General features: G+C 74.5%; 46 protein-coding genes, 1 pseudogene and 1 riboswitch (1 of these 48 only partly in view). Of the genes and pseudogenes, 30 read left to right on the top strand and 17 right to left on the bottom strand.

Annotated elements, in window-relative coordinates; all coding sequences use genetic code 11:
* Positions 1 to 125: 125 nt before the first annotated feature.
* From ABTY59_RS33180 to ABTY59_RS33160, 5 genes are all read right to left on the bottom strand, one after another.
* Complete coding sequence (locus tag ABTY59_RS33180) at positions 126 to 797, bottom strand: nucleotidyltransferase family protein (RefSeq protein WP_352022816.1); 672 nt, start codon at positions 795 to 797, stop codon at positions 126 to 128.
* Positions 798 to 819: 22 nt separating this feature from the next.
* Entirely contained in the window at positions 820 to 1,851 is a 1,032-nt protein-coding gene (locus ABTY59_RS33175) for an iron-containing redox enzyme family protein (RefSeq protein WP_352022815.1), read from the bottom strand.
* Positions 1,848 to 2,120 carry a CDGSH iron-sulfur domain-containing protein gene (locus ABTY59_RS33170; protein WP_352022814.1) on the bottom strand — a complete coding sequence of 91 codons (273 nt, stop codon included), beginning with the start codon at positions 2,118 to 2,120 and terminating at the stop codon, positions 1,848 to 1,850. Before ABTY59_RS33170 ends, ABTY59_RS33175 begins: the two co-directional genes overlap by 4 nt.
* Before the next feature lie 67 nt (positions 2,121 to 2,187).
* Positions 2,188 to 2,874: a HemK2/MTQ2 family protein methyltransferase gene (locus ABTY59_RS33165; RefSeq protein WP_352022813.1), complete on the bottom strand. Its 687-nt coding sequence runs from the start codon at positions 2,872 to 2,874 to the stop codon at positions 2,188 to 2,190.
* 4 nt (positions 2,875 to 2,878) lie between these two features.
* Positions 2,879 to 3,997: a carboxylate-amine ligase gene (locus ABTY59_RS33160; protein ID WP_352022812.1), complete on the bottom strand. Its 1,119-nt coding sequence runs from the start codon at positions 3,995 to 3,997 to the stop codon at positions 2,879 to 2,881.
* 255 nt (positions 3,998 to 4,252) lie between these two features.
* On the opposite strand from ABTY59_RS33160, the gene ABTY59_RS33155 reads away from it, so the two are divergent.
* The 17 genes from ABTY59_RS33155 to ABTY59_RS33075 all read left to right on the top strand — a co-directional run bounded on the left by ABTY59_RS33155 (position 4,253) and on the right by ABTY59_RS33075 (position 19,293).
* Entirely contained in the window at positions 4,253 to 4,930 is a 678-nt protein-coding gene (locus tag ABTY59_RS33155) for an HAD family hydrolase (RefSeq protein WP_352022811.1), read from the top strand.
* Between the two features lie 115 nt (positions 4,931 to 5,045).
* Complete coding sequence (locus tag ABTY59_RS33150) at positions 5,046 to 5,297, top strand: hypothetical protein (protein WP_352022810.1); 252 nt, start codon at positions 5,046 to 5,048, stop codon at positions 5,295 to 5,297.
* On the top strand, positions 5,294 to 6,094 hold the full coding sequence (locus ABTY59_RS33145; RefSeq protein ID WP_352022809.1) for a metallophosphoesterase family protein: 801 nt from the start codon (positions 5,294 to 5,296) through the stop codon (positions 6,092 to 6,094). The genes ABTY59_RS33150 and ABTY59_RS33145 overlap by 4 nt, the downstream gene beginning before the upstream one ends.
* Before the next feature lie 66 nt (positions 6,095 to 6,160).
* Positions 6,161 to 7,117: a TIGR03557 family F420-dependent LLM class oxidoreductase gene (locus tag ABTY59_RS33140; RefSeq protein WP_352022808.1), complete on the top strand. Its 957-nt coding sequence runs from the start codon at positions 6,161 to 6,163 to the stop codon at positions 7,115 to 7,117.
* A gap of 193 nt (positions 7,118 to 7,310) precedes the next feature.
* Entirely contained in the window at positions 7,311 to 7,967 is a 657-nt protein-coding gene (locus tag ABTY59_RS33135) for a deoxynucleoside kinase (protein ID WP_352022807.1), read from the top strand.
* Positions 7,968 to 8,050: 83 nt separating this feature from the next.
* On the top strand, positions 8,051 to 9,280 hold the full coding sequence (locus ABTY59_RS33130) for a hypothetical protein (RefSeq protein WP_352022806.1): 1,230 nt from the start codon (positions 8,051 to 8,053) through the stop codon (positions 9,278 to 9,280).
* Entirely contained in the window at positions 9,264 to 10,034 is a 771-nt protein-coding gene (locus tag ABTY59_RS33125; protein WP_352022805.1) for an alpha-ketoglutarate-dependent dioxygenase AlkB, read from the top strand. Before ABTY59_RS33130 ends, ABTY59_RS33125 begins: the two co-directional genes overlap by 17 nt.
* Positions 10,035 to 10,048: 14 nt before the next feature.
* Positions 10,049 to 11,041, top strand: coding sequence for a dihydroxyacetone kinase subunit DhaK (gene dhaK / locus ABTY59_RS33120; RefSeq protein WP_352022804.1), 993 nt, complete (start codon positions 10,049 to 10,051; stop codon positions 11,039 to 11,041).
* A 67-nt stretch (positions 11,042 to 11,108) separates the two neighbouring features.
* Positions 11,109 to 11,690, top strand: coding sequence for a dihydroxyacetone kinase subunit DhaL (gene dhaL, locus ABTY59_RS33115; RefSeq protein ID WP_352022820.1), 582 nt, complete (start codon positions 11,109 to 11,111; stop codon positions 11,688 to 11,690).
* Entirely contained in the window at positions 11,687 to 12,094 is a 408-nt protein-coding gene (locus tag ABTY59_RS33110; protein ID WP_352022803.1) for a PTS-dependent dihydroxyacetone kinase phosphotransferase subunit DhaM, read from the top strand. Before dhaL ends, ABTY59_RS33110 begins: the two co-directional genes overlap by 4 nt.
* Positions 12,095 to 12,172: 78 nt before the next feature.
* Positions 12,173 to 12,378, top strand: a riboswitch (cobalamin riboswitch).
* 29 nt (positions 12,379 to 12,407) lie between these two features.
* Positions 12,408 to 13,106 (top strand): energy-coupling factor ABC transporter permease, encoded by a 699-nt coding sequence (locus ABTY59_RS33105; RefSeq protein ID WP_352022802.1) that lies wholly within the window; start codon positions 12,408 to 12,410, stop codon positions 13,104 to 13,106.
* Positions 13,103 to 13,504 (top strand): energy-coupling factor ABC transporter substrate-binding protein, encoded by a 402-nt coding sequence (locus tag ABTY59_RS33100; protein ID WP_352022801.1) that lies wholly within the window; start codon positions 13,103 to 13,105, stop codon positions 13,502 to 13,504. The genes ABTY59_RS33105 and ABTY59_RS33100 overlap by 4 nt, the downstream gene beginning before the upstream one ends.
* Before the next feature lie 6 nt (positions 13,505 to 13,510).
* Positions 13,511 to 14,260, top strand: a complete 750-nt coding sequence (cbiQ, locus tag ABTY59_RS33095) for a cobalt ECF transporter T component CbiQ (protein WP_352022800.1) — start codon at positions 13,511 to 13,513, stop codon at positions 14,258 to 14,260.
* Positions 14,257 to 15,120: an ATP-binding cassette domain-containing protein gene (locus tag ABTY59_RS33090; RefSeq protein WP_352022799.1), complete on the top strand. Its 864-nt coding sequence runs from the start codon at positions 14,257 to 14,259 to the stop codon at positions 15,118 to 15,120. Before cbiQ ends, ABTY59_RS33090 begins: the two co-directional genes overlap by 4 nt.
* Positions 15,121 to 15,243: 123 nt before the next feature.
* On the top strand, positions 15,244 to 17,259 hold the full coding sequence (locus ABTY59_RS33085) for an FAD-dependent oxidoreductase (protein ID WP_352022798.1): 2,016 nt from the start codon (positions 15,244 to 15,246) through the stop codon (positions 17,257 to 17,259).
* Positions 17,260 to 17,305: 46 nt separating this feature from the next.
* Positions 17,306 to 17,878 (top strand): PadR family transcriptional regulator, encoded by a 573-nt coding sequence (locus ABTY59_RS33080; protein ID WP_352022797.1) that lies wholly within the window; start codon positions 17,306 to 17,308, stop codon positions 17,876 to 17,878.
* Between the two features lie 23 nt (positions 17,879 to 17,901).
* Positions 17,902 to 19,293, top strand: coding sequence for an NAD(P)/FAD-dependent oxidoreductase (locus ABTY59_RS33075; RefSeq protein ID WP_352022796.1), 1,392 nt, complete (start codon positions 17,902 to 17,904; stop codon positions 19,291 to 19,293).
* Between the two features lie 288 nt (positions 19,294 to 19,581).
* Here the strand turns inward: ABTY59_RS33075 and ABTY59_RS33070 are convergent, their stop codons facing one another.
* A complete protein-coding gene (locus ABTY59_RS33070) occupies positions 19,582 to 20,922 on the bottom strand; it encodes a DUF2252 domain-containing protein (protein WP_352022795.1) in 1,341 nt (446 codons plus the stop codon).
* 183 nt (positions 20,923 to 21,105) lie between these two features.
* Between ABTY59_RS33070 and ABTY59_RS33065 the strand changes: the two genes are divergently transcribed.
* Positions 21,106 to 21,858 carry a GntR family transcriptional regulator gene (locus ABTY59_RS33065; RefSeq protein ID WP_352022794.1) on the top strand — a complete coding sequence of 251 codons (753 nt, stop codon included), beginning with the start codon at positions 21,106 to 21,108 and terminating at the stop codon, positions 21,856 to 21,858.
* A gap of 115 nt (positions 21,859 to 21,973) precedes the next feature.
* Here ABTY59_RS33065 and ABTY59_RS33060 read toward each other — a convergent pair whose 3' ends face one another.
* Positions 21,974 to 23,506, bottom strand: a complete 1,533-nt coding sequence (locus ABTY59_RS33060; protein WP_352022793.1) for an amino acid permease — start codon at positions 23,504 to 23,506, stop codon at positions 21,974 to 21,976.
* Positions 23,507 to 23,616: 110 nt separating this feature from the next.
* Complete coding sequence (locus tag ABTY59_RS33055) at positions 23,617 to 24,591, bottom strand: hypothetical protein (RefSeq protein WP_352022792.1); 975 nt, start codon at positions 24,589 to 24,591, stop codon at positions 23,617 to 23,619.
* A gap of 303 nt (positions 24,592 to 24,894) precedes the next feature.
* Between ABTY59_RS33055 and ABTY59_RS33050 the strand changes: the two genes are divergently transcribed.
* From ABTY59_RS33050 to ABTY59_RS33030, 5 genes are all read left to right on the top strand, one after another.
* A complete protein-coding gene (locus ABTY59_RS33050) occupies positions 24,895 to 26,472 on the top strand; it encodes an FGGY family carbohydrate kinase (RefSeq protein ID WP_352022791.1) in 1,578 nt (525 codons plus the stop codon).
* Positions 26,469 to 27,893 carry an FAD-dependent oxidoreductase gene (locus ABTY59_RS33045; RefSeq protein WP_352022790.1) on the top strand — a complete coding sequence of 475 codons (1,425 nt, stop codon included), beginning with the start codon at positions 26,469 to 26,471 and terminating at the stop codon, positions 27,891 to 27,893. Before ABTY59_RS33050 ends, ABTY59_RS33045 begins: the two co-directional genes overlap by 4 nt.
* Positions 27,890 to 29,095: an NAD(P)/FAD-dependent oxidoreductase gene (locus ABTY59_RS33040; protein ID WP_352022789.1), complete on the top strand. Its 1,206-nt coding sequence runs from the start codon at positions 27,890 to 27,892 to the stop codon at positions 29,093 to 29,095. The genes ABTY59_RS33045 and ABTY59_RS33040 overlap by 4 nt, the downstream gene beginning before the upstream one ends.
* 115 nt (positions 29,096 to 29,210) lie before the next feature.
* Positions 29,211 to 29,687, top strand: a complete 477-nt coding sequence (locus tag ABTY59_RS33035) for an NUDIX hydrolase (RefSeq protein WP_352022788.1) — start codon at positions 29,211 to 29,213, stop codon at positions 29,685 to 29,687.
* 62 nt (positions 29,688 to 29,749) lie between these two features.
* Entirely contained in the window at positions 29,750 to 29,995 is a 246-nt protein-coding gene (locus ABTY59_RS33030; RefSeq protein WP_352022787.1) for a hypothetical protein, read from the top strand.
* Positions 29,996 to 30,051: 56 nt separating this feature from the next.
* Here the strand turns inward: ABTY59_RS33030 and ABTY59_RS33025 are convergent, their stop codons facing one another.
* Together ABTY59_RS33025 and ABTY59_RS33020 are read right to left on the bottom strand one after the other, a co-directional pair.
* A complete protein-coding gene (locus ABTY59_RS33025; protein WP_352022819.1) occupies positions 30,052 to 31,257 on the bottom strand; it encodes a cytochrome P450 family protein in 1,206 nt (401 codons plus the stop codon).
* A gap of 109 nt (positions 31,258 to 31,366) precedes the next feature.
* Entirely contained in the window at positions 31,367 to 33,391 is a 2,025-nt protein-coding gene (locus ABTY59_RS33020) for a potassium channel family protein (RefSeq protein ID WP_352022818.1), read from the bottom strand.
* 334 nt (positions 33,392 to 33,725) lie between these two features.
* Between ABTY59_RS33020 and ABTY59_RS33015 the strand changes: the two genes are divergently transcribed.
* Positions 33,726 to 34,976 carry a D-alanyl-D-alanine carboxypeptidase family protein gene (locus ABTY59_RS33015; protein WP_352022786.1) on the top strand — a complete coding sequence of 417 codons (1,251 nt, stop codon included), beginning with the start codon at positions 33,726 to 33,728 and terminating at the stop codon, positions 34,974 to 34,976.
* 176 nt (positions 34,977 to 35,152) lie between these two features.
* Positions 35,153 to 35,752: pseudogene (locus ABTY59_RS33010) on the top strand (DUF6058 family natural product biosynthesis protein); the annotation flags it as partial.
* Between the two features lie 75 nt (positions 35,753 to 35,827).
* Here ABTY59_RS33010 and ABTY59_RS33005 read toward each other — a convergent pair.
* Positions 35,828 to 38,215, bottom strand: coding sequence for an ATP-binding cassette domain-containing protein (locus tag ABTY59_RS33005; RefSeq protein WP_352022785.1), 2,388 nt, complete (start codon positions 38,213 to 38,215; stop codon positions 35,828 to 35,830).
* Positions 38,216 to 38,303: 88 nt separating this feature from the next.
* Positions 38,304 to 38,549 (bottom strand): DUF5133 domain-containing protein, encoded by a 246-nt coding sequence (locus ABTY59_RS33000; protein ID WP_352022784.1) that lies wholly within the window; start codon positions 38,547 to 38,549, stop codon positions 38,304 to 38,306.
* Between the two features lie 143 nt (positions 38,550 to 38,692).
* Here ABTY59_RS33000 and ABTY59_RS32995 point away from each other — a divergent pair, with 143 nt between their 5' ends.
* Positions 38,693 to 39,730 (top strand): NAD-dependent epimerase/dehydratase family protein, encoded by a 1,038-nt coding sequence (locus ABTY59_RS32995; protein ID WP_352022783.1) that lies wholly within the window; start codon positions 38,693 to 38,695, stop codon positions 39,728 to 39,730.
* Positions 39,731 to 39,778: 48 nt separating this feature from the next.
* Here the strand turns inward: ABTY59_RS32995 and ABTY59_RS32990 are convergent, their stop codons facing one another.
* The gene (locus ABTY59_RS32990) at positions 39,779 to 40,642 is read right to left on the bottom strand and encodes a glutathione S-transferase C-terminal domain-containing protein (protein WP_352022782.1); all 864 of its coding nucleotides are present in this window, start codon (positions 40,640 to 40,642) and stop codon (positions 39,779 to 39,781) included.
* A gap of 497 nt (positions 40,643 to 41,139) precedes the next feature.
* On the opposite strand from ABTY59_RS32990, the gene ABTY59_RS32985 reads away from it, so the two are divergent.
* The 4 genes from ABTY59_RS32985 (at position 41,140) to ABTY59_RS32970 (ending at position 44,925) form a co-directional block, all read left to right on the top strand.
* Complete coding sequence (locus ABTY59_RS32985) at positions 41,140 to 41,595, top strand: RrF2 family transcriptional regulator (RefSeq protein WP_352022781.1); 456 nt, start codon at positions 41,140 to 41,142, stop codon at positions 41,593 to 41,595.
* Between the two features lie 157 nt (positions 41,596 to 41,752).
* Entirely contained in the window at positions 41,753 to 43,102 is a 1,350-nt protein-coding gene (locus tag ABTY59_RS32980) for an acyl-CoA dehydrogenase family protein (RefSeq protein WP_352022780.1), read from the top strand.
* A 140-nt stretch (positions 43,103 to 43,242) separates the two neighbouring features.
* A complete protein-coding gene (locus ABTY59_RS32975; RefSeq protein WP_352022779.1) occupies positions 43,243 to 44,115 on the top strand; it encodes a universal stress protein in 873 nt (290 codons plus the stop codon).
* A 138-nt stretch (positions 44,116 to 44,253) separates the two neighbouring features.
* The gene (locus tag ABTY59_RS32970; RefSeq protein WP_352022778.1) at positions 44,254 to 44,925 is read left to right on the top strand and encodes a CAP domain-containing protein; all 672 of its coding nucleotides are present in this window, start codon (positions 44,254 to 44,256) and stop codon (positions 44,923 to 44,925) included.
* A 12-nt stretch (positions 44,926 to 44,937) separates the two neighbouring features.
* Here the strand turns inward: ABTY59_RS32970 and ABTY59_RS32965 are convergent, their stop codons facing one another.
* From ABTY59_RS32965 to ABTY59_RS32950, 4 genes are all read right to left on the bottom strand, one after another.
* Positions 44,938 to 46,449 carry a sigma-70 family RNA polymerase sigma factor gene (locus tag ABTY59_RS32965; protein WP_352022777.1) on the bottom strand — a complete coding sequence of 504 codons (1,512 nt, stop codon included), beginning with the start codon at positions 46,447 to 46,449 and terminating at the stop codon, positions 44,938 to 44,940.
* A 125-nt stretch (positions 46,450 to 46,574) separates the two neighbouring features.
* Positions 46,575 to 46,868: a hypothetical protein gene (locus tag ABTY59_RS32960; RefSeq protein WP_352022776.1), complete on the bottom strand. Its 294-nt coding sequence runs from the start codon at positions 46,866 to 46,868 to the stop codon at positions 46,575 to 46,577.
* Between the two features lie 118 nt (positions 46,869 to 46,986).
* A complete protein-coding gene (locus ABTY59_RS32955; protein WP_352022775.1) occupies positions 46,987 to 49,206 on the bottom strand; it encodes an NADP-dependent isocitrate dehydrogenase in 2,220 nt (739 codons plus the stop codon).
* Positions 49,207 to 49,249: 43 nt separating this feature from the next.
* Positions 49,250 to 50,207, bottom strand: partial view of a phosphatase PAP2 family protein gene (locus tag ABTY59_RS32950; RefSeq protein ID WP_352022774.1) — the 3' portion only. 116 nt of this gene lie beyond the right edge of the window; the window shows 958 of its 1,074 coding nt (coding positions 117-1,074); its start codon lies beyond the right edge, outside the window — the gene reads right to left on this strand; its stop codon occupies positions 49,250 to 49,252.

Here is a 50,207-nt window from a genome sequence, read left to right as displayed (position 1 = left end):
CACCGGCCTGAGCCTCACGCGCTCAGCGGTTTGAAGGTTTTTCCCCATGCCGTCCCGGGGACGGCCGCCGCCGGCGTGCGGGGGCGTTCACGAGGTCACGTTCCGCCGCGGACGGGCGCGGGCGTTCACGGGGCGTTCCGCCGGGGAAGGACGTCGAGCAGTTCCAGCAGGTACAGGAAGGCCTCGGCCATCGGGGCTCCGACGGTCTCCTCCCGCACCCGCTCCCAGGCGATCCGTTCGCGCAGGCCCCGTGCCATCGGCAGCAGGGGGCCGAAGTCGCAGTGGTGCTCGGACAGCGCGAGGAGACGGCAGGCCATGAGGTCGGTCGGGGCGAGCACCGGCATGTGGACGGAGTCCACCGGGAGCGTCTGGGCGCGGGCGAGGAGTTCGGGCGTGACCGGCCGCCCGGCGAGCGAGAAGATCAGGTCGATCTCCTCGCCGCCCGCACGGGCCTTCACGAGCCAGTCCTCGGGCGGGTCGACGATCCGTATCCCGCGCTCCCTCAGGGACGCCGTGACGGCGTCGGCGTCCTCGCGCAGGAGCGCGAAGTCCGTGTCGTGCTGGAGCCGGACGGGGATGCCGTGCGCGTACGCGGCGACGCTGCCCACCAGGGCGAACGGACATCCCGAGGCCTTCAGTACGGCCCCGACCTCCTTGGTCGTCTCCAGGATCGCCTGCGTGTGGTCGGGCGGCAGGTCGACGGTCGGTGAGTCGCCGTCCCCGGCCCGCGAGGCGTACGGGGAGGGTGCCGATCCGTTCACCGGCGGCCGCGCGGCCGGGTCTTCCGCGAGCTTCATCGTGCGCTCCTCTCCCGCGCGCTCACCGCTCGCCTCCCGGCGGCTGCGGCAGGGGCGCGCGCAGGGCGCTCTCGCCCCGGGACCAGGCCCGCAGCACGTGGTCGCCGAGCCGGTCCTCCACGAGGCACGTCGCGGCGATGCCGAAGGCGACCTCGGGCGCGAGGGCGGGCTCCTCCTCCAGGAGTCCGCCGACGACCTCACGGCGCACCAGCTGTTCGTGGACGGCGTCGGCCTCCACGTGCTCGTCGAAGTACCGCTGGGCGGCGGGTCCCGCCCCGGTGCGGCGCATCGCCGCGGCGATGCGGGAGGAGGCGGGCGGCGAGGTCGTCTCCAGGACGGCGAAGTGCCCCACGAGCGCCCCGCGCAGCCTCCGGTGCAGGCCGAACAGCGTCATCAGGTTGGAGACCGCGAGGAGTTCGGCGCCGGCGACGTCGGTGTGGCGGCCGTACGAGGGGTCGAGGCCCAGATCGGTCATGAGGTCCGCGTAGAGCCGGGAGTGCATCCGCTCCGCCCGCCCGCAGCCGTACTCGTCGTACTCGACGGCCACCATGGCCGCCTTGGCGCGCCCGCGCAGCCGGGGTACGACCCACAGGTGCGGATCGGCCTCGCGCAGCTGGTGCACCGAGCGCAGGGCCGCGTACTCGCGGAGGTGCCACGGCTCGCCCCGGGAGCTGAGGAAGTGCGAGACGCCGGTGCCGTCGACCGGTTCGACGAGCAGGGCGGCCAGGCCCTCGTCGACGTCCGGGAGGTGCCGGCAGTCGTGGCGGAGCGCGCTCTCGAACCGGTGCTCCAGCAGGGCCCGGACCCTGAGCAGGTCGGGGTCCCACTCCAGGGTGTCGGGGACCCCGGCGAAGCCCCGGTAGTGGAGCTCGTAGCAGAGGTGGAGGGCGAGCTGGAGGTCCTCGCCGTACGGGGAGCAGCGCGCGATGTCCGCCGCCCGGGGCAGCCGTGCGGGGCCGCCGCCGAACAGCCTGCCCCGCACCGCCCGGGAGACCTCGCCGCGCGGCTCGGGCGCCTCGGGCGCTGCCGCGTGGTGCGTCACCAGCAGGGTCATGACGCCCCCGCCTCCCGGGCCTGGCCGCCGCCGCGGCGGCGGGTGCGCGGGCGGTGGCTCGTGTCGCAGAAAGGCGCCCGGAGGGTCCGCCGGCAGGTGCAGAGCGCCATCACGGGCCGCTCGCAGAGGACCACCGACCCGTCCGGCATGACGATCTCCGCGGGACCCTCGACGAGCAGCGGTCCCTCGGGGAGCGGCCGGAGACGGGGCGGGGCGGCGTTCCCCGCGGCCCGCGGCCGTGGCGCGTCCTCGTTCGGCGAAACTGACATCACACACACCGCCCATCGCGTCGGACTGCGTCGGTACCGCGCGACTGCCCGCGTGTCCGGACTCGAATCACGCCCGGCACGCGCGGATCACGACGAGCTCCTCCGAGCGCGTCCCCGGAGCGATCAGTCCCCGGGCGGCGAACCAGTCCGCGCGGGCCGTCATCACGGCGCCGAACGGCTCGGTGCGCCGCTGTACGACACGGGCCCGCAGACCGCCGCGCGCGAGCGCGTCGAGGGTGGCGGCGACACCGGAGAGCGAGGACTGGACCAGGAGCAGCACTCCGGCGGGGGTGAGACCCGGCGCGCGGGCGCAGACGCGGTCGAGGAGCAGTCGGCCGTCCGTGCCGGCGTCCCAGCCGCGCCGCGCGCCGCGGGCGGGCGCGGCCGGGTTCTCGCTGGGCACGTAGGGCGGGTTCACGGTCACCAGGTCGAAGCGTTCGGGCGCGACCGGCGCGTCCAGGTCGCCGCGCAGGGCCCGGATCCGGCAGCCGTGCAGCAGGGCGTTGAGCCGGGAGGCGGCGATCGCGGAGCGGGAGATGTCGACGGCCGTGGCCCGCGCGCCCCGGAGGGCGGCGAGGACCGCGAGGACGCCGGTGCCGGTGCACAGGTCCAGGGAGCGGGTCCCTGGCCGCACCTCCTCGTGCCCCAGCTGCGCCGCCAGGAGGACGGTGTCCGCCTGCGGTGCGTACACGCCGGGCAGGCGGCAGACCCGCAGGGCCGCCGGGTGCTGTCCCGTGCGGACGGCGGAACTCATGACGTCAGCCCCGCAGCGTGGCGGCGGCGAGGGCGTCGACCACGGCCGTGAGCCGGCCGTGGCGGCGGAAGACGGCGCGCTGACGCGCGGCGCCGCCGCCGTCCGCGCGGATCCGTTGCCACTGCTCGCGCACCCATTCGGTGTCGCCGGCCGCGTCGAGGCCGGGCCGGGCGAGGTCGATCAGCTCGTCGAGGAGCGCCACGGCCGGCCGCTCCCGGCCGTCCACCGGGTCGAGTCCGATCCCGGTGATGCCCTGCGCGGCGGCGAACCGGTGGGCGCGGAGGAGGTGCGGGCCGGGGACGCGCGGCGGGGGGACCGAGGCGTCGACGCGGGGCAGCAGCGTGGCGGCGAGACCGCGGACGAGGAGGGCGAGCAGGACCACCGTGTCGAGGTCCGCGTTGGCGTCGGCGACCCTGATCTCCAGGGTCGGCACGTGCTCCGAGGGGCGGGCGTGCCAGTACACCATGCGCTTGTCCAGCAGCGTCCCGTCGCTGACGAGGCGGGCGACGTGGGCGAGGTACTGGGCCTCGTCGAGGACCGGGGTCGGGCCGACGGTCGGCCACCGGGCGTGCTCGACGGCCCGCCAGCTCTGGTAGCCGGTGTCGTGCCGGCCGGCGTAGGGCGAGTTCCCGGCGAGCGCCTGGAGGGTGGGCAGCCAGGGCCGCATGTGCTGGGCGAGCCCGAGGGCGCGCACGCGGTCGAGCGTCCCGATGTGGACGTGGCATCCGCAGACGAGACCGTCGTCGCGCGCGGCCCCGTCCTCGCGGGTGACCAGGGAGGCGAAGTGGCGGGCCATCAGCCGGTAGCGCTCGGTGTCCGTCACCGTCAGCGGTTCCTCGGGCGGCAGTACGGGGGTGCCGCAGGCGACCGGCATGCAGCGTGCGTCCCGGGCGGCGGCGCCGACGGCCGCGCGCAGCCGGGAGAGTTCCTCGCGCAGGTCGGTGCGGTGCGCCGTGGCCCGGGTGCAGACCTCGACCTGGGCGTTGAAGAACTCGGTCTGTACCTGGTCGCCGAGTGCGCGCACCGCTCGTCGGATGACCTCCGGCGCCCGGTTGACCGGGGCCCGTGTCACACGGTCGACCAGCACGAACTCTTCCTCGACACCCATCGTCAGGATCTCCATCGCGGGCTCCTCGCCTCAGGACGCGACTACCCGCCCCCGGGCCCGCCATGCCGGGGCCGTGCGGCCCGGTCCGCGCGGCCTGCCCGGTCCGCGCGGTCTGGCTCGGCTTGCCCGGCGGACCGTTTCGGCCGGTGCGCGGCGGGCACACGCGCGCGTGTAGGCGGTTCGGCCCGCACGAGGGGGACGCTCCCGCCGCCCGAGCTCCAGTACCTGACGTCCGCGACCCGACCTCCGCGACCCGAGGGGAGCCACGACATGGACCGCGCCGCGCTCTTCGACATCGACGGAACCCTCGTCGACACCAATCATCTGCACGTCGTCTCCTGGTGGGAGGCGTTCCGGCAGCACGGTCACCGGGTCTCGACCCATGCCGTCCACCGCGCCATCGGGCTGCCGGGCGAGCAGCTCGTCGACCACCTGCTCGGCCCGTCCCGCGACCGCTCGGACGACGAGCGGCTCGGTGCCGCCCACGACACCCTCTACGCCACCTTCTTCGATCGCCTGGAGGCCTTCGACCGGGCCGGTGACCTGTTGCGGACGCTCGCGGGCGACGGCTGGGAGGTCGTCCTGGTCACCTCGGCGAAGGACCGGGAGCTGACCGCCCTGCGCGGGGCCGTCGACGCCGACGACGCCCTCTCGGACACCGCCACCGCCGACGACGTCGACGCGGGGAAACCCGCTCCGGATCCCCTCGAACACGCCCTGTCGCTGGTCGGCGTGCCCGCCGAGCGGGCCGTCTTCGTCGGCGACAGCGTCTGGGACATGAAGGCGGCGCGCCGCGCCGGCGTGGTGTGTGCCGGCCTGCTGTGCGGCGGGATTCCCGCCGCCGATCTCACCCGCGCGGGGGCGTCCGCCGTGTACGAGGACCCCGCCGACCTCCTCGCCCGGCTGCGGACCAGCCCGTTCACGACCGGTCCGGATCTCTCGTCCTGAGCCGCGTCCCTCCACCGTGCCGCCGCCCCGGCCGGTTCTGGCGGACGTTTGCGGGGACGCGCTCCGGGCACCGCACCTCGCAGAGCGGGGACATGCCGATCCGAGGAGGAGCCCGATGCGCGCCGAGGAGAGCGAGTACCGGATCGCCCGGTTCAGGGACCGGCTCGCCCGCGAGGACGTGGCCGAACTCGGTGTGCGCGTCGAGGCCCGCGGCGACGCCGTGCTCCTGACGGGCACGCTCCCGACGGCCGGCCGGCGCGAGGAGATCCTCCGGCTCGCGGACGCGGAGCTGGCCGGCGTCCCGGTCCGCGCGGACCTCCTGGTCGCCTGCCCCGACCCTCCCGAGCGGCCCGAGGAACTGTCGTGACCTCCCGCGGCGAGCGGAACGGAGTCGTCCGGGTGGCCGCCGTGGGCGACATCCATCTGAGCGAGGACTGCCGGGGCCTGCTGCGTCCTTCCTTCGAGACCCTGCCGCTCTGCGCGGACCTGCTCCTCCTCGCCGGCGACCTCACCCGGCACGGCACCGTCCAGGAGGCGGAGGTGGTCGCGGGGGAGGTCCGCGACCTCGGCGTGCCCGTGGTCGCGGTCCTCGGCAACCACGACTACCACTCCGAGCGGGAGGCCGACGTCACCCGTGTCCTCACCGACGCCGGGGTGACCGTCCTGGAGGGGGAACGGGTGGTGCTGCCGGTGGCGGGCGGCACGGTCGGGATCGCCGGCGCGAAGGGCTTCTGCGGCGGCTTCTCGGGGCGCAGCGCCGGGGAGTTCGGCGAGCGCGAGATGAAGGACTTCGTCCGCACCGCCCGCCGGAGCGCCGAGGGTCTGCACCGGGCGCTGGCCGCGGTGTCCGAGGACGGCTGCGGCGCCGTGATCGCCCTGACCCATTTCGCGCCGGTGCCCGACACGCTCGCGGGCGAGCCGGTCGAGATCTATCCCTTCCTCGGCAGCTACCTGCTCGCCGAGGCCATCGACGAGGGGGGCGCCGACCTCGCCGTACACGGCCACGCCCATCTCGGGACCGAGCACGGCATGACCGCGGGCGGGGTGCGCGTCCGCAACGTCGCCCAGCCCGTCATCGGCCGGGCCTTCGCCCTCTACCACCTCCCGCTCGCCGTGCCCGCGTCTCGTCCCGGCGCCGGCGGTCAGCCGCGCCATGAGGCCTGAGGCCGACAGCTGCGGGCCGTGCGCACCCAGGGGGCAGTAGGGGGGCGGGAGAGGAACGGGATCGCGATGACCGAGTACGGCTACTTCCTTTCGTGTGAGGAGTTCACGCCCGGGGAGCTGATCGATCAGGCCCGGCAGGCACGCCGGGCCGGGTTCACGAGGCTGGCGATCTCCGACCACTACCACCCGTGGAACGAGGCGCAGGGCAACAGCGCGTTCGTCTGGTCCGTGATCGGCGCGCTGTCCCAGGCGGTGGACCTGCCGGTGACCACGCTCGTGACCTGTCCGACGGTGCGCCTGCACCCCGCCGTCACCGCGCAGGCGGCGGCCACGTCCAGCGTGCTGCTCGGCGGGCGCTTCGCCCTCGGCGTGGGCACCGGAGAGGCGCTGAACGAGCACGTGCACGGCGACGCGTGGCCGTCGTTCGAGACGCGCGCCGAGATGCTGGAGGAGGCCGTCGGGGTGATGCGCGAGCTGTTCACCGGCGCCCTGGTCAGCCATGACGGCCGGCACTACACCGTCGACAACGCCCGTCTCTACACGGCGCCCGAGGAGCGCGTGCCGGTGTACGTGTCCGCGTTCGGTCCGAAGGCGGCCGAGCTGGCCGGACGCGTCGGGGACGGGTTCGTCACCATGACGCCCGACACCGAGCTGGTGGGTTCCTTCCGGGAGAACGGGGGCGCGGGGAAGCGGGTGGTCGGCGGGGTCAAAGTGTGCTGGAGCGGCGACCGGGACAAGGCCGTCGCCCGGGTGCACCGACTGTGGCCGACCGAGCTGCTGCCCGGGGAGCTCGCCCAGATCCTGCCCACCCCCGCGCACTTCGAGCAGGCCTCCGAGCTGGTCACCCCGGAGATGGTCGCCTCCTCGGTGACCTGCGGCGACGACGTGGAGGAGCACGTGGAGGCGGTGCGCCCGTACGCACGGGCCGGGTTCGACGAGGTGTACGTCGGGCAGATCGGCCCCGAGCAGGAGGCCTTCTTCGACGCCTACCGGGAGCGGGTCCTGCCCGCGCTGCACGGCTGAACCGGACCCTGTCCGGGGTGCTGCCCGGTCTGCTGTCCACGGTCCTCGCGGTCGCCCTGGCGGAGCCCGGGACGCCGATCGTCATCTAAGATTCATGCCCGGCCACGGGGCTGCTTCCCATCGACACGCGTCTCAGTGGTACGCGAGGGTCCGCCCCCGTCCACGTACAGAAGACCCCAGGGAGAAGCGAGGTATGCCGGTGATCTGCGTCGGAGGCATGATCGGAATCGGCAAGACGAGTGTGGCCGAGCTGCTCGCCAAGGAACTGGGCAGTGACGTCTTCTACGAGAGCGTGGACGACAACCCGATCCTCCCCCTCTTCTACTCGGCGAGCCCCGAGGAGATCCAGGCGAAGCGCTACCCCTTCCTGCTCCAGCTCTACTTCCTGCAGACGCGGTTCGCCGCGATCAAGGAGGCGTACAAGCGGGGCGACAACGTGCTCGACCGCTCGATCTACGAGGACTGGTACTTCGCCAAGGTCAATCACGACCTGGGCCGGATCAGCTCCCTCGAGATGCAGGTGTACGAGGGCCTGCTCGACGAGATGATGCGCGAGATCGACGGCCTGCCCTACCGCAAGGCACCCGACCTCATGATCTACCTCAAGGCGGACTTCGAGACGGTGCTGCACCGCATCGGACTGCGGGGGCGCGACTTCGAGCAGGACGAGAGCCTGGTCGACTACTACCGGACGCTGTGGTCCGGCTACGACGACTGGGTGCACAAGCACTACTCGGCCAGTGAGGTCCTCGTCGTGGACATGAACAGCACCGACGTGGTGAACAACCCCGCGGACGCGGTCCGCGTGGTGCAGGAGGTCAAGGACGCCCTGGCGGCCGCCCGCGCCTGAGCCGTGCGGCGCGGCCGACCGCGGACGGGCACTCACCCGTAGAGTGAGCGAAACGTCAAGTTCCGCGAACGAGGTGCTCCTTGATGAAACCGACCGGTCCCGCGGAAGCCCGCGTCGACGACACGAGCACCCTCCTGGTCGCGCCTCCGGCGTTGCGGGGACACGACCTGCTCAAGGACTTCCTCGGGTCCACCGTCACGCCGGAGGACCTCGCCTCCGGCTCGTACGACCTCGCGGGGAAGCACGTCTACCTGTGCGGCGACATATCCGGGATCAGCGGCCGGCGGCTGGCAGCGGCCGCCCGGGTGCGTGTCGTCCGGGAGCTGTCGGACGGGGACCGCGACGACACCGGGGAGTCCTGGCCCGTCGTCGGCGTCGGCCGGCTCCCCCTCCGCGTCCACGGCGTCGGCGTGTACTACCGCCGCTTCTTCGGGCTCGACGACGATCACTTCGGACGGATCCGCGCCGAGCACGCGTTCCAGTCCCTGACGGAGTCCACCAAGCCCGGCACGGCGCTGCGCAGCGGCATCTATCTGACGCCCGTCGTGCGGGACGGCGACGAGCTGCACTTCCGTCTGCTCCGGTGCTCGACGAACCTCTCGGGGCCGACCGAGGGCTTCGGTCCGACGGACACGGCCATCGTCGACGCCCTGAACCTGGAGGCCGCCGCGGTCCTCCGGGACCACGCGCCGCTGAATCACGTCCTCGCGCAGATCTACCACAACACCCGCGCCACGGCGGAGCGCAAGCAGTCCAAGGCCAGGATCTCGGCGCACGCCGACAAGACCAAGGACATGCCGGCCGACGGCATCATGGCCTTCTGCACCTTCTACGAGGGGCTGGACGAGCTGGGGCCGCTGGCCGGCGACGCCTTCGACCGCGGTGTGAAGGGGGCCAGCGCGCTGACCCGGCTCCGGTTCCGCCTCAAGGACCCGGCCGGAGACGGGGAGGGGGGCACGCTCCCCCAGGGATTCACGGTGACCCTCCACCCCGGATCCGTGTTCTTCATGCCGCTGTCCACCAACCGGCTGTACACGCACGAGGTCCGGCCCTCGGCGCTGGACGCCGACGTGCTCCCGACCCGCCTGGGATACGTGGTGCGCTGTTCGAGCGCCGAGGCGGTTCACAAGGACGGCCACACGTACCTCAAGAAGGCCGGGGAGCTGGTGCGGCTTGAGCCGCCCACCCCCGACGGCATGGACGCGCTGCGGGGCCTGTACGCCGAGGAGAACAGGACCTCGTCGTCCATCGACTACGGCGACGAGTTCCTGTTCAGCATGAACACGGGGGACTACCGTGCGCCCCGGGTCTAGGGTCTCGGACGCGTTCCGCTCGTACTCCCTGGAGATCGAGGGGGACGTCTTCGCGGAGCTCTCCGGGTCGGCCGTGCTGGAGGCCGTCGGCAAGGGCCGGCAGGGCGCCGTGCTCACGAGGCCGGACGCGACGGGCGGGGTGCCGCTGGTCCGCACGACCACGACGTACGGCAGCCCGGCGCAGCGGTTCCGGCCGGTGCACGAGCGGCTGGCGCGCCGGATCCAGGAACGCGCGGCGCTTCCCCTCGGCTTCGACAACGCGCTCATCGAGAACTACACGAACGCCTACACCACCATGGGCGGCCACTGCGACCAGGCCCTCGACCTGGCCGGCGACTCCCACATCGCGGTCTTCTCCTGCTACCGGTACCCCGAGGCGGGCCCGCCGAGAAAGCTGGTCGTCGAGTCGAAGGAGTCCGTCGGCGAGACGTTCGAGATCCCTCTCTCCCACCACAGTGCCGTCGTGTTCTCCGTCGCGGCGAACCGGTGCTTCCGGCACAGGATCGTCCTGGACGCGCCCGGCGGGCCGGCGGACAACCGGTGGCTGGGCGTCACGTTCCGGACGTCCAGGACCGTCCTCCGTTTCCACGAAGGCCGGGCGCTCCTTCCCGAGGGCACGCGCCTGACGCCGGCCGACGACGAGCAGAGGCGTGAATTCTTCCGACTCCGCCGCCGCGAGAACCAGGAAACGGACTTCGTCTACCCCCCGCTGACGTACACCATCAGCGAGAGCGATCTGATGCCGCCCGTCTGACCCTGGAGGTTCCGATGCGCATGTTGATCAACGTTCCGGAGACCGTCGTCTCCGACGCCCTGCGGGGGATGGCCGCCGCGCACCCCGAACTGACCGTGGACGTCGAGGAGCGGGTCGTGGTCCGCCGGGACGCGCCCGTGGCCGGCAAGGTCGCGCTGGTGTCCGGCGGCGGGTCCGGGCACGAGCCCCTGCACGCGGGGTTCGTGGGGCCCGGGATGCTCGACGCCGCGTGCCCCGGGGCCGTTTTCACGTCGCCGGTTCCCCAGCAGATGGTGCGTGCCGCGGCCGCCGTCGACAGCGGTGCCGGGGTGCTGTTCATCATCAAGAACTACACCGGCGACGTGCTGAACTTCGAGATGGCGGCGGAGCTCGCCGAGGACGAGGGCATCCAGGTCGCCAAGGTCCTCGTGGACGACGACGTGGCCGTGACGGACAGCCTGTACACCGCCGGCCGGCGCGGCACCGGGGCCACGCTGTTCGTGGAGAAGATCGCGGGCGCCGCCGCCGAGGAGGGCGCCCCGCTGGAGCGGGTGGAGTCGATCGCCCGCCGGGTCGACGAGCGGTCCCGGTCCTTCGGGGTGGCGCTGAGTGCCTGCACGACCCCCGCGAAGGGCAGTCCGACCTTCGATCTCCCGGAGGGGGAGCTGGAGTTGGGCATCGGCATCCACGGCGAGCCGGGCCGGGAGCGGCGGGCCATGATGACCTCCCGGGAGATCGCGGACTTCGCCGTCGACGCCGTCGTCGAGGACCTCCGGCCGTCCGGACCGGTCATCGCCCTCGTCAACGGGATGGGGGCGACACCGCTCCTGGAGCTGTACGGCTTCAACGCGGAGGTGCAGCGGGTGCTCGCCGAGCGGCACGTGCCGGTCGCCCGGACCCTGGTCGGGAACTACGTGACGTCGCTGGACATGGCGGGGTGCTCGGTGACCCTGTGCGAGGTCGACGAGGAGCTGCTGCGCCTGTGGGACGCCCCGGTGCGGACGCCCGCGCTGCGCTGGGGCCGGTGAGCCGGGGATGGGACGAGGGAGCGAGTTCGTGACGGAGACCTTCGACGCCGCCTTCCTGGTGCGCTGGATGACGGCGGTGGCCGAGCTCGTCGACCGCGAGGCGGACCGGCTGACCGAGCTGGACTCGGCGATCGGCGACGCCGACCACGGGGCCAATCTGCGGCGGGGCTTCGCCGCCGTGGCGGACGTCCTCGCGAAGGAGGCGCCGGAGAACCCGGGCGCCGTGCTCATCGCGGCCGGGCGTCAGCTGATCTCCACCGTGGGCGGCGCTTCGGGACCGCTGTACGGGACGCTGCTGCGGCGCGCGGGCAAGGCCCTGGGCGAGGAGGGCGAGGTGACCCGGGAGCGGTTGGCGGAGGCGCTGGGCGCCGGGGTGGCCGCCGTGTCGCAGCTGGGCGGCGCGCAGGTGGGCGACAAGACGATGGTGGACGCGCTCGTGCCGGCCGTGGAGGCGCTGCGGGGCTCGTGCGGGGCGGCGCGGGCCGCCGCCGAGGAGGGCGCCCTCGCGACCGTGCCGCTCCGGGCGCGCAAGGGCAGGGCGAGTTATCTCGGGGAGCGTTCGGTCGGGCATCAGGATCCGGGGGCGACGTCGTCGGCGCTGCTGTTCGCGGCGCTCGCCGACACGGCCGGGGCGGAGGGTGCGGCATGAGCGGGTCCCCCGTGGGCATCGTGCTCGTCTCGCACAGCGCGGCGGTCGCGGCGGCGGTGGCCGAGCTGGCGCGGGGGCTCGCGGGCGGTGGCGACCTGGCGCCGCTGCTGCCCGCGGGCGGCGCGCCGGACGGCGGGTTCGGGACGAGTTCCGAGCTGATCCGCCGGGCGGCGGAGTCCGTCGACCGGGGTGCGGGGGTGGCGCTGCTGGCCGACCTGGGCAGCGCGGTCCTCACCGTGAAGGCGCTGCTCGCCGAGGGCGACGAACTGCCCGAGGGCGCCCGCCTGGTGGACGCGCCGTTCGTCGAGGGAGCGGTCGCCGCGCTGGTGACGGCGAGCGCCGGCGGGGACCTGGACGCGGTGGTGGCGGCGGCCTCGGAGGCGTACTCCTACCGCAAGGAGTGAGCCCGCGCGCCGTGTGCGTGGAGTGAGCGGGGGGCCGCGCCGGGTGGCGACCGTGTTGTGATCCAGCAGGTCAACACACTAATGTCGCAGGGCCTTGGTGTACGGGAAACCGGTGCGGTACCGGTGCGGCCCTCGCCACTGTGATCGGGAGGTCCGGCTCCACCCCCGGGGGGAACACCTCGGGGAAGCCACTGGACCGACGCGGGAGACCGCGGCGGTGTGGGAAGGCGGAGTCGGGCCGTATGACCGTCAGCCAGGAGACCGGCCGGGGTGCGTTGTCCATCCACGAGGTGCTGGAGAGGGTTTCCCCACCATGCATATAGCCGAGGGCTACCTGCCCCCTGTGCACGCCGCGGCCTGGGGCGTCGCGGCCGCTCCGTTCGTCGCCCACGGGGTGCGCGCGCTCACCCGCGAAGTACGGTCGAACCCCGAGTCCACCCTGCTGCTCGGCGCCTCCGGCGCCTTCACGTTCGTCCTGTCGGCACTCAAGTTGCCTTCCGTCACCGGCAGTTGTTCCCATCCGACCGGTACGGGGCTGGGCGCGATCCTGTTCCGGCCGCCGATCATGGCGGTCCTGGGGACGATCACCCTGCTGTTCCAGGCCCTGTTGCTCGCGCACGGGGGGCTCACCACGCTCGGCGCGAACGCCTTCTCGATGGCGATCGTCGGGCCCTGGGCCGGGTACGGGACGTACCGGCTGCTGCGGCGGTTCGGCACGCCGCTGATGGTGGCCGTCTTCTTCGGCGCGTTCGTCGCCGACCTGTCCACGTACTGCGTCACCAGCGTGCAGCTGGCGCTCGCCTTCCCGGACCCCGGCAGCGGTGTGCCCGGCGCGCTGGCCAAGTTCGGCGGGATCTTCGCCGTGACCCAGATTCCGCTGGCGGTGAGCGAGGGCCTGCTCACGGTGCTGGTGATGCGGCTGCTCACGCAGTCCAGCAAGGGCGACCTGATGCGGCTCGGCGTCCTGGGCCGGCCGGCGGCGGAGCGCCAGGAGGAGGTGGCCGCGCGATGAGCCGCAACACGAAGATCAACGCGCTGCTGCTGCTCCTGGTCGCCGCGCTGGCGGTCCTGCCGCTCGCGCTGGGCCTCGGCGACCACAAGGAGGAGCCGTTCACGGGGGCGGACGCGGAGGCGGAGACCGCGATCACGGAGCTCCAGCCGGACTACGAGCCGTGGTTCAGCCCGCTGTACGAGCCGCCCTCCGGTGAGATCGAGTCGGCGCTCTTCGCCCTCCAGGCGGCGCTGGGCGCCGGTGTCCTGGCGTACTACTTCGGTCTCCGTCGCGGCCGCCGGCAGGGCGCGGCCCGCGCGGCGGCGGAGACCGCCGAGTCGGCCGGGGGCTCCGACGCGGCCGGGGCCGCGGGGGCGTCCGAGGCCGGTCCGGGTCCGATCGACGGCACGGGCGCGTAGCCGCCGATGCTGCCGATCGACGCGGCGGCGCACAGCAGTCGCTGGCGCCGCCGCCATCCCGTGGAGAAGGCGGTCCTCGGCTTCGGTCTGACCCTGTGCGCGGTGTCCCTGCCGCCGTGGCCGGGCGCTGTGCTCGTCGCGGCGGCGACGCTCGCGGTGCTGCTCGGCCCGGCCGGTGTGCCGGGCCGTCAGCTGTGGCGGGCCTTCCGCATCCCGCTGGGCTTCTGCGTCACGGGCGCGGTGCCGCTGCTCTTCGAGGTGGGCGGTACGAGGGGGCTGGTGGCCCTGGCGCCCGACGGCCCCGCGCACGCGGGCGAGTTGCTGCTGCGGACCGCCTCGGCCTCCCTGGGGGTGCTGCTCTTCGCCTTCACGACGCCGGTGTCCGACGTGCTGCCCCGGCTCGTCCGGGCGGGCGTGCCGGCGCCGGTGGTGGACGTGGCGCTCGTGATGTACCGGATCATCTTCCTGCTGCTCGACGCGCTGACGAAGATCCGGCAGGCCCAGGCTTCCCGGCTCGGCCACACCACCAGGGCCGCGACCTGGCGTTCGCTCGCCGGGCTCGGCGCGACCGCCTTCGTCCGGGCCTTCGACCGGGCACAGCGCCTGCAGTCGGGGCTCGCCGGGCGCGGCTACGACGGGACGCTGCGGGTCCTGGTGCCGGCCTGCGCGGTGTCCCGGCGGTTCCTCTCGGCGACGGGCGCGCTCCTCGCGGGGCTCGTCGCCCTCACCCTCGTATCGGAAAGGTTCCTTCCGTGACGTCTCCGACCCCCGTCGTGGAGCTGGTGAAGGCGGGTTTCGCCTACGAGGACGGGCCCGCGGTCCTGTCCGGTGTGGACTTCGCCGTGGCGGAGGGGCGGGCGATCGCGCTGCTCGGCCGCAACGGCGGGGGCAAGACGACGCTGCTGCGGCTCCTCAGCGGGGGCCTGCGGTGCGGGAGCGGGGCGCTGCTGCTGGACGGGGCGGAGGTGGCGTACGACCGGAAGGGGCTGACCCGGCTGCGGACCACGGTGCAGCTGGTCGTGCAGGACCCGGACGACCAGCTGTTCGCGGCCTCGGTCGGGCAGGACGTGTCGTTCGGTCCGATGAATCTGGGGCTGCCGGAGGAGGAGGTGCGGCTCCGGGTGCGGGAGGCCCTGGAGGCGCTGGACATCGTGGCCCTGGAGGACCGGCCGACGCATCTGCTGTCGTACGGGCAGCGGAAGCGGGCGGCGATCGCGGGCGCCGTGGCGATGCGTCCCCGGGTGCTGATCATGGACGAGCCGACGGCCGGTCTCGACCCGCACGGGCAGGAGCGGCTGCTCGACGCCCTCGCCCGGCTGCGGGAGGCGGGGACGACGGTGGTGATGGCCACGCACGACGTGGACCTGGCGCTGCGCTGGGCCGACGACGCGGCAGTGCTCTCCCCGGCCGGGCTGCGCACCGGCCCGGTCGCCGAGCTGCTGGCGGATGACGACCTGCTGGCGGCGGCCCGGCTGCGCCGCCCTTGGGGCACCTCGGTGGCCCGTCTTCTGCGGGCGCACGGTCTGCTGGGCGCGGGCGCGGCGGAGCCCCGTACGCCGGAGGAGCTCGACGTGTGGGCCGCCGCCGGGGTGACGGGGCCGGGCCGCCCGGTCTGAGTCCCGGGGCTCTTTGCTACCGAGTAGTAGACATCACTCCCCGATTCTTCTGCAACTAGTTGCAGAAGGCGCGCGGGGTCGCCTAGAACTGAGGTCGACGACCCCTGCGCGAGGAGACGCCCCATGACCCCGTACCCGCACCTGCTGAGCCCGCTCGACCTCGGGTTCACCACCCTGCCCAACCGGGTGATCATGGGCTCCATGCACGTGGGCCTGGAGGAGACCGAGCACGGGTTCGCGCGCATGGCCGCCTTCTACGCCGAGCGCGCCCGTGGCGGCGTCGGCCTCATCGTCACCGGCGGCATCGCGCCCAACGAGGCCGGCCGGCCCTGGGACGGCGGCGCCAAGCTCACCACCGCCGAGGAGGTCGCCGAGCACCGGCTGATCACCGACGCCGTGCACGCCGAGGGCGGCCGGATCGCGATGCAGATCCTGCACTTCGGCCGGTACGCCTACCACCCCGGCCTTGTCGGCCCCAGCCCGATCAAGGCGCCCATCAGCCCCTTCGTGCCCAACGAGCTGACCGACGCCGAGGTCGAGCAGACGGTCGAGGACTACGCGCGCTGCGCCGAGCTCGCCAGGGAGGCCGGGTACGACGGCGTCGAGGTGATGGGTTCCGAGGGCTACCTCATCAACGAGTTCATCGCCTCCGCCACCAATCAGCGCACCGACCGCTGGGGCGGCTCCTACGAGAACCGGGTCCGCTTCCCGCTGGAGATCGTCCGCCGGATCCGCGAGCGCGTCGGCGAGGACTTCATCCTGGTCTACCGCCTGTCCATGCTGGACCTCGTCCCCGGTGGCTCCACCCTGGAGGAGGTCGTCCGGCTCGCCAAGGAGATCGAGGCCGCCGGCGCGACGATCATCAACACCGGCATCGGCTGGCACGAGGCGCGCATCCCCACCATCGCCACCTCCGTGCCGCGCGGCGCCTACACCTGGGTGACGAAGAGGCTGATGGGCGAGGTCTCCGTGCCGCTCGTCACCTCCAACCGCATCAACACCCCCGAGGTCGCCGAGGAGATCCTCGCCGACGGCCGCGCCGACCTGGTGTCGCTGGCCCGCCCGTTCCTCGCGGACCCCGCCTTCGTCGCCAAGGCCACGGCCGGCCGGGCGGACACCATCAACACCTGCATCGGCTGCAACCAGGCCTGCCTCGACCACACCTTCAGCCTGAAGATCACCTCCTGCCTGGTCAACCCGCGCGCCTGCCACGAGACCGAACTGGTCCTCTCCCCCACCCGACTCGCCAAGCGCGTCGCGGTCGTCGGCGCGGGCCCCGCCGGACTGTCCTGCGCGGTCTCCGCGGCCGAGCGCGGCCACTCCGTCACCCTCTTCGACGGCGCCGCCGAGATCGGCGGCCAGCTGAACATCGCCAAGCGGGTCCCCGGCAAGGAGGAGTTCGACGAGACCCTGCGCTACTTCCGCGTCCAGCTCGCCGAGCGCGGCATCGACGTCCGCCTGAACACGTACGTCACCGCGGCCGACCTGGAGGGATTCGACGAGGTCGTCGTCGCGACCGGCGTCACCCCCCGCACCCCCGGCATCGCGGGCGAGGACCACCCGAGCGTCCTCAGCTACCTCGACGTGCTCCGCGACGGCGCGCCGGTCGGCGACCGGGTCGCGATCATCGGCGCGGGCGGCATCGGCTTCGACGTCGCCGAGTTCCTCACGGACGGCGGCGAGGGCGCGAGCCAGGACCCCGAGACGTACTTCCGCCAGTGGGGCGTCGACACCTCGTACGAGAACCGCGGCGGACTGCGCGCGCCCGAGCGGAACGCGCCGCCGCGCCAGGTGCACCTGCTCCAGCGCAAGGCCACCAAGGTCGGCGCGGGACTCGGCAAGACCACCGGCTGGATCCACCGCACCGAGCTCAAGCACCGGGGCGTCACCATGGTCGCCGGTGTCTCCTACGAGCGGATCGACGACGCCGGCCTGCACGTCACGATCGACGGCGAGCCGCAGGTCCTGCCCGTCGACACCGTCGTGCTCTGCGCGGGCCAGGAGCCGCGCCGCGGCCTGTACGAGGAGCTGGTGGCGGCCGGCCGCTCGGCGCACCTCATCGGCGGCGCCGACGTCGCCGCCGAGCTGGACGCGAAGCGGGCCATCGACCAGGGCACCCGGCTCGCCGCCACCCTGTGACCCTCGCCCCGTGATCACCGTGGCCGGCCGAACCTAGGATGCGAGCATGTCCCTCCCGCACGCGATCCTCACCGCGCTGCTCGAAAAGCCGTCCTCCGGCCTCGAACTGACGCGCCGCTTCGACAAGTCGATCGGCTACTTCTGGTCGGCCACGCACCAGCAGATCTACCGCGAGCTCGGGAAGCTGGAGCAGGCGGGGCACATCCGCGCCCTGCCCGCTCCGGTGCCCGCGCGGGGACAGAAGAAGGAGTACGAGGTGCTGCCCGCCGGCCGGGCGGAGCTGAGCGGCTGGGTCGCGCGGTCCGAGGACCCCAAGCCCCTGCGCTCCTCGCTGCTCCTGCGGATGCGGGCGGCCGCGATGGTGGGCTCGGAGGGCCTGCGGTCCGAGCTCGCGCGCCACCTGACCCTGCACCGGGCCCAGCTGGACGAGTACCTCCTGATCGAGGCCCGCGACTTCCCGCCGGAGCGGCGCCGCACCGAACCGGACCGGTTGCGGCACCTCGTGCTGCGGGGCGGAGTGGATCTGGAGCGGTTCTGGGTGCAGTGGCTGACAAGCGCCTTGACCGAGCTGGGGCCGGGCGACGAGGCCCGCACCGACGTGGATACTGGTGAGTTGTAGTTCCACGACACGAAAGGGCGGGTATGGCCGACGACTTGGGGCGCCGCACGACACGTCACGCGGTGGTCATCGGGGGAAGTCTCGCTGGACTGCTGGCCGCTCGGGTACTGGCCGAGCACGCCGAGAAGGTCACGGTCGTCGAGCGCGACCGCTACCCGGACGGACCCGACGCCCGGCCGGGCGTCCCGCAGGGCCGCCACCTCCACGTCCTCATCGGCAGCGGGCAGCACGCGCTCGACGAGCTGCTCCCCGGCTTCATGAAGGAGCTCGGCGAACTCGGCGCGCCCATGGTGGGCGTGCCGGAGGACATGGTCCAGTGGCAGAACGGCAAGTGGTACCGCCGCAACCCCGCGACCGCGCACTTCTCCACCGGGGGGCGCCCCCAGCTGGAGTGGCTGGTGCGGCAGCGGGTCCTCGCCGATCCGCGCGTCGAACTGGTCGAGGGCACCGAGACCGTCGGCCTGACCGGCGACTCCGCACGCGTCCGGGGCGTACGGCTGCGCGAGCGCGGCGCCGGGTCCGGGACTGAGGTCCGGACGCTGGAGGCCGATCTCGTCGTGGACGCCTCGGGGCGCTCGACCAGGGCGGCGGACTGGCTGGCCGGGATCGGCGCGGAGGCCCCGCACGAGGAGACCCTCGACACGGGCCTGGCCTACGCCACCCGCGTCTACCGCGCCCCCGCCGAGGACCCGCACAGCGACGCCCTCGGCTGCTACATCGTGCCCAACCCCAGCCAGGTGTACGGCGGTGTGGTGCTGCCCCTCGGCGACGGGCGTCACCTGGTCACGCTCTCGGGGCTGCGCGGCGACGAACCGCCCACCGACGAGGGCGCGTTCGAGGAGTACGCGAAGCGGCTGCCGCACCCGGTGATCAGCGAGTGGCTGTCCCGGGCCGAGCCGGAGTCGCCGGTGCACGGCTTCCGCAAGACCGCCAACATCCGGCGACGGTACGACCGTCCGGGCCGCCGCCCGGCCGGCTTCCTCGCCACCGGCGACGCGCTGTGCGCCTTCAACCCGATCTACGGGCAGGGCATGGCCGTCGCCGCGCTCTGCGCGCTCGCGCTGCGCGGGGCGCTGGCCGACCCGAAGCGCGTCCCGACGACCCGTCACGTCCAGCGGGCGCTGTTCGACGCCTCGAAGCAGGCCTGGGCCATCTCGGCGGGCGCCGACAAGAAGATGCCCGGGGCCACGGGGGACGCGGCGCGCCCCGGGGCGATGGACAAGGCGGTCGGCTGGTACCTGGGCCGGGTGCAGGAGCGGGCCGCGGGCGACCCCCTCGTGGGCGCCGCGTTCCGCGAGGTGTTCAGCCTGACCGCCCCGCTGACGGCCCTGTTCGCCCCGCCCGTGGCGAAGGCGGTGCTGTTCGGGCCGGTCGCACCGACACCCGCGGAACCGCCGCTGCGCCAGGAGGCCTAGACCGAACGGGTGAGGGCGGCGCCCGGAGCCGCCCGGGTGCCGCCGGGGGCGGCTCCGGTGCCGCTCGGGGCCGCCCGGGTGCCGCCCGGAGCCGCCCGGGTGCCACTCGGGGCCGCCGCGGTGCCGTCCAGGGTCGCCCTGGGCCGCTCCTGCGCCGCGCGGGTCCCGTCCGGGGTCGCCCTGGCGCCGTTGGGTCGCCCTGGCGACGTCCGGGTGCCGCCCGGGGCCGCTCGGGGCCTTTCCGGTGCCGGCCGCCGGGGCCCGCCCGTCACGTCGGTCCCGGAGCGTTCAGACGCTCGGGGCCGCCGTCACCATGCCCGCCGCGATCGCCGCGCCGAGCGCCGCGTAGTCGTCGGCGTTCTGTCCGGCGTAGGCGAGCGCGAAGTCGGCCACGGCGCGGTCGAAGACGTCCGAGCCGCCGAGGTAGGCGGCGATGGCGATCCGGTCGCCGGTGCGGGCGTGGGCGCGGGCCAGGGCCCGGCCGCAGAGCCGCGCGTACTCCCGCAGCCTGGACGGTGACATGGTCTCCACCTCGGCGGAGCCCTTCATGTCGCGCAGCTGCCGCCAGTAGAAGTGGCGCTGCTCGGGCCCCGTCATCCAGCCGAGGAAGATGTCGCTCGCGGCCTGCGTGAGCCGCTGTCCCGAGACGACGCGGCGGCCCTGGTGGGGGTAGGCGGTCGGCGGCAGGTACTGCTCCAGGACGGAGCGGCCCGCCTCCTTGATCTGGAGGATGAGCGGGTCCCCGTCGTCCCGTCCTTCGAGGAGGAGGACGAAGCAGCGGGTGCCGACGCTGCCGACGCCGACGACCTTGCGGGCCGCGTCGACGTAGTGGTAGCGGTCGAGGAGGACGCGGCGCTCCTCGGCGAGGGTGCTGCGGTAGTCGCTGAAGATCTTGCCGAGCGTGACCCGGTCGATGTCCGTGGCGCGTTCGAGGAGCGGCGGGTCGTCGACGATGTGCCGGTGGCCCGCGCTGTCGGTCTCGGTGAGCTTGCCGAGGGCCTGGAGGCTGGTGCGCCGGCGCGCCCCGGCGAGCCGCTTGGTGAGGCGGCCCCGGTCCTCGCGGCGTACCAGCCGCAGGATGTCGTCGGCGGAGATCCGCTCGTACCAGACCTCCAGCTCGCCGAGGCCGGCGAGACGGCGCATCGTCGTGCGGTACGACTCGACCGCGACGAGCGCGGCACGGTGGGCCTTGGGCTTGGTGCTGCCGTTCTGGAGGGCGGCGACGGTGACGCTGGCCGCGAGCCGCTTCACGTCCCATTCGAACGGGCCCGGGAGGGTCTCGTCGAAGTCGTTCACGTCGAACAGGAGCGTCCGTTCGGGTGAGGCGTAGACGCCGAAGTTCAGCAGGTGGGCGTCGCCGCAGAGCTGGACGGTGAGGCCGGTGTGGCGCTCGGCGCCGAGGTCGGCGGCCATGACTCCGGCGGCGCCGCGCAGGAACGCGAACGGGGAGACGGCCATCCGGGCGTACCGGAGGGGGACCAGGTCGGGGAGCCGGTCCAGGGACTCGCGCTCCAGGACGGCCAGCGGGTCGGGGCGCTGCGACCTGGGTATCCAGCGGCCGTGGGAGGCACGGGGGACGTGTTTGCGAGCCGCCTTGCCCTGCGCGGCGCGCTCCGACGGTGTCGTCATCAGGCCTCACCCGCCTCTTTCCGCCGACGTGCTCTCGGCGCTGTCACCTGGAACTCATTACATGGCGCGCCGTTCGTTTCGGCCACTCTGCCGGACCGGCCTAGCTAAATGGTTTAGACCAATGATAGGAATTGATCACCCACACGACCCCTGCTGTCACGCTGAGCAAAGAGAGGGTTGATCATGGTCGAGCCCGATTCCGAGGCGGTCGCGGACGCGCCGCTCTATCTCCGGGTCGCCGCCGCTCTGCGCGAGGACCTCACCCAGCGGCGCATCCACCCCGGCAGCCGGCTCCCCTCGGAGCGATCCCTGTCCCAGCGCTACCACGTCAACCGCCAGACCGTCCGCAGCGCGCTCCACCTCCTCAGGGAGGAGCGGCTCGTGGTCACCGACCGGCGCGGCACCTTCGCCGCCGACACCGGACCCGAGCCCGCCGCGCCGCCCCTGACGGCCCGTCGGCCGACGTTCCCCGGCGGGCCACGAGCGGCCGAGGCGCTGGTGCGGGCCTCGCTCACCTGGGAACCGGCGCCCACTCCCCTGGCCCCCCGTCTCCTGCTGACCCCCGGCGAACCGACGCTCGTCCACCGGCACACGGTCCTCGGACCGCACGGCACGGCGCTCCAGCGGGCGGTGTCCTGGTTCTCCCGGCCGGCCCTCGCCGAGATCCCCCAGCTCTCCCGCTACCGGCGGGGCCGGGACTGCCGGCAACAGCCCGACCTGCGGCTCCTCTACCACTGGATGCACCAGGCGGGCCTGCGGATCACCCACCGCGAATCGGTCGGCGTCCCGCCGGGACCGGCCCTGACGACGGCCGGCGGCGCGGCCCGGCTGCTCGTCCACCGGGTCGTCAGCGACCAGCACGGGCACGCCCTGGAGATCACGGACATCGACTTCGCGGCCCAGTCGGCCTCCTGGACCTACGAGTTCAGCGCCTGACGGCCGGAGCGGCGGGCCCGAGAGGCGGAAATGCCCCCGCAGCGGGACTGCGAGGGCATTTCCGGGTGTGCCGGGCGAATCCGCGAAGGGGAGACGGAGGGGGGAACGAGGGGGTTCAGATGATCCCCTCGGAGATCTCGGCCTCCTCGCGGGCGGTTCCGTACGCGGCCGGCGTGCCGTACGAGCGGCGGGCGACGTACCACCAGACGCTGGCGAGGACGAGCACGACGGCGAGCGCGATGACGGCGTAGTTCATGGTGTCGACGTTCACCGGGGACTTCTGCGGGAGGCAGAACAGGACGGTCACGACCGCCACCCAGACGACGGCGGTCCAGCCGATCGGCCTGCTCCAGCGGCCGAGGCTCCACGGGCCCGGGACGAAGCGGTTGCCCGCGCGCAGCCGCAGGTAGATCGGGATGGCATAGGCGGGGGTGATGCCGATGACGTTGATCGCGGTGACGGCTCCGTACGCGGTGGCCGAGTAGAGCGAGGGGACGGCCAGCAGCGCGGCCACGCCGACAGCGAGCCAGACGGCGGGCACGGGGGTCTGGGTGCGGCCGCTGACCTTCCGCCAGAGCGCGGAGCCCGGCAGGGCGTTGTCGCGGCTGAAGGCGAAGACCATGCGGCTCGCGGCGGCCACCTCGGCGTTTCCGCAGAAGAGCTGGGCGACGATCACCACGAGGAGCAGGGCGGCGGCGCCTCCGGAGCCGAGGGCGTCCAGGAAGATCTGGGCGGGCGGGACGCCGGTGGCGCTGTTCTGGGTGGCGGCGTAGTCCTGGATGGCGAAGGTGAGCCCGGCGAGGAGGGCGAAGCCCGCGAGCCAGGAGACCCAGATGGCCCGGACGATGCCCTTGGCGGCGGTGACGGAGGCGTTCGAGGTCTCCTCGGAGAGGTGGGCCGAGGCGTCGTACCCGGAGAAGGTGTACTGGGCGAGCAGCAGGCCGATGGCGCCGACGTAGAAGGGGTTCGCCCAGCCGGTGTCGTTGACGAACTCGGTGAAGACGAACTCGACGGACTGGTGGCGGTCGGGGACGAAGGCGAGGGCGCCGACGATGACCGCGACGCCGATCAGGTGCCACCAGACGCTCAGCGAGTTGAGGACGCTGACGAGCCGGACGCCGAAGAGGTTGAGCCCGGCGTGCAGCAGCAGGATCGCGAGGAAGATGAGGAAGGTGGAGCCCGGGGTGGGCACGAAACCCCACTGGAGGTTGAGGAACGCTCCGGTGAACAGGGCGGCGCCGTAGTCGATGCCGGCGATGGCGCCGAGCAGACCGAGCAGGTTCAGCCAGCCGGTGTACCAGCCCCAGCGGCGCCCGCCGAGCCGGTCGGCCATGTAGTACAGGGCGCCGGAGGTCGGGTACGCACTGGTGACCTCGGCGAGGGCGAGCCCCACGCACAGCACGAAGAGGCCGACGCCGATCCAGCCCCAGAGCATGACGGAGGGGCCGCCGGTGCCCAGGCCGAAGCCGTAGAGGGTCATGCAGCCGGAGAGGACGGAGATCACCGAGAAGCTGATCGCGAAGTTGCCGAAGCCGTCCATGCGGCGGGCGAGGACGGGCTGGTAGCCGAGCTCTCTCAGTCTCGCCTCCTCGTCCTGGGACGGCGGTGGCTTGCGTATCGCGTCGATCGGGGACTCGGTGCGGGACATGGGGACCTCCGGGGGGGAGACGGGGGAGCGGGGGTGGGGGGTGGGATGCCGGGGGGGGCGGGGGCGGGGGTGCGTCAGCCGCTGAGACAGCGGGCGCGGGCGGGGGTGCGTCAGCCGCTGAGACAGCGGGCGCGGGCGCGCAGGAAGACCTCCTCGGCCAGGGCGCGGTCGTCCGGGTGCGCGGTGCGGTAGGCCCAGGGGAGGGTGGTGTAGTACGGGCCGAGGGCCTCGAAGACCCGGGCCGCGTCGGTGAAGCGGAGGGCCCCGAAGAGGGCGTGCGCCAGGTGGTTGAGGTCGAGGAGCGAGGCCTCGTCGGTGGCGCAGAAGAGGAACCAGGTGTCGAGGGCGCGCTGGGCGTCGCGTACGGCGTCCTCGGCGACCCAGTGCAGGTCCAGGGCGCGCTCGTGGCCGCGCTCGCGCCGGTAGCGCTCGACGCGGACGTAGAGCGGAAGGGCGTGCAGGGCGGAGCCGACGGGTGCCGAGCTGGAGGCCCAGTGCGAGTAGTTGACGGCCTCGGAGAGGGGTCCGGGGCGGCGGGCGTACACGAACTGGAGCATCCGGTGGTGGGCCTCGCGGTTGTGCGGGTCGCGCTTCTCCACCTCGGCGAGCAGGCCCCAGGGGCCGGGCGGCAGCATGGGGGCCGGCGGGGTGAGCCGGTGCTCGGCCATGCGCTGGCGCCCGTCCAGGGCGGCGAGGGCGATCAGGCCCACCCACGGCACGGGGTCGGCGGGCGAGCGGTCGGCGGCCTCGCGGCAGGCGGTCCAGGCCTCCTGCCAGAGTTCCCGGGTGCGGGCGTGGCCGGCGCGGTGGGCGCGGACGGCGCGCTCGACGGCGACCCGGCTGTGCATCACGGCGGCGGCGAGGCTCTCGGGCTGCTCGGCCCGCCAGATGGGGACGACGTCGGTGCCGGCGGCGACGGTGGCGAGGACCTGGGTGCGCCGGGTCCAGGCCTCCCAGTCGGAGGTCTCGTCGAGCAGCCGGGCCATGGCGACCCAGCGGCCGGTCCGTAAGTCCTGGACGGCGTTGCGCAGGGCGTGGTCGTGGCCGGCCGGGTGGTAGACGGGCCGGAATCCGTGGCCGGCCATCAGGGGGTGGGGCGTGGTGTGGATGACATGGGTCCTCGGTGGATGGAGGGGGTGGTCAGTCCCCCGGCGGGCGTCCCGGCCGTTGATCGGCGATCACTATAGAGCGCTCTGGATGCGACCGGTCCACTTTCTTTCATGACCGTAACCATTAAGCCAACGACTGAATTTGACTTACTGTCAGGTATGCCGGGCGACCTGACGTGGTCGCCCTCCGACGCTTGACGCACCCGTCCGGCGGCGGCACCCTGACCCTTTTCGGTGATCGGATGATCACGGAGACGGACGAGCGACGGGAGCTACGGGATGACGGGCGGAGCGGTACTCGCCGTCGACCAGGGGACATCGGGCACCAAGGCACTCGTCCTCTGCCCCGAGCGCGGAGTCCTCGGCACCGGGACGGCCCCGGTCCGGCCCCGCCACCTCCCCGGCGGCCTGGTCGAGGTCGACCCGCGTGAGCTGTACGACTCTGTGGTCGCCGCCGGACGCGCGGCGCTCGCCGAGGCGGACACCCGCGTCGTCGCCGTGGGTCTGGCCAACCAGGGCGAGACGGTGCTCGCCTGGGACCCCGCCACCGGCGAACCGCTCACCGACGCCCTCGTCTGGCAGGACCGCCGGGCGACCTCCGTCTGCGCGGACCTCGACGCCCACGCCGAGGAGTTGCGCCGGATCACCGGTCTCCCCCTCGACCCCTACTTCGCCGCGCCGAAGATGGCCTGGATCCGCCGCCACGCCACCGGCGCGGGCGTGGTCACCACCAGCGACGCCTGGCTCGTCCGCCGGCTCACCGGCGCGTTCGTGACGGACGCGGCGACGGCGGGACGGACCGGCCTCCTCGACCTGGACACCGTCGCCTGGTCGGAGACCGCCCTCGACCTCTACGGACTCGGCGGCGAGGCGCTCCCCGAGGTCGTGGACTGCGACACCCCGGTCGGCACCACCACCGCGTTCGGCCCCGCGCTGCCGCTCACCGGGCTCCTGGTGGACCAGCAGGCCGCGCTGCTCACCCAGAGCGCCGACGACCCCGCCGCCGCCAAGTGCACCTACGGCACCGGCGCCTTCCTCCTCGCCCGGACCGGACCAGAGCCCCGGCGCACCGCCTCCGGCCTGGTGAGCTGCGTCGCCTGGCGGCTCGGCGGGCGCGTCACCCACTGCCTGGACGGCCAGGTGTACACGGTCGCCTCGGCCGTGCGCTGGCTCACCGACCTCGGCGTGATCACCGGCGCCGCGGAACTGGACGCTGTGGGCGGCGGCGTACCGGACAGCGGGGGCGTCACGTTCGTCCCCGCGTTCGCCGGGCTCGCCGCGCCCTGGTGGCGCGGCGACGTGCGCGGCTCGGTGACCGGCCTCGGCCTCGACACCGGACCCGGCCACCTGGTCCGGGCCCTGTGCGAGGGGATCGCCGCCCAGGTCGTGGAACTCGCAGCGGCCGCCGCGTCCGACCGCGGCGCGCCGCTGACCGCTCTGCGCGCCGACGGCGGTCTGACCCGGTCGACCCTGCTCATGCAGACCCAGGCCGATCTGCTGCAACGGCCCGTCGAGGTGGCCTCGCTGCCCGACGCCACGGCGCTCGGGATCGGCGCGGTCGCCCGGCTCGGACACCACCCGGGGCTCTCGCTCCGGGAGGCGGTGCCGGAGTGGAAGCCCTCGGCCGTCTACGAGCCGGGGATCTCGGCCGACGAGGCGGCGGACCGCCTGGGCCGCTTCCGCGCGGAGGTGGCGGCACTGGTGGAGCGCTCGGGGAACACCGACCGCCGCGACGCCACGCCGTCCGGGGCGGGTGCCGGAGCGGATGCCGGGTCCGGGGCTGATGCCGGGTCCGGAGCGGGTGCCGGGTCCGGAGCGGGTGCCCGGGCGGGTGCCGGCGGCGGCGCGGCGGGATGAGCGTCACGCGGACCGGGCCGCTCCCCGCCGGTGAGGCCGCCGCGTACGACGTCGTGGTCGTCGGCGCGGGCGTCGTCGGCTCCGCGATCGCCCGCGCGCTGGCCCGGCACCCTCTGCGGATCGCGCTCGTGGAGGCCGCGAACGACGTCGGCGACGGGACCTCGAAGGCCAACACGGCCATTCTGCACACCGGTTTCGACGCCGCGCCCGGCACCCTGGAGGCCCGGCTCGTGCGCGAGGGACACCGCCTGCTCGACGGGTACGCCCGGGAGGCGGGCATCCCCGTGGAGCCGCTCGGCGCACTGCTCGTCGCCTGGGACGAGCAGCAGCGGGCGGCGCTCCCCCGCCTCGCGGAAAAGGCCGCGCGCAACGGGCACCACGGCACGCGGATCCTCACCCCCGCCGAGCTCGCCGCGCGCGAACCGCACCTGGGTCCCGGTGCGCTGGGCGCGCTCGACGTGCCGGGCGAGTCGGTGATCTGCCCGTGGACGACCACGCTCGCCTACGCGACCCAGGCCGTCCTCTCCGGCGCCGACCTGCATCTGAACTGCCGTGTGGAGAAGGTGCGTCCGGGTGATCCGTACCACCGGCTCGTCACCCGGCGCGGAGTGCTGCGGACGCGTCTGGTCGTCAACGCCTGCGGTCTGTACGCCGACGCCTTCGACGCCCTGGTCGGCCGGGAGGACTTCACCGTCACCCCGCGTCGCGGCCAGCTGCTCGTCTTCGACAAGTTCGCCCGCGACCTGGTCCGGCACATCCTGCTGCCCGTCCCCGGGCCGCTCGGCAAGGGCGTGCTCATCTCGCCCACGGTGTACGGGAACGTCCTGCTCGGCCCCACCGCCGAGGACCTCGACGACAAGACCGCCACGGGCACGACGGCGGAGGGCCTCGCCGGGCTGCGCGCCCAGGGCGGCAGGATCCTTCCCGCGCTGCTCGACGAGGAGGTCACCGCCGTCTACGCCGGACTGCGGGCCGCCACCGGTCAGGAGGACTACCGGATCGCCGCCCACCCCGCGCTGCGGTACGTGACGGTGGGCGGGATCCGCTCCACCGGGCTCACCGCCTCCCTGGCCATCGCCGAGCACGTGCTCGGACTCCTCGCGGACTGCGGCCTCGATCCCGGCCCGGTCCGCCCGCTCGCCCCGGTCCGGATGCCCAACCTCGGGGAGGCCTTCCCCCGGCCGTACCGCGACGCCGACCTCATCGCCCGCGACCCCGAGTTCGGGACCGTCGTCTGCCACTGCGAGCGCGTCACCCGGGGAGAGATCCGGGACGCACTCGTCTCGACGATCCCGCCCGGCGGCCTCGACGGGCTGCGGCGCAGGACACGCGCCCGGGGCGGCCGCTGCCAGGGCCACCACTGCGGCGCGGAGGTACGGGCCCTGTTCGAGACACGGACGTACGGAGAGGGGACCCGGTGAACCGCACGGTCGACGTCCTCGTCGTCGGCGCGGGACCCGCGGGGCTCGCGGCGGCGGCCCGGCTCGCGGCCGCCGGCGCGGGCCTCGTCGAGGTCCTGGAGCGGGAGTCCGCCGCGGGCGGGGTCCCCCGCCACTGCGCACGGCCGGGGTTCGGCGCGGACCCGCGGGGGCGCCCGCTGGACGGCCCCGCCTACGCCCGGCGCGCGGTGCGGCAGGCACTGCGGGCGGGGGCGACGGTCCGTACCGGCGCCTCGGCCACCGGCTGGGCCGGGCCCCTCACCGTCGACGTGACCGCCCCGACCGGACTCGAACGCGTCCGTGCCCGGGCCGTGGTCCTCGCCACCGGGGCCCGCGAGCGCCCCCGCAGCGCCCGGCTGGTCCCGGGCACGCGCCCGGCCGGGGTGCTGACCACGGGCGAACTCCAGCGGACCGTCGCGCGGTTCGGTCCCCGACCGGAGCGGATCGGGCGGCGGGCCGTGGTCGTCGGCGGCGACCCGGTCGCCCGGGGCGCGGTACGGACCCTGCGGTCGGCCGGGGTGGAGGTGGCGGCCGTCGTCACCGACCTGCCCTCCCACGCCGTCGCACGCGCCGGGGTCCCGGTCCTCACCGGGACGGTCGTGACGGAGCTGCTCGGGCGCGGCCGGCTGACCGGGGTCGCGGTGCGCGGCGGGGACGGGAGGGCGGGCGTGCTGCGGTGCGACACGGTGGTGTTCACCGGCGACTGGATCCCGGACCACGAGCTCGTCCGCGCCCGCGGACTGCCCCTCGCCCCGGGCACCCGGGGCCCGGTGGCCGACCGGGGCTTCCGCACCGCCGTGCCGGGGGTCTTCGCCGTCGGCAACCTGCTGCGCGGGGTGGAGCCGGCGCTCGTGGCCGCGGCCGAGGGGCGCGCGGTGGCGCAGACGGTGCTCGAACGGCTCGCCGGCCGCCCCTGGCCGGCGAGCGGGGTGACCGTCACGGCCGTGGGACCGCTGGGCCGGGTGACGCCCGGTCTCCTCGGACCCGAGCCCGCTCCCCTGCTCGTCCGGCCGGATCGGCGGTTGGTGCGCCCGGTCCTGACCGTCACCCAGGACGGCACCGCCCTGCGGCGGGAGCGGTTGAGCGGGACGCTGGTCCCCTGGCGTTCGGTACGGCTCGGGGAGCGGTGGACACGGGACCTGGACCCGGCGGGCGGGCCGGTGACGGTCGACGCCGAGGAGTAGGGACACCGGGGCGCCGGGGCGGGGGCGCTCTCCGGGCCGGCGACGCGGCCGCCCGTCCCTGGGTTTCACGCCCGCGGGGGCTGCGGCGGCCGGGGCGTTCGGGGAGACTGGGCGCATGCCGGACAAGCGCAGCGCGGGTCTTCTGGTCTTCCGCCGCCCCACGGGCGGCGGCGTCGAGGTCCTCATCGGTCACATGGGCGGGCCCCTGTGGTCCTCCCGCCAGGAGTCGGCCTGGTCGATCCCCAAGGGGGAGTACGAGCCCGACGAGACCCCGGAGGCCGCGGCACGCCGCGAGTTCCAGGAGGAGCTGGGGCTCCCGGCGCCCGAGGGCGAGTGGTTCGCGCTCGGCGAGTCACGGCAGCGGAACGGAAAGCTCGTCACCGTGTGGGCCGTCGAGGGCGATCTCGACCCCGCCGGGGTGGTGCCGGGCACCTTCGTCATGGAGTGGCCGCCCCGGTCGGGGAACCGGGAGGAGTTCCCGGAGATCGACCGGGTGGGGTGGTTCCCTCCGGAGGTCGCCGCTCCGCTGCTCGTCGCGGGGCAGCGGGTCTTCCTGGAGCGGCTGGTGGCGCACCTCGACGGGCGGGCCTGAGCCCGATTGTCAGACCCGTACGAGAGGGTGGTGAGCGCCGAACTGTCGAGAGGGAGCCCGACATGACCACGATCACCGCCACCGAGCGCGCGGCCGCCCAGGCGTACCTGCGGCTGCTCGAGTCCACGCAGGCCGTGCTGACCGACCCGCAGCTGGCCCCGTACGCGGGGGTGATGCTCACGCATCCCATGGCCGAGGCGGACGAGGCGCTGCGCGCCGCGGGCCTCTCGGGGAACGAGGACCGGCTGCTCCGACTCGTCTCCGCCCTGCGGGCCTCCCCCGCGACCGTCCGGGGGCGCACCGGTTGAGGCGGCGCGCCCACCGCGGCCGGGTGCGTCCCGGCCGTGGCGGGCGCGGTGTGCCGTCAGACGCCCGGTCGGACGGGGAGGGCGCGGACGCTGTTGCCGACGAATCCGGAGTGACGGGTCAGCTTGGACTCGGGAACCGCCAGGTCCAGGTCGGGGAAGCGGGTGAAGAGCGCCTCCAGGGCGAGCGCGGCCTCCATCCGGGCCAGCGGGGCGCCCAGGCAGTAGTGGGGGCCGTGACCGAGCGACAGGTGCTTCACCGAGGAGGTGCGGGTGATGTCGAAGCGGTCCGCGTCCGGGCCGTGCGCCGTGGTGTCGCGGCCGGCCGCCGAGTAGCCGGCGAGGACCGGTGTGCCCCGGGGGATGAGGGTGCCGGCGACGGTGAGGTCACGGGTGGGGTAGCGGAACGGGAAGTAGCTGACGGGGCTGTCCCAGCGGAGGGTCTCCTCCACGACGTCGGCCCATTCGGCGCGGCCCTCGGTGACGAGGGCGAGCTGGTCGCGGTGGGCGCAGAGCGCGCGGACCGCGTTGGTGACGAGGTTCAGGGTGGTCTCGTGGCCCGCGATGATCATCAGGAGCAGGGTGCCGATGAGCTCCGGCTGGCTGAGCCGGTCGCCGCCCTCGTCACGAGCGGCGATCAGGGCGCTGGTGAGGTCGTCGCCGGGGGCGGTGGTCTTGGCGGCGGCGATGGAGCCGAGGAGCTCGACGAGTTCGCGGTTCGCGGCGACGGCCTGGGCCGGCTCGGTGTCGGTGGCGACGACCAGGCTGGAGAGGTGGTGCAGCCGGTCCTGGTGGGCCGGGTCGACGCCGAGGAGCTCGCAGATGACGCCGAGGGGCAGGGGCAGGGCGTAGTGGCGGCGCAGGTCGGCGACGCCGTCTCCGGCGCGTGCGGCCGCCGCGAGTCCGTCGAGCAGTCCGGCGGTCACCGTCTCGACGCGCGGGCGGAGTTCCTCGACCCTGCGGGCGGTGAACGCGCTGCTGACCAGGGTGCGCAGCCGCCGGTGGTCGGCGCCGTCGGCGGTGGTCATGCCGGGCACGGTGGCGAAGGTCAGGAGAGGCCAGCCGTCGGGTATCCGGCCCTCGGCCAGGGCGGTGAAGTGCCGGGGGCCCTTGGCGACGTCGGGGTGGGAGAGGAAGTCGCGCAGCGCCTCGTGGCCCAGCACCGCCATGCCCTGGATGTCGCCGGGCAGGACCACGGGAGCCACGGCGCCCTCGGCGAGCAGCCGGGCGTTCGCCGCGTGCGGGCAGCCGCCCGCCGGGTCCATGCGGTGCGGCGTCCGGCCGGCGTCCGGGGTGGTGTGCGGTGTGTTCAAGGCAGGGGCTCCTGACTGCGGATGCGGGCCGGGGCGGCGCGTGAGCGGTCAGATCCTACGGTCAACCGCGCTCCCTTCGTGAGGAGTTGTCCTGCGGACCGCGATCGCCCCGGTCGTCGCGGTCGTGGGGGGCTTCGCGGTCGTGGGGAGCTGCGCGGTCGTACGGGGCTCCGCGGCCTTCGCGGCGGCCGCCGGGGTCGTCCCGGCCGCTTCGGTCGTCCCGGCCGCTTCGGTCGTCCCGGCCGCTTCGGCCGAGGAGTTCGGCGAGACCCCTGCGGGTGGCGGCCACCACCACCCGGTCCCGCGCTTCGAGGAGCCGGTCCGGGCGCAGGCGCCAGCTCTCGCCGGGCCCGCGGCGTCCGTCGAGGGCGATGACCCTCCAGGAGCCGGGTCGGAAGGCCTCGGCGACCGTGCGGCCGTCCAGGAGCGGATGGTCCGCGACGTCCACGGCGGCAAAGAGGAGGACGCGCCGCTCGACCGGTACGGCTCCGAGGACCTGGCGCCCCATCATGGCGCCGGCGAAGGCGGGCGCGGCGAGGTGGGAGACGCTGCGGCTGCGGGTCAGCGCCCCGGGGTGGGCGGTGCGCAGGGTGCGGAACACGGCGGTGGCGAAGTCGTCGTCGTACAGCCGCAGGACGACCCGCAGGTCGGGCGTGACGGCGCGGGCGGAGAGCGCGGCCTCCAGGTTGGTGATGTCGACGCTGGTCAGCGCGAGGAGGGCGTGGGCGCGGTGGATGCGGGCGGCCTCCAGGACGCCCTCCTCGGTGACGTCGCCGATGACGGTGGGGACGCGGAGCCGGCGGGCGACGGCGATCCCCCGGGCCTCGGGATCGGACTCGACGCACACCACCGGGATGCCGAGCCGGCGGAGCCTGGCCAGCACGCGGGTGCCGACCTTGCCGAGGCCGAGGAGGACGACATGGCCGGAGAGCCCGCGCGGCGGGCGGCGCAGGGTGGTCGCGCTGCGGAAGGTGCCGAGGCCTTCGAGGAGGGCGGCGACGATCACCGGGAGCAGCAGGAGCCCGACGAACCCGGCGAGGATCTGCAGCACCTGACGTCCGGTCGGCTCGCCGACGGCCGGGTCGCCGATGGCGAAGACGTCGAGGAGGGTCAGATAGGCGGCGTGCAGGGGGTGGTCGCCCGTGGTGAAGGTGGAGGCGAGGGCCAGCGCGAGGACCGCGGCCGCGGCTCCGGCGAGGGACCAGCGCAGGCGGCGGGAGAAGAGCGAGGCGACGGGCAGCGCGGAGGCCGCGAGGCGGGCGGACGGCAGGGCGGGGCCCGCCGGGGTGACCGCTTCGAGGGTGACGGCGGCCCGCCCGGTGGCCGCGGCGACCGTGCGGTCGTCGGGCAGGAGGCGCGGCCCCTCCTCGCCGCTGCGCTCGGAGCCCTCGCAGCCCGCGGGGTCTCCGGCCGTGGCGGAGAGCAGGGCGAGCGTGCAGAGCCCGGGGTCGGGGGCCTGGCCCGCGACGGGCGGCCGGTCCACGGCGTGCAGCAGCAGTCCCCCGGCCTGGACGACCTTGCTGGTGCCGGCGACGGCGGCCGCGGCGAGGCCGGGGGCGGCGGTGTCGACGTCGGACAGGACCGTGGTGGCCGCGTCGAGCTTCTCGGGGTCGAGACCGGGTTCGGCGACGGCCGCGGCCTGGTCGAGGAGGGATTCGAGGTGCTGGCCGAGCTTGCGGTTGTAGAGGCGGATGACCAGGCGCAGCCGGGGGTTGAGGCGGCGGGCGGTGAGCGCGGCCCGGATGTTGGTCTCGTCGTCCTCGTGGACGAGGGCGAGGGCGGCGGCGCGCTCGGCCCCGGCCTCCGTCAGGGCCCGGTCGTCGGCCTCGGCGGACTCGACGATCCGCAGGGCTCCGGCGGGTTCGGCGCCGTCCCCGGCGGCTCCGGCCGCGGCGGCGGCGCCGGTGGTGCGGGTGACGGCGGCGGTCACCCGACCGAAGAGGGCGAGCGCCCGGCCGGTGCGGGCCGCGGGTGCGCGGGGGCTGTCGGGCAGGGCCGGCACCAGGAGGGTGACCCGCTCCCCGTACACCTCGTGGAGTTCACGTGCGAGGCGGTGGGCGAGGGCGTCGTCGCCGCAGACGATCATGTGCCCGGCGGGGTCGGTGCGGGACGGCCGCTCGGCGCGGACGGCGGGCGCGCCGAAGGGGCCGGCCGGAGAGGGCCGGGCGGGGCCGGGGACGGACCCGGCCGCCGGCTCGGCGGGGACGGCGGGGGTCCTCCCACCGGGAACGGCGTTGCTGTGATGCGGGTATGAGGGCACGTCACCAGGATGCCCTGCGCCACCGACAGCGGTCCCGGGCCCTCTGATCCCGCCGGAACCACCCGGGCGGACGCGCGACGCGCCGCCGTACGCCACGCGCGCTACGCCGGTCGGCGCACTTCGATCTGCGGGCTCCGCGGGTCCTTCCTACGGTGACTGAATGATCGTCACGTCAGCTGTCCGTCATGCCGCCGCCGGTTCCGCGGCGCTGCTGTTCGTGCTGCCCGTTCCGGCGGCCGCCGCCCCTCCCGCCGCCCCCGTGCCGCGCGTCGCGTCCTCGGTCGGGGAGCCCACTCCGCCCGCCCGCCAGTACGTCGACCGGGCGCGGCTCGACCGGAAGGGCACCCAGGTGCAGCCGCTGGCGGGAGCGCCCGAGGTGCCCTCGGTGTCCGCGCTCTCGTGGGTGGTGGCCGACGCGTCCTCGGGCGAGGTGCTCGCCGCGCGGAACGCGCACCGGAAGCTGCCTCCGGCCAGCACCCTCAAGGCGCTGTTCGCGCTGACCGCGCTGCCCCACCACGCGCCGTCCGAGCGGCACACCGTGGCCGACGAGGAGCTGACCGGGATCGGGGCCGGCAGCAGCCTGGTCGGGGTCAAGGAGGGGTACACGTACCGGGTGTCCGACCTGTGGAACGGCGTCTTCCTCAGCTCGGGCAACGACGCCGTGCACGTCCTGGCGGAGATGAACGGCGGCTGGGAGTCGATGGTCCGGCAGATGCAGGACAAGGCCCGCTCGCTGGGTGCCGAGGACACCCATGTGGTCTCCCCCGACGGCTACGACGCCCCCGGGCAGGTGACCTCGGCGTACGACCTGGCGGTGTTCGGGCGGACCGGGCTCCAGGACCCCGCGTTCGCCCGGTACTGCTCGACGGCGTACGCGGAGTTCCCCGCGGGTTCCTGGTCGTACGGCATCGCCAACACCAACCGGCTCCTGACGGGTGCGGACGGAGTGGAGCGCTACCCGGGGCTCCTCGGGATCAAGAACGGCTACACGAGCAACGCGGGCAACACCCTGATCTCGGCGGCCCGGCGCGGGGACCGGACGCTCGTGGTGTCGGTGATGAACCCCCAGGAGGGCGGCGGGTTCGCCGTGTACGAGGAGGCACGGGAGCTGCTCGACTGGGGCTTCGAGGCGGCGGGGCGGGTGCGGCCGGTGGGCTCCCTCGCGCCGGTGCGGGCGAAGGCCGCGGCCGATCCGGGAACGCGGACCGTGTCGGTGGCCCGGGAGAAGCCGGCCGAGGCGGCGGCTCGCGCGGGCGCGGAGGCGGTGGCCCCGCCCGCGAAGAAGTCCGTCGTGGCGGAGGCGGAGGCCACGGGTCCTTCGGCCGGTCTGCCGCTGGCCCTGGTGGGCTCGGCCTGCGCCGCCGCGCTCGCCCTGTGGGGGTGGCGGCGCAAGACGGCTCACCGGACCTGACGTCCCCGCCGGGGCCACCGACCGTGCGGCGCGGTCGCGGACGCCGGCCGTGCGGCGCGGTCGCGGACCCCGGGCCGTGCCGATGACGGTTCGGCGGACGCCGCACGGTCCGGCCCCTAGCCTGCGGGAACACCGTCCGGGACCGGCCCGGACGGCCGTCCCCGAGGAGTGGTGCGATGACGGACACGACACCCGCCGCACGGATCGCCGAGCGGTTCCGCGAGGTGAACGGCGAGCATCCGATGACCGCCGACGACGACGCGTACGTGACCGAGGTGTTCGTCCCGCTGGACACGCTCTGCGCGGCGCTCGGCCGGGACGAGGACGCGGTCCGGCTGCTGATGCTCGCGGGGCTGCTGCCGCTGCCCGGCTATCTGCGGTCGGACGGTGCCGAGATGGTGCCGCGGGACCTGTTCGCGCTCGCCGACGCGGCGGGGGGTGTCGAGGGCCTGCGCGCGTGGTTCACCGGGCACTGGGAGGACGCCGCCCGGGGCGAGGCGGAGTGGGCGGCGTACCTGAGCGGCCAGTACGTCTGTCTGCGGGAGGTGACCCCGGCGAACATCCGCAGGAAGGACGAGCTGACGGCGGAGATCGGCGCGCTGCTCGCCGCGGCCGGGGCCGATCCCTCGCCGGAGTGGCGCGCCGCCCTCCACGCGCGCGTGGACGCGCTCGACGCCCTGGAGCCGGCGTTCACGGCGTACGACCGGCTCCGTTTCGGCGGTCCCACCTCACGGGACACCTGCGTGGACCCCGGGCGCTCTTTCCCCCAGCGCGGGACTGAGCGGCGGCCACTCCCCGGGCGCGGGACCGAGCTGCGGCCCGGGGTGGTGGCGGTCGCCGGCGTGAACGGGTCAGGCGCCGACGTACGCCGCGAGGTGCTCGCCGGTGAGGGTGGAGCGGGCCGCGACGAGGTCGGCGGGCGTGCCCTCGAAGACGATCGCGCCGCCGTCGTGGCCCGCCCCGGGACCGAGGTCGATGATCCAGTCGGCGTGGGCCATGACCGCCTGGTGGTGTTCGACGACGATGACCGACTTGCCCGAGTCCACGAGCCGGTCGAGGAGGCCGAGGAGCTGCTCGACGTCGGCGAGGTGCAGCCCGGTGGTCGGCTCGTCGAGGACGTAGACGCCGCCCTTGTCGGCCATGTGCGTGGCCAGCTTGAGCCGCTGGCGCTCGCCGCCGGAGAGGGTGGTGAGCGGCTGTCCGAGGCTCAGATAGCCGAGCCCGACGTCGGCGAGCCGGGCGAGGACGCGCTGCGCGGCCGGGGTGTGGGCGTCGCCGGAGCCGAAGAACTCCTCCGCCTCGGTCACGGACATGGCGAGGACCTCGCTGATGTCCCGGCCCCCGAGGAGGTATTCGAGGACCGAGGGCTGGAACCGCTTCCCCTCGCAGTCCTCGCAGGTGGAGGAGACTCCGGCCATCATCCCGAGGTCGGTGTAGATGACGCCCGCGCCGTTGCAGGTGGGGCAGGCCCCTTCGGAGTTGGCGCTGAACAGCGCCGGCTTGACGCCGTTGGCCTTGGCGAAGGCCTTGCGGATCGGGTCGAGCAGCCCGGTGTAGGTGGCGGGGTTGCTGCGCCGTGAACCGCGGATCGCGCCCTGGTCGACGGAGATCACCTCCTCGCCGGCGGGGATCGATCCGTGCACGAGCGAGCTCTTGCCGGAGCCGGCGACGCCGGTGACGACGGTCAGCACCCCGAGCGGGATGTCGACGTCGACGTTCCTGAGGTTGTGGGTGGACGCGCCGCGGATCTCCAGGGCGCCGGTGGGCGTGCGCACCGAATCCTTGACGGCGGCCCGGTCGTCGAGGTGGCGGCCGGTGACGGTGCCGGCGGCCCGGAGCCCGTCCACGGTGCCCTCGAAGCAGACCGTGCCGCCCGCCGTTCCGGCGCCGGGGCCGAGGTCGACGACGTGGTCGGCGATCGCGATGGCCTCCGGCTTGTGCTCCACGACGAGCACCGTGTTGCCCTTGTCGCGCAGCTGGAGGAGCAGCTCGTTCATCCGCTGGATGTCGTGCGGGTGCAGGCCGATGGTGGGCTCGTCGAAGACGTACGTGACGTCGGTGAGCGAGGAGCCGAGGTGGCGGATCATCTTGACGCGCTGGGCCTCGCCGCCGGAGAGCGTGCCCGACGGCCGGTCCAGGGAGAGGTAGCCGAGGCCGATCTCCACGAACGAGTCGAGGGTCAGCTGGAGCGCGGTGAGCAGCGGCGCCACCGACGGCTCGTCGAGGCCGCGGACCCAGTCGGCGAGATCGCTGATCTGCATCGCGCAGGCGTCGGCGATGCCGACCCGCTTGATCTTCGAGGCCCTGGCGCCCTCGCTGAGCCGGGTGCCGTCGCAGTCGGGGCAGGTGGTGAACGTGACGGCCCGCTCGACGAACGCGCGGATGTGGGGCTGCATGCCCTCCTTGTCCTTGGCCAGGAAGGACTTCTGGATGCGCGGGATCAGGCCCTCGTAGGTCATGTTGATGCCGGCGATCTTCATCCGTTCCGGCTCGTGGTGGAGGAAGTTCTGCAGTTCCTTCTTGGTGTACCTGCGGATCGGCTTGTCCGGGTCGACGAGGCCGGACTCGGTGTACAGCCGGTAGTTCCAGCCGCCGGGGGTGTAGCCGGGGATGGTGAGCGCGCCCTCGGCGAGCGACTTGGAGTCGTCGTAGAGCTGGGTGAGGTCGATGTCGGAGACCGTGCCCCGGCCCTCGCAGCGCGGACACATGCCGCCGGTGCGCTCGAAGGTCGCCCGCTCGGTCTTCTTGCTCCCGCGCTCGACGGTGATCGCGCCGCTGGCGCGGACCGAGGGGACGTTGAAGGCGTAGGCGCTGGGCGGGCCGATGTGCGGCTTGCCGAGCCTGCTGAAGAGGATCCGCAGCATCGCGTTGGCGTCGGTGGCGGTGCCGACGGTGGAGCGGGGGTCGGCGCCGAGGCGCTGCTGGTCGACGATGATGGCGGTGGTCAGGCCGTCGAGGACGTCGACCTCGGGCCGGGAGAGGGTGGGCATGAAGCCCTGGACGAAGGCGCTGTACGTCTCGTTGATCAGCCGCTGCGACTCGGCGGCGATCGTGTCGAACACGAGGGAGCTCTTGCCCGAGCCGGAGACCCCGGTGAAGACCGTGAGCCGGCGCTTCGGGATCTCGATGCTCACGTCCTTGAGGTTGTTCTCGCGCGCGCCGTGCACACGGATCAGGTCGTGCCGGTCGGCGGCATGAGGTGCCGGCGCCCGCTTGTCCGCCCTCAGGGCCTTGCTCATCGTGTCTCCAGCGCTCGCGCGGTACGTGTCGGTGGTCCTCCGCGCCCGTGGCCGAGCCCGCCGGGCACGTGCGCGAAGGTCATGACCGTCACGCTAGCGGCGGCACGATGGCGACGCTTCTCGATTCCTGATCTCCTCCGGCGCCCACGTACCGCTCGGCGGCGAGGACGGCCTCGCGGGCGGTGCGCTCTCCCATCAGGACGCACAGGGTGTACGCCGTGTCCTCGAAGCGCCGGCGGGCCGACAGGTCGCACGGCCTGTCCAGCACGGTCCGCTCCTGCGCGCGGAAGTGCCGGAGCAGCCGGTCGACGGTGTTCCTGTCGGGCAGCAGCATGGCCGTCCTCCTGTCTCCTGAGTCGCTCCATACTCCCGGCCGCGGGCCACCCCCGCGAACCGTACGGACACGGTGGGTGACCGCACCGGTTCGGGACGGCCGCCGGAGTGCGGTTCCGCCGCCCATGGCGGAGGGTCGGAGACATGAACCCGAGCACGCTTTCGCGCGTCGTCGTCACGGGCGCCACCGGCAACGTGGGCACGAGCCTGGTGCGGGCGCTGTCCCGCGATCCGGACGTCGGCTCGGTCCTGGGTCTCGCGCGCCGCCGGCCCGGCCTGGAGCTTCCCGGGGTGGAGTGGGCCGAGCTGGACCTCTCCCGGGAGGGGGACGCGCCGCGGCTCGCGCAGTACGTGGCGGACGCGGACGCGGTGGTGCACCTGGCGTGGCGGTTCGGGCCGACGCACGACCCGGTGGCGACCTGGGAGACCAACGTCCTGGGCGCGGTCCGGGTCTTCGACGCGGTGGCGGCGGCGCGGGTGCCGGTGCTGGTGCACGCCTCCTCGGTGGGTGCGTACTCCCCCGGTCCCGAGGGCGGTGCGCCGGTGTCCGAGGCGTGGCCGACGCACGGCTGGCCGGGCGCCGCGTACACCCGGGAGAAGGCCTATCTGGAGCGGGTCCTGGACACCTTCGAGCGGGACCATCCACTGACCCGGGTGGTCCGGATGCGTCCGGCGTTCCTGTTCAAGGAGGAGTCGGCCAGCGGGCAGCGGCGGATCTTCGCGGGACGGTTCTTCCCCGGGCAGCTGGTGCGGCCCGATCTGCTGCCGCTGCTGCCGGAGTTCGACGGGCTGCGTTTCCAGGTCCTGCACACCGAGGACGCCGCGGACGCCTACCGGCGGGCGCTCCTGCGGGACGTCCGGGGTGCGTTCAACCTCGCCGCCGAGCCGGTGATCGACGCCGGGGTGCTGGGCGGGCTGCTGAAGGCCCGGCCGGTGAAGGTGCCCGCCGGGGCGGTACGGGGTGCCCTGTCGGCGGCCTGGCGGCTGCGGCTCGTCCCGGCCTCCCCGGGGCTGTTCGAGGCGATGCGGCACCTGCCCCTGCTCGCCACCGAGCGGGCCCGGCGGGAGCTGGGGTGGGAGCCGGCGTCGAGTTCGCTGGAGGCCCTGGAGGCCTTCCTGCGCGGGGTCCGCGCGGGCACGGGCGACGACACGGGCCCTCTCGCGGGGCACCGCATCGGCTGAGCGGCGACCGCGCGGACGACGCCGGGGGTGCGGCGCCGGGCCCGTGCGTCAGCTTCGCGCGGCGGTCCAGTCGACGAGGCGTATCCCGGCGCCCGCGGCCTCGCGGCCCCGGCAGTGGGCGCGGTGGCGGCGCAGGACGGCGTCGATGTCGAGGTGGCGGGCGAAGGCGGGGCGGGCGGCGAGGCGCCGGGCGTAGGCCCAGAGCGCGGGGTGTCCGGCGACCCGGTCCAGGGCGGCGGCGTCGAGGTGCCAGCGGTGGACGGTGTCGAGCTGGACGAGGGTGACGAAGACGTGCACGTCGGCGGCGGTCGGGGCGTCGCCGAGGACGTAGGGCCGGTCGGCGAGCCGGCGTTCCAGGGAGCCGAGGGCGGCGAGCAGCACGGTGAGGGGGTCGTGGTGCGCGGCCTCGCCGTCGAGTCCGAGCTCGCCGGCGTGCTGGGCGGCCCGGTTGACGCTCCGCTCGCAGAGGTCGGCGACGGCGTCCACGGCGTCGCGGTGCTCCTCGGGGAGCAGGTCGGGGCCGTCGCCGCGGAAGCGCAGGGCGAGGTCCCGCAGGATGTCGGGGACGTGGGTGCTGACGATCCGTCCGGTCCATCCGTCGCTGAGCACGGGTGCGGCGGCCGGCCCGGTGTAGAGGTGGGCGCTCGCCTCGTACAGCGGACGGAGCACGGCGTACCCGCCGTCGGGGGTGTCGGGGGTGCCGGGGAGCACGGTGAGCGGGAGGGTGTCGTCGAGTCCGAGCAGGCTGTGGGTGAGGGCGATGCTCAGACACCGGGGGTCGGACGGATCGACGTGGAGGCGGTAGCGGTGCGGGACGGCGTAGTGGCCGCTGCTCGCGTCGCGGCCGATCCGGCCGCGGAAGACGGGCGCGGCGGAGGCGGGCAGGAGCGAGGACGGGACGACGACGGACATGCTTCTCCCTCGGGGGTGCTCGGTGCCGGGTCGGGCGGGCGTGCGGTGGTCCGGGTCACGACGGTGTGACCCGGGCACGCGGGGCCCTGAGGCGGCAGGGGTACGGGAAGAGAAGACGGGCGGACCACGGCGGGCGCCCGGGGCCGGGCCTGGGGGTCAGGCCCGAGCGGACGGGGGCGCGTCCGGGCGGGAACGGCGACTCGCGGCGCTGCAGACCCGCAGCAGGTCGATGTGCCGGCGGGACGTGAGGGGCAGCGAGCGCGGGAGGGGCGCGGCGGGTGAGGTGTCCCTCCGGCCGGTGCGTCCCATGGTTCCCTACCTGTTCGCTCGGTTTCCCGTCCCTGAGTGTCCGGCGGGTCACGGGCGCCGTCAAGGGTGCGGTACGGCTCGTCCCGAGGACGTCGTACGGCTCGTCCCTCGGGGCGCCGTGCGGCTCGCTCCCGGTCGCGCGGTCCGGTCGCGCGGATCCGGTCGGGCCCGTGCGGAATAATGCGCGCATGCGCATTTCAGCCAGGGCCGACTACGCGGTGCGGGCCGCCCTCCAGCTCGCGGCGGCCGAGGACGCGGGGCCGCTGAAGGCCGAGGCCATCGCGGCGGACCAGGACATCTCGCACAAGTTCCTGGAGGGCATCCTCGGCGACATGCGCAGGGGCGGCCTGGTGCAGAGCCAGCGCGGCGGCAACGGCGGGTACTGGCTGGCGCGTCCGGCCGGGACGATCTCGGTCGCGGACGTCATCCGCTGCGTGGAAGGCCCCCTGGTCTCGGTGCGCGGGGAGCGCCCGCCGGATCTGTCGTACACGGGGCCCGCCGAGTCGCTGCTCACGCTCTGGATCGCGCTGCGGGCGAGCGTCCGGGGTGTCCTGGGCGTGTCCCTCGCGGAGCTCGCCGCGGCGCAGCTCCCGGCGGAGATCGTCGCGCTCGCGGACGACCCGGAGGCGTGGACCAACCCCTGACCGGAGGGGCAACACCCCGCCGCCTGCGCGAACCTGACGCCATCTCGCCGGTCGGTACGACCTTGTCCAGCCCGTGGACGCCCCTTGGGGCCGCCGGGTCGCCTCTGCCAGTATCCCTACTATTCCAGTGGGGATACTAGGGATCGGGTGAGGTGACGTGAGTACGCCGAGGAGATCGACGAAGAGAACCGCGATACGCACCGCCTCCGCGCGGGCCGGCCGACCCGTCGACCGGCCCGCGGACGACGAGATCTGGCCCCGCGTCACCCGCGAGCTGGCCGATGACCTCGCCGTCGACGCCCTCGCCCGGGACCGGGCCGGAAAGGCCCCCTTCGACGAGGTCGCGCGGCTCCAGGAGGCCGGGCTGCCCGCCCTCCTCACGGCACCGGGACCGACCCGCCGGGGCGCGGACTGGCGGGCCGCCTGCGCGGTGGTGCGGGAGATCTCCGCCGCCGACAGCTCGGTGGGCGAACTCCTCGCCCATCACTACGCGCTGTCCTGGAGCAGCAGCTTCTTCGGCCTCGCCGGCCAGGGCGCCGACGACGACTCCGTCCCCGCTCCCTCCCTCGGCGTCCGTGCGGCGGAGGAGCGCTGGCTGCTCGCCGGCGGCGTCGAACCGCCCCGCGCCGGCTCCGGGCCCGGCCTGGTGCTCACGCCCGCCGACGGCCCCGGCGGCGGCTGGATCCTCGACGGACGCCGCGCCTTCGCCTCCGGGGTCACGGTCGCCGACCGGCTCGTCGTCGGCGCCCGCCCCGGCGGCACCGGCGACCTGCTCGTCGTCCTCGTGGACCCGGCCCACCCGGGGGTCTTCACGGACGCCGGCCCCGAGCGGGTCGGTCAGCGTCTGGCCGGAGCCGGCACCGTCGCCTTCGAGCGCGTCCCGGTGGAGCCCGGGCAGGTCCTGGGAGTCCTCCCGCACGACGAGCACACCGTCGCGCCGTTCAGCACGCTCGCCCCACTCGCCCTGCGCCTGCTCCTCGTCCAGGTGGGGCTCGGCATCGCCGAGGGCGCCCTCGCCGAGGCCCGGGACATCAGCCGCGCCGGTCAGGCGGGCCCCGTCCGCGGCGACCACGCGGGAGGGCCGTCGGTCACGGACGGCGCCGCGCCGGCGGTCACGGGCGACGACCCGTACCTCCTCCTCGCCTACGGGGAACTGGCGACCGCCGCGCACGCCGCCGCCGCCGTGGTGGAGCGGGCCACGGACGCGCTCGTCCGGGGGCTGCGGGCCGAGTGGTCGCTCGGTCTGGAGGAGCGCGCCGACATCGCCGTCCTCGTGGCGGCGGCCGAGACCGTCACCGGCCGGGCGGCCGTCCACATCACCACCCGCGTCCTCGAACTCGTCGACGGCACGGCGGGCGACGACGCCCGGGGCGGCGGGCCGGGCTTCGACCGCTTCTGGCGCAACGCCCGCGCGCTGACCGCGCCCACGCAGGCGGCCCACCGGCTCCGGGACATCGGGGACCACTACCTCAACGGCACCCACGCCCGGCTCACGCTGCAGGCCTGAGGCCCCGCCCGGGGAACGGGCCGGAAGAACCGGCATGTCGGGACGTCCGGCCCTCTCGTCGAGCGGCCGTTGGGCCCAAGCTGGAGGGAGGAGGGCCGGCCGTCCGGCGGGCCCGTCACCGCACCGACGGAGGCAGCCTGATGAGTCGTGAGATCGTCGCAGGAGTGGACGGTTCCCCGGAGAGCCTCGCCGCGGCCGACTGGGCCGCGCGCGAGGCCCTGAACCGAGGCCTCCCGCTACGGCTCGCGCACGCGTGGCGCTGGGAACCGCTCGACCTCCCCCTCGTCCAGGACCCCGAGGAGCAGCAGCGCACGGCGTACGCCGTGGTGCGCGAGGCCGAGGCCACCATCGCCGAGCGCCATCCCGGTCTCGCGCTCACGGCCGAGGTGCTCCCCGACACCCCGGTCGCCGCGCTGCTCGGCACCGAGGAGCGGGCCGAGATGCTCGTCATCGGGTCGCGCGGCCACGGCGCCGTCGCCGGCTTCCTGCTCGGCTCGTACGGCCAGCAGATCATCGCCGGAGCCACCCGCCCCGTCGTCGCCGTGCGCTCCCGCGACGGCGAGGGGGCCGAACCGCCCGCCGGGTACGTGCTCGTGGGTCAGCACGGCAGCCCGGAGGACAGCGCCGCCGCGCTCGGCTTCGCCTTCGGGACCGCCGCCGCGCGCGGGGCCTCGGTGCGGGCCGTGCGCGCGTGGAGCCTGCCGCCGCTCTACGCCTACAGCCCGGCCTCGATGCGGCTCGCGGACGAGGCCGGCGGGCTCGTCCCGTACGAGGAGAAGGCGCTGCGCGAGGCGCTCGCGCCGTGGCGCGAGCGCTACCCCGACGTGCCGGTCGGCGAGCACGTCGAGCTGGGCAGCGCGGGTCAGGTGCTGCTCTCGGTCTCGGGCGGGGCCCAGCTCCTGGTGGTCGGCCGCAGGGCCCGGCGCGGGGCCGTCGGACCGCGGATCGGTTCCGTCGCGCACGCGGCGCTGCACCTCGCGCCCTGCCCGGTGGCGGTGATCCCCCAGGACTGAAAGGCTCGGACACGGGTTGACGCGCCGTGTTGACGAGGAGTGTCGGGACGGCGGAGCCCGGACAGTCTTACCGCCGTCGCCCCGGTGGCTCTCCCAGCGCCGGACCGTCCGGCGACCTCGGCGAGAGAGCGGAGCTCCATGCGGCACCACGACCGTCCCGGCCACTCCCCGGCGCCCCAGGGCCCGGCACACCCCGACCCGCTCGCGCCTCCCCCACCGGGGGCGGGCGGACGGCACCGCAGAGCGGGCGGGGCGGGGTGGCGGGGCCCGCACCGTCCCTCGTTCCGCACCGCCGTCCTGCTGGCCGGATCCGCGGCGGCGGTGCTCACGGTGGTCACCGGGATGTACGTGGCCACCCCCGCCACCGGCACCACGCGGGGCGCGACGCCGGCAGCGGCACCGGGCCGGGCCGCCGCGGGCAAGGCCGCGGGGTTCGTCCGGGACGTCGTCGAGCTGGCCAACGCGGAGCGGGAGAAGGCGGGTTGCGTCCCGCTCCGCTCCGAGGGACACCTGCGGGCGGCCGCCCAGGGACACGCCGACGACATGGCCGCCCGCGACTACTACGAGCACCACAGCCCGGACGGCCGGGACGCGGGCGACCGGATCAGCGGCGCCGGGTACGCGTGGTCGACCTGGGGGGAGAACATCCACCGGGGGCCGAGGACGCCGGAGCGGGCGATGGAGGACTGGATGAACTCCCCCGGCCACCGGGCGAACATCCTGAACTGTGCGTTCAGGGACATCGGCGTGGGCGTGACGCTCGCCGCCAACGGTCCCTGGTGGGTGCAGGACTTCGGCGCCCGACGCTGAGGGCCCCGGGGGTCAGGAGGCGGGGGCGGCCAGCTTCTGCACCCAGAGCCGGCCGTCGGGACCGGGCACCGACGCCACGCCGGTGTCCCGGTACCGGCAGTCCAGCATGTTCTCCTCGTGCATCGCCCCGTCCCGCCAGTCCTCGACGACGGTCTCCGGGTCGGCCGCGCCCCGTGCCAGGTTCTCGGCCCAGGCGCTCCAGTCGTATCCGGCGGCGGTGATCCGCGCGTCGGCGAAGTCGCCCTCGGGGCTGCTGTGCCCGTAGTAGCCCCGCGCGGCCATGTCCCGGGCGTAGGTGCGGGCCGCCGCGACGAGCCGGGGATCGGTGCGCAGCGGAGCGCATCCGGCCGCCTCCCGGAGCCGGTTGACGAGCGCGGTGACCCGCTCGCCCGGGTCCGCGGCGGGCGTCGGGCGCGGGGTGTGCCGGGGTGTCGGCGCGGCGGTCGTCGGCGCGGTGGCGGCGACGGTGACGGCCGGGGTCGGGGAGGCGGTGGCCGGTGCGGTCGTCACCGGGGGCGCGGCGACGGGCCGGTCGGGCCTGACCCGTGCCTCCGGGTGCGACGGTACGAGGAGGGCGGCCCCGCCCAGGACGGCGACGGCCGCGACCCCGGCGACGGACGCGCGCCGCAGCGGGGTCCACCGCCCTCCGTCGCCCGCCCCGGGGCGCGGCGCGTCGCCGGGCGGGGACGCCGGGTGCGGGGAGACGTGCGCGGTGGGCTCGACGGCCGGTCCCCCGGTGACCGGGGCGGCGACCACGAGGGGCGGGACGAGGCCGATGCCGACGAGGAGGCCCTCGACGGGGGCGAGGCCGCGGCGGCCGGACGCGCGGGAGGCGCAGTCGGCGCAGGCGCGCAGATGGCGGGCGATCCGCTTGCGCCAGAGCGGGGAGGGCCGGCCGTCCCAGGTCGCGACGGTCTCCGTCAGCGCGGGGCACGGCGGGAGGGCGTCCAGGGCACGGACCACGGAGCGGCCGGTGTCCAGGCGTTCCTTCATGCGCTGGACGCGGACGGCGGCGTGCTGCGGGGTGACGCCGAGGCCTTCGGCGAGCTCGGCGCGGGTGAGTTCGCCCGCTGCTTCCAGCCACCACAGGGCGAGGAGTTCGGCGTCGTCCTCGTCGAGCCAGCGCGTGGCGCGGGCCACGTCGCGGCGCTGCCCGGAGAGGCCGAGGCGGAGGATGGTGAGTTCGGTGAAGTCGCCGGCCGGGTCGGCGAGGTCCGCGGCCCGGTCGAGGCCGGGCAGGGGCGCCCGGCGGTGTTCGTGCCAGCGGCGGCGTATCCCGTTCATGGCGATGGCGACGAGCCAGGACCGGAAGCGGGAGGCGTCGCGGAGGCCGGTGAGGCCGTCGAGGGCGCGGACCATCGTCTCCTGGACGATGTCGTCCGTGTCGGCGTGGCCGTCGAGGGCCCGGCCGACGATGTTGTGGACGAGCGGGAGGTGGTCGCGGACCAGCGCTTCCCTGGCGTCGGCGTCACCCGCCCTGGCCGCCTCCACAAGCGCGGTGGTGCGTCGCTCGTCGCTGTGCATGGGTCTGCTCCCTCATCCCTGGTCCGAGTCCCCCGCATCGGGAGACCCGTGGGCACGGGAGGGATAACAGTTTCTCGCGGGTTCTGTCGAGCGGGCCGGACCCGACGCGAACGGTCGGACAGGCCCTAGACGGGTGGCGCCGTCGGCAGGGTGGGGACCGTGGCCCCGTTGCCCTCCCGGACGGCGGCCACGACGGCGTCGTGCAGGTCGCGGCTCTCCTCCTCCGATCCACACGGAACGGGACTGCCCGACATGGTGAACCAGTCGGATGCGCCGCTGTACTGCACGGCCACGCGTGCCTCGCGCTCGGCGAACGTCGTGTGCACGGTCAGATCGCCCGTGACGACGCCCGCCTCGTCGGTCAGCACCCCACCTCGCCCGGTGTAGACACCGGCGGTCGTCCAAGATGCCCAGCTCATCCATCCAGGTTCACACCCGGACGTGAGATGCGCCACTGACGGGACCGCCCCGGTCGGAGGGATTCCGGCCGGGGCGGTACGGGTCGCGTGCCGCCGCGGACGACGGCCGCGCGCCGGATCAGGCGAGGGACGCGACGGCCTCGTTGAACGTGGCGGACGGGCGCATCACGGCCGCGGCCTTGGCCGGGTCGGGCTGGTAGTAGCCGCCGATCTCGGCCGGGGAGCCCTGGACCGCGTTGAGCTCGTCGACGATCTTCTGCTCGTTCGCGGTGAGGGTCTCCGCGAACGGAGCGAAGGCCTTGGCCAGCTCCGCGTCCTCGGTCTGGGCGGCCAGCTCCTGGGCCCAGTAGAGGGCCAGGTAGAAGTGGCTGCCGCGGTTGTCGATGCCACCGAGGCGACGGGTCGGCGACTTGTCCTCGTTGAGGAAGGTGCCGGTGGCGCGGTCGAGGGTGTCGGCGAGGACCTGGGCGCGGGCGTTGCCCGTGCTGGTCGCGAGGTGCTCGAAGGACGCGGCCAGGGCGAAGAACTCGCCGAGGCTGTCCCAGCGGAGGTAGTTCTCCTTGACGAGCTGCTGGACGTGCTTCGGGGCGGAGCCGCCGGCGCCGGTCTCGAAGAGGCCGCCGCCCGCCATCAGCGGGACGACCGACAGCATCTTGGCGCTGGTGCCCAGCTCCAGGATCGGGAAGAGGTCGGTCAGGTAGTCACGGAGGACGTTGCCGGTGACCGAGATGGTGTCCTCGCCGCGGCGGATGCGCTCCAGGGAGAACTTCGTGGCCTCGACCGGGGACAGGATCTTGATGTCCAGGCCCTCGGTGTCGTGCTCCGGCAGGTACTGCTCGACCTTGGCGATGAGCCGCGCGTCGTGGGCGCGGTTCTCGTCCAGCCAGAAGACGGCCGGGGCGCCGGTGGCGCGGGCGCGGGTGACGGCGAGCTTGACCCAGTCCTGGATGGGCAGGTCCTTGGTCTGGCAGGCACGGAAGATGTCGCCCTCGGCGACCTCCTGCTCCAGGACGACGGCGCCCTCGGAGTCGACCAGGCGGACGGTGCCGGCCTGGGCCATCTCGAAGGTCTTGTCGTGGGAGCCGTACTCCTCGGCCTTCTGCGCCATGAGGCCGACGTTCGGGACGGAGCCCATGGTCGACGGGTCGAAGGCGCCGTGGGCGCGGCAGTCCTCGATGACCGCCTGGTACACGCCGGAGTAGCTGTGGTCCGGGAGGACGGCGAGGGTGTCGGCCTCCTGGCCGTCCGGGCCCCACATGTGGCCGGAGGTGCGGATCATGGCCGGCATCGAGGCGTCGACGATGACGTCGGACGGCACGTGCAGGTTGGTGATGCCCTTGTCGGAGTCGACCATCGCGAGGGCGGGACCCTCGGCGAGCTCGGCGTCGAAGGAGGCCTTGATCTCGGCGCCGTTCGGGAGGGCGTCGAGGCCGCCGAGGACCGTGCCGAGGCCGTCGTTCGGGGAGAGACCGGCGGCGGCGAGGGCCTCGCCGTACTTCGCGAAGGTGTTCGGGAAGAAGGCGCGCACGACGTGACCGAAGACGATCGGGTCGGAGACCTTCATCATCGTGGCCTTGAGGTGCACGGAGAAGAGCACGCCCTCGGCCTTGGCGCGGGTGACCTGCTCGCCGAGGAACGTGCGCAGGGCGGCGGCGCGCATGACGGCGGCGTCGACGACCTCGCCGGCGATGACCTTCAGCGGCGCACGGAGCTCGCTGACGGTGCCGTCGGCGGCGGTGAACTCGAAGCGGAGGGTGTCGTCCTTCGCGATGACGACGGACTTCTCCGTGGAGGCGAAGTCGTTCTCGCCCATCGTGGCGACGTTCGTCTTGGACTCGGGGGTCCAGGCGCCCATGCGGTGCGGGTGGGTCTTGGCGTAGTTCTTGACCGAGCCCGGCGCGCGGCGGTCGGAGTTGCCCTCGCGCAGGACCGGGTTGACGGCCGAGCCCTTGATCTTGTCGTAACGGGCGCGGACGTCCTTGTCCTGGTCCGTCTTCGGGTCGTCCGGGTAGTCCGGGAGGGCGTAGCCCTGCGCCTGGAGCTCGGCGATCGCGGCCTTGAGCTGCGGGATCGAAGCCGAGACGTTCGGCAGCTTGATGATGTTGGCGCCGGGCGTCTTGGCCAGGGCACCGAGCTCGGAGAGGGCGTCGGCGATGCGCTGGCCCTCCTCCAGGAACTCGGGGAAGACGGCGATGATGCGGCCCGCGAGGGAGATGTCACGCGTCTCGACCGTGACGCCGGCCTGCGAGGCATACGCCTGGATCACGGGCAGGAACGAGTACGTCGCCAGGGCAGGCGCCTCGTCAGTGTGGGTGTAGATGATGGTCGAGTCAGTCACCAGGTGCTCCGCTCCACGTCTGCGTATGCGAGATTGCTCGACATCAAGATATCTCGTGATCGCGGTCCTCGGTAAAGGGCCCCATGAGCTCGCCGTCCCCGGGGACTCCCGCGGCCTCGACGAAGGGCCCGCCGAGCCGGTACGGGGTGGGGCCGCCGTCCACGTCGACGCGGCGGAGCAGGGCGAGCAGGATCAGTCCGGCGGCGGCGACGACTCCGGCGGCGAGGGCCTGGCCGCAGCGGTGGGCGAGCCGGAGCTCGACCGGGTCGTACGGGGCGGTCGCGGGCAGCGCGAGGGTGCCGCCGAGCAGCCAGAGCCCGGCGCCGAGGCCGGCCAGGGCGAGGACGGCGAGCGGGACGGTCGCGGGGAGGCCCGGCAGGGCGGGTCCGCGGCGCGGGCCGGGGCGGACCTTGCCCCTGCGGGCGATCACGGCGAGGACGCCCGTGGTCACGGCGAGGGCGACGAGGGCGGCGGCGATGACGTCGCCGGGCCGGTGCTGCCCGGTCGCGATGGTGTACGCGCCGACGGCGGCGGCCCAGAGGGTGGCGGCGCCGACGGCGAGGGCCCGTGACCGGTAGGGGACGACGAGGACCAGGCCGAGGGCGATGCCGAGGGCCAGGGTGGTCTGGACGCTGGGGAAGCCGCTCGGGACGAGGGCGCCCGCGGTGTCGACGAGCCGGGGGCGGGGTGCGTAGCGCTGGAGGAGTCCGGTGACGGCGAGGGCGGTGACGACCCCTCCGGCGGCGGCGCCGGTGAGGGCGTACCGCTTGCGTATCAGGCCGACGGCGAGGAGGGCGACGCCGCCGAGGACCAGGGAGAGGGTGGTGAGCCCGGCGAGCGAGGGGTGTTCCCGGAGCACCGTGACGGCGGCGGGGTCGGCGCGGCGGCCGGTGACGGCGGCGTCGCCCCAGCGGCGGCCGGTCGCGGTGAGGACGAGTCCCGCGTAGACGACCGTGAGGACGAGGACGGCCCCGAGGCAGGCACGGCGGGTGCGGGTGCGG

Origin of the sequence: Streptomyces sp. NPDC096079 (assembly GCF_040303145.1) — a bacterium.
Lineage (GTDB): Bacteria > Actinomycetota > Actinomycetes > Streptomycetales > Streptomycetaceae > Streptomyces.
Note: the sequence above shows the minus strand (reverse complement) of the source record. Positions and strands in the feature narration are given on the sequence as shown.

Excerpts from the sequence above, each read along its gene's own strand:
- ABTY59_RS33005 (WP_352022785.1), bottom strand. The coding sequence starts at position 38,215 with ATGAGCAAGGCCCTGAGGGCGGACAAGCGGGCGCCGGCACCTCATGCC.
- ABTY59_RS33015 (WP_352022786.1), top strand. The coding sequence starts at position 33,726 with ATGATCGTCACGTCAGCTGTCCGTCATGCCGCCGCCGGTTCCGCGGCG.
- ABTY59_RS32960 (WP_352022776.1), bottom strand. The coding sequence starts at position 46,868 with ATGAGCTGGGCATCTTGGACGACCGCCGGTGTCTACACCGGGCGAGGT.
- ABTY59_RS33055 (WP_352022792.1), bottom strand. The coding sequence starts at position 24,591 with ATGGCCGGCCACGGATTCCGGCCCGTCTACCACCCGGCCGGCCACGAC.
- ABTY59_RS33070 (WP_352022795.1), bottom strand. The coding sequence starts at position 20,922 with ATGACGACACCGTCGGAGCGCGCCGCGCAGGGCAAGGCGGCTCGCAAA.
- ABTY59_RS33150 (WP_352022810.1), top strand. The coding sequence starts at position 5,046 with ATGCGCGCCGAGGAGAGCGAGTACCGGATCGCCCGGTTCAGGGACCGG.
- ABTY59_RS33000 (WP_352022784.1), bottom strand. The coding sequence starts at position 38,549 with ATGCTGCTGCCCGACAGGAACACCGTCGACCGGCTGCTCCGGCACTTC.
- ABTY59_RS33045 (WP_352022790.1), top strand. The coding sequence starts at position 26,469 with ATGAGCGTCACGCGGACCGGGCCGCTCCCCGCCGGTGAGGCCGCCGCG.
- ABTY59_RS32965 (WP_352022777.1), bottom strand. The coding sequence starts at position 46,449 with ATGCACAGCGACGAGCGACGCACCACCGCGCTTGTGGAGGCGGCCAGG.
- ABTY59_RS33110 (WP_352022803.1), top strand. The coding sequence starts at position 11,687 with ATGAGCGGGTCCCCCGTGGGCATCGTGCTCGTCTCGCACAGCGCGGCG.
- ABTY59_RS33105 (WP_352022802.1), top strand. The coding sequence starts at position 12,408 with ATGCATATAGCCGAGGGCTACCTGCCCCCTGTGCACGCCGCGGCCTGG.
- ABTY59_RS32975 (WP_352022779.1), top strand. The coding sequence starts at position 43,243 with ATGAGTCGTGAGATCGTCGCAGGAGTGGACGGTTCCCCGGAGAGCCTC.
- ABTY59_RS33160 (WP_352022812.1), bottom strand. The coding sequence starts at position 3,997 with ATGGAGATCCTGACGATGGGTGTCGAGGAAGAGTTCGTGCTGGTCGAC.
- ABTY59_RS33065 (WP_352022794.1), top strand. The coding sequence starts at position 21,106 with ATGGTCGAGCCCGATTCCGAGGCGGTCGCGGACGCGCCGCTCTATCTC.
- ABTY59_RS32970 (WP_352022778.1), top strand. The coding sequence starts at position 44,254 with ATGCGGCACCACGACCGTCCCGGCCACTCCCCGGCGCCCCAGGGCCCG.
- ABTY59_RS32995 (WP_352022783.1), top strand. The coding sequence starts at position 38,693 with ATGAACCCGAGCACGCTTTCGCGCGTCGTCGTCACGGGCGCCACCGGC.
- cbiQ (WP_352022800.1), top strand. The coding sequence starts at position 13,511 with ATGCTGCCGATCGACGCGGCGGCGCACAGCAGTCGCTGGCGCCGCCGC.
- ABTY59_RS33020 (WP_352022818.1), bottom strand. The coding sequence starts at position 33,391 with ATGATCGTCTGCGGCGACGACGCCCTCGCCCACCGCCTCGCACGTGAA.
- ABTY59_RS33075 (WP_352022796.1), top strand. The coding sequence starts at position 17,902 with ATGGCCGACGACTTGGGGCGCCGCACGACACGTCACGCGGTGGTCATC.
- ABTY59_RS33175 (WP_352022815.1), bottom strand. The coding sequence starts at position 1,851 with ATGACCCTGCTGGTGACGCACCACGCGGCAGCGCCCGAGGCGCCCGAG.
- ABTY59_RS33165 (WP_352022813.1), bottom strand. The coding sequence starts at position 2,874 with ATGAGTTCCGCCGTCCGCACGGGACAGCACCCGGCGGCCCTGCGGGTC.
- ABTY59_RS33050 (WP_352022791.1), top strand. The coding sequence starts at position 24,895 with ATGACGGGCGGAGCGGTACTCGCCGTCGACCAGGGGACATCGGGCACC.
- ABTY59_RS33100 (WP_352022801.1), top strand. The coding sequence starts at position 13,103 with ATGAGCCGCAACACGAAGATCAACGCGCTGCTGCTGCTCCTGGTCGCC.
- ABTY59_RS33025 (WP_352022819.1), bottom strand. The coding sequence starts at position 31,257 with ATGGACCCGGCGGGCGGCTGCCCGCACGCGGCGAACGCCCGGCTGCTC.
- ABTY59_RS33180 (WP_352022816.1), bottom strand. The coding sequence starts at position 797 with ATGAAGCTCGCGGAAGACCCGGCCGCGCGGCCGCCGGTGAACGGATCG.
- ABTY59_RS33170 (WP_352022814.1), bottom strand. The coding sequence starts at position 2,120 with ATGTCAGTTTCGCCGAACGAGGACGCGCCACGGCCGCGGGCCGCGGGG.
- ABTY59_RS33030 (WP_352022787.1), top strand. The coding sequence starts at position 29,750 with ATGACCACGATCACCGCCACCGAGCGCGCGGCCGCCCAGGCGTACCTG.
- ABTY59_RS33135 (WP_352022807.1), top strand. The coding sequence starts at position 7,311 with ATGCCGGTGATCTGCGTCGGAGGCATGATCGGAATCGGCAAGACGAGT.
- ABTY59_RS33140 (WP_352022808.1), top strand. The coding sequence starts at position 6,161 with ATGACCGAGTACGGCTACTTCCTTTCGTGTGAGGAGTTCACGCCCGGG.
- ABTY59_RS33130 (WP_352022806.1), top strand. The coding sequence starts at position 8,051 with ATGAAACCGACCGGTCCCGCGGAAGCCCGCGTCGACGACACGAGCACC.
- ABTY59_RS32985 (WP_352022781.1), top strand. The coding sequence starts at position 41,140 with ATGCGCATTTCAGCCAGGGCCGACTACGCGGTGCGGGCCGCCCTCCAG.
- ABTY59_RS33085 (WP_352022798.1), top strand. The coding sequence starts at position 15,244 with ATGACCCCGTACCCGCACCTGCTGAGCCCGCTCGACCTCGGGTTCACC.
- dhaK (WP_352022804.1), top strand. The coding sequence starts at position 10,049 with ATGCGCATGTTGATCAACGTTCCGGAGACCGTCGTCTCCGACGCCCTG.
- ABTY59_RS33080 (WP_352022797.1), top strand. The coding sequence starts at position 17,306 with ATGTCCCTCCCGCACGCGATCCTCACCGCGCTGCTCGAAAAGCCGTCC.
- ABTY59_RS32990 (WP_352022782.1), bottom strand. The coding sequence starts at position 40,642 with ATGTCCGTCGTCGTCCCGTCCTCGCTCCTGCCCGCCTCCGCCGCGCCC.
- ABTY59_RS33035 (WP_352022788.1), top strand. The coding sequence starts at position 29,211 with ATGCCGGACAAGCGCAGCGCGGGTCTTCTGGTCTTCCGCCGCCCCACG.
- dhaL (WP_352022820.1), top strand. The coding sequence starts at position 11,109 with ATGACGGCGGTGGCCGAGCTCGTCGACCGCGAGGCGGACCGGCTGACC.
- ABTY59_RS33060 (WP_352022793.1), bottom strand. The coding sequence starts at position 23,506 with ATGTCCCGCACCGAGTCCCCGATCGACGCGATACGCAAGCCACCGCCG.
- ABTY59_RS33155 (WP_352022811.1), top strand. The coding sequence starts at position 4,253 with ATGGACCGCGCCGCGCTCTTCGACATCGACGGAACCCTCGTCGACACC.